The sequence below is a fragment of the Cupriavidus sp. SW-Y-13 genome (genome assembly GCF_009793345.1).
GTDB lineage: Bacteria > Pseudomonadota > Gammaproteobacteria > Burkholderiales > Burkholderiaceae > Cupriavidus.
This window is the reverse complement of sequence record NZ_WHLX01000001.1, coordinates 627,518-685,188: the sequence shown is the minus strand read 5'-3', so window position 1 is coordinate 685,188 and position 57,671 is coordinate 627,518. Positions and strand designations below refer to the sequence as shown.

Annotated in this window: 50 protein-coding genes (2 of these 50 running past the window's edge); 30 read left to right on the top strand and 20 right to left on the bottom strand. The window is 64.9% G+C overall.

From position 1 onward, the window contains the following. The 5 genes from GA566_RS03150 to GA566_RS03130 all read left to right on the top strand — a co-directional run. Nucleotides 1–1,570 carry the 3' portion of a diguanylate cyclase gene (locus GA566_RS03150; RefSeq protein ID WP_137927518.1) on the top strand. It extends 1,793 nt beyond the left edge of the window, so the window shows 1,570 of its 3,363 coding nt (coding positions 1,794–3,363); the start codon falls outside the window, past its left edge; its stop codon occupies nt 1,568–1,570. Nucleotides 1,571–1,916: 346 nt separating this feature from the next. Continuing rightward, the gene (locus tag GA566_RS03145; RefSeq protein ID WP_160471603.1) at nt 1,917–3,233 is read left to right on the top strand and encodes a dicarboxylate/amino acid:cation symporter; all 1,317 of its coding nucleotides are present in this window, start codon (nt 1,917–1,919) and stop codon (nt 3,231–3,233) included. A gap of 205 nt (nt 3,234–3,438) precedes the next feature. Next, nucleotides 3,439–5,331: an ATP-binding protein gene (locus GA566_RS03140; protein WP_160471601.1), complete on the top strand. Its 1,893-nt coding sequence runs from the start codon at nt 3,439–3,441 to the stop codon at nt 5,329–5,331. Next, nucleotides 5,321–6,670 (top strand): sigma-54 dependent transcriptional regulator, encoded by a 1,350-nt coding sequence (locus GA566_RS03135; protein ID WP_137927521.1) that lies wholly within the window; start codon nt 5,321–5,323, stop codon nt 6,668–6,670. The genes GA566_RS03140 and GA566_RS03135 overlap by 11 nt, the downstream gene beginning before the upstream one ends. A 455-nt stretch (nt 6,671–7,125) precedes the next feature. Further along, a complete protein-coding gene (locus GA566_RS03130) occupies nt 7,126–7,722 on the top strand; it encodes a helix-turn-helix domain-containing protein (protein WP_137927522.1) in 597 nt (198 codons plus the stop codon). Between the two features lie 205 nt (nt 7,723–7,927). Here GA566_RS03130 and GA566_RS03125 read toward each other — a convergent pair whose 3' ends face one another. Together GA566_RS03125 and GA566_RS03120 are read right to left on the bottom strand one after the other, a co-directional pair. Next, a complete protein-coding gene (locus GA566_RS03125; protein WP_370459261.1) occupies nt 7,928–9,103 on the bottom strand; it encodes an ornithine cyclodeaminase in 1,176 nt (391 codons plus the stop codon). A gap of 13 nt (nt 9,104–9,116) precedes the next feature. Further along, nucleotides 9,117–9,995: an arginine deiminase-related protein gene (locus GA566_RS03120; RefSeq protein WP_160471599.1), complete on the bottom strand. Its 879-nt coding sequence runs from the start codon at nt 9,993–9,995 to the stop codon at nt 9,117–9,119. A 160-nt stretch (nt 9,996–10,155) separates the two neighbouring features. On the opposite strand from GA566_RS03120, the gene GA566_RS03115 reads away from it, so the two are divergent. Next, a complete protein-coding gene (locus GA566_RS03115; protein WP_137928498.1) occupies nt 10,156–10,578 on the top strand; it encodes an Lrp/AsnC family transcriptional regulator in 423 nt (140 codons plus the stop codon). Here GA566_RS03115 and GA566_RS03110 read toward each other — a convergent pair. After that, complete coding sequence (locus GA566_RS03110) at nt 10,566–12,365, bottom strand: chloride channel protein (protein WP_160471598.1); 1,800 nt, start codon at nt 12,363–12,365, stop codon at nt 10,566–10,568. The two genes, GA566_RS03115 and GA566_RS03110, sit on opposite strands and share 13 nt — an antisense overlap. A 159-nt stretch (nt 12,366–12,524) precedes the next feature. Here GA566_RS03110 and GA566_RS03105 point away from each other — a divergent pair, with 159 nt between their 5' ends. The 10 genes from GA566_RS03105 to GA566_RS03060 all read left to right on the top strand — a co-directional run bounded on the left by GA566_RS03105 (nt 12,525) and on the right by GA566_RS03060 (nt 24,153). Beyond that, a complete protein-coding gene (locus tag GA566_RS03105; protein WP_137928496.1) occupies nt 12,525–13,670 on the top strand; it encodes an HPP family protein in 1,146 nt (381 codons plus the stop codon). Nucleotides 13,671–13,822: 152 nt separating this feature from the next. After that, on the top strand, nt 13,823–14,926 hold the full coding sequence (locus GA566_RS03100) for an AI-2E family transporter (RefSeq protein WP_137928495.1): 1,104 nt from the start codon (nt 13,823–13,825) through the stop codon (nt 14,924–14,926). Further along, nucleotides 14,923–15,606, top strand: coding sequence for a paraquat-inducible protein A (locus GA566_RS03095; protein WP_137928494.1), 684 nt, complete (start codon nt 14,923–14,925; stop codon nt 15,604–15,606). The genes GA566_RS03100 and GA566_RS03095 overlap by 4 nt, the downstream gene beginning before the upstream one ends. After that, nucleotides 15,603–16,385: a paraquat-inducible protein A gene (locus GA566_RS03090; protein ID WP_346809999.1), complete on the top strand. Its 783-nt coding sequence runs from the start codon at nt 15,603–15,605 to the stop codon at nt 16,383–16,385. Before GA566_RS03095 ends, GA566_RS03090 begins: the two co-directional genes overlap by 4 nt. Next, complete coding sequence (locus tag GA566_RS03085; RefSeq protein WP_137928492.1) at nt 16,372–18,006, top strand: intermembrane transport protein PqiB; 1,635 nt, start codon at nt 16,372–16,374, stop codon at nt 18,004–18,006. Before GA566_RS03090 ends, GA566_RS03085 begins: the two co-directional genes overlap by 14 nt. An 8-nt stretch (nt 18,007–18,014) precedes the next feature. Then, nucleotides 18,015–18,608: a membrane integrity-associated transporter subunit PqiC gene (locus tag GA566_RS03080; protein ID WP_237380033.1), complete on the top strand. Its 594-nt coding sequence runs from the start codon at nt 18,015–18,017 to the stop codon at nt 18,606–18,608. Nucleotides 18,609–19,085: 477 nt separating this feature from the next. Continuing rightward, a complete protein-coding gene (locus GA566_RS03075) occupies nt 19,086–19,664 on the top strand; it encodes a fimbrial protein (protein ID WP_137926866.1) in 579 nt (192 codons plus the stop codon). 96 nt (nt 19,665–19,760) lie between these two features. Beyond that, entirely contained in the window at nt 19,761–20,537 is a 777-nt protein-coding gene (locus tag GA566_RS03070) for a molecular chaperone (protein ID WP_137926865.1), read from the top strand. Further along, nucleotides 20,534–23,125: a fimbria/pilus outer membrane usher protein gene (locus tag GA566_RS03065; RefSeq protein ID WP_160471594.1), complete on the top strand. Its 2,592-nt coding sequence runs from the start codon at nt 20,534–20,536 to the stop codon at nt 23,123–23,125. Before GA566_RS03070 ends, GA566_RS03065 begins: the two co-directional genes overlap by 4 nt. Then, nucleotides 23,125–24,153 (top strand): fimbrial protein, encoded by a 1,029-nt coding sequence (locus tag GA566_RS03060; protein ID WP_137926863.1) that lies wholly within the window; start codon nt 23,125–23,127, stop codon nt 24,151–24,153. Before GA566_RS03065 ends, GA566_RS03060 begins: the two co-directional genes overlap by 1 nt. Nucleotides 24,154–24,157: 4 nt before the next feature. Here the strand turns inward: GA566_RS03060 and GA566_RS03055 are convergent, their stop codons facing one another. Further along, a complete protein-coding gene (locus tag GA566_RS03055; RefSeq protein ID WP_160471592.1) occupies nt 24,158–24,709 on the bottom strand; it encodes a nucleoside 2-deoxyribosyltransferase in 552 nt (183 codons plus the stop codon). 112 nt (nt 24,710–24,821) lie between these two features. Then, on the bottom strand, nt 24,822–25,640 hold the full coding sequence (locus tag GA566_RS03050) for a tetratricopeptide repeat protein (protein ID WP_237380031.1): 819 nt from the start codon (nt 25,638–25,640) through the stop codon (nt 24,822–24,824). A gap of 275 nt (nt 25,641–25,915) precedes the next feature. Between GA566_RS03050 and modA the strand changes: the two genes are divergently transcribed. From modA to GA566_RS03035, 3 genes are read left to right on the top strand one after another with little or no spacing between them, the layout of a single operon-like run. Then, nucleotides 25,916–26,686: a molybdate ABC transporter substrate-binding protein gene (gene modA, locus GA566_RS03045; protein WP_160471591.1), complete on the top strand. Its 771-nt coding sequence runs from the start codon at nt 25,916–25,918 to the stop codon at nt 26,684–26,686. 19 nt (nt 26,687–26,705) lie between these two features. Further along, a complete protein-coding gene (gene modB, locus GA566_RS03040) occupies nt 26,706–27,422 on the top strand; it encodes a molybdate ABC transporter permease subunit (protein WP_137926860.1) in 717 nt (238 codons plus the stop codon). Between the two features lie 7 nt (nt 27,423–27,429). Next, complete coding sequence (locus tag GA566_RS03035) at nt 27,430–28,152, top strand: ATP-binding cassette domain-containing protein (RefSeq protein WP_160471589.1); 723 nt, start codon at nt 27,430–27,432, stop codon at nt 28,150–28,152. Here GA566_RS03035 and GA566_RS03030 read toward each other — a convergent pair. The 5 genes from GA566_RS03030 to GA566_RS03010 all read right to left on the bottom strand — a co-directional run bounded on the left by GA566_RS03030 (nt 28,149) and on the right by GA566_RS03010 (nt 32,956). Then, nucleotides 28,149–28,664: a class IV adenylate cyclase gene (locus GA566_RS03030; protein ID WP_160471587.1), complete on the bottom strand. Its 516-nt coding sequence runs from the start codon at nt 28,662–28,664 to the stop codon at nt 28,149–28,151. The genes GA566_RS03035 and GA566_RS03030 overlap by 4 nt on opposite strands. A gap of 5 nt (nt 28,665–28,669) precedes the next feature. Then, on the bottom strand, nt 28,670–29,476 hold the full coding sequence (locus GA566_RS03025; protein WP_160471586.1) for a TOBE domain-containing protein: 807 nt from the start codon (nt 29,474–29,476) through the stop codon (nt 28,670–28,672). Nucleotides 29,477–29,536: 60 nt separating this feature from the next. Next, a complete protein-coding gene (locus GA566_RS03020; RefSeq protein ID WP_137926870.1) occupies nt 29,537–29,779 on the bottom strand; it encodes an RNA-binding protein in 243 nt (80 codons plus the stop codon). Between the two features lie 88 nt (nt 29,780–29,867). Beyond that, the gene (gene fabI, locus GA566_RS03015; protein ID WP_137926856.1) at nt 29,868–30,647 is read right to left on the bottom strand and encodes an enoyl-ACP reductase FabI; all 780 of its coding nucleotides are present in this window, start codon (nt 30,645–30,647) and stop codon (nt 29,868–29,870) included. A gap of 2 nt (nt 30,648–30,649) precedes the next feature. Further along, nucleotides 30,650–32,956 carry a DUF3141 domain-containing protein gene (locus GA566_RS03010; protein WP_160471584.1) on the bottom strand — a complete coding sequence of 769 codons (2,307 nt, stop codon included), beginning with the start codon at nt 32,954–32,956 and terminating at the stop codon, nt 30,650–30,652. A gap of 285 nt (nt 32,957–33,241) precedes the next feature. On the opposite strand from GA566_RS03010, the gene GA566_RS03005 reads away from it, so the two are divergent. Together GA566_RS03005 and GA566_RS03000 are read left to right on the top strand one after the other, a co-directional pair. Further along, complete coding sequence (locus tag GA566_RS03005; RefSeq protein ID WP_137926854.1) at nt 33,242–34,189, top strand: phosphate acetyltransferase; 948 nt, start codon at nt 33,242–33,244, stop codon at nt 34,187–34,189. Nucleotides 34,190–34,230: 41 nt separating this feature from the next. Continuing rightward, nucleotides 34,231–35,472, top strand: a complete 1,242-nt coding sequence (locus GA566_RS03000; RefSeq protein ID WP_202126651.1) for an acetate/propionate family kinase — start codon at nt 34,231–34,233, stop codon at nt 35,470–35,472. 161 nt (nt 35,473–35,633) lie between these two features. Here GA566_RS03000 and GA566_RS02995 read toward each other — a convergent pair whose 3' ends face one another. Further along, the gene (locus tag GA566_RS02995; protein WP_237380258.1) at nt 35,634–36,404 is read right to left on the bottom strand and encodes a tyrosine-protein phosphatase; all 771 of its coding nucleotides are present in this window, start codon (nt 36,402–36,404) and stop codon (nt 35,634–35,636) included. A gap of 326 nt (nt 36,405–36,730) precedes the next feature. On the opposite strand from GA566_RS02995, the gene GA566_RS02990 reads away from it, so the two are divergent. The 4 genes from GA566_RS02990 (at nt 36,731) to GA566_RS02975 (ending at nt 40,733) form a co-directional block, all read left to right on the top strand. Further along, nucleotides 36,731–38,254 (top strand): DASS family sodium-coupled anion symporter, encoded by a 1,524-nt coding sequence (locus GA566_RS02990; protein WP_160471580.1) that lies wholly within the window; start codon nt 36,731–36,733, stop codon nt 38,252–38,254. A 43-nt stretch (nt 38,255–38,297) separates the two neighbouring features. Next, nucleotides 38,298–39,347, top strand: coding sequence for an Ldh family oxidoreductase (locus GA566_RS02985; RefSeq protein WP_137926851.1), 1,050 nt, complete (start codon nt 38,298–38,300; stop codon nt 39,345–39,347). Nucleotides 39,348–39,449: 102 nt separating this feature from the next. Continuing rightward, entirely contained in the window at nt 39,450–40,145 is a 696-nt protein-coding gene (locus tag GA566_RS02980; RefSeq protein WP_137926850.1) for a transglycosylase domain-containing protein, read from the top strand. A 108-nt stretch (nt 40,146–40,253) separates the two neighbouring features. Continuing rightward, on the top strand, nt 40,254–40,733 hold the full coding sequence (locus GA566_RS02975) for an MgtC/SapB family protein (RefSeq protein WP_137926849.1): 480 nt from the start codon (nt 40,254–40,256) through the stop codon (nt 40,731–40,733). 37 nt (nt 40,734–40,770) lie between these two features. On the opposite strand, the gene GA566_RS02970 is transcribed toward GA566_RS02975, so the two are convergent. The 5 genes from GA566_RS02970 to GA566_RS02950 form a co-directional block, all read right to left on the bottom strand. Beyond that, nucleotides 40,771–41,013 (bottom strand): formate dehydrogenase subunit delta, encoded by a 243-nt coding sequence (locus GA566_RS02970; RefSeq protein WP_137926848.1) that lies wholly within the window; start codon nt 41,011–41,013, stop codon nt 40,771–40,773. Nucleotides 41,014–41,022: 9 nt separating this feature from the next. After that, nucleotides 41,023–41,871, bottom strand: coding sequence for a formate dehydrogenase accessory sulfurtransferase FdhD (fdhD, locus tag GA566_RS02965; RefSeq protein WP_137926847.1), 849 nt, complete (start codon nt 41,869–41,871; stop codon nt 41,023–41,025). An 18-nt stretch (nt 41,872–41,889) separates the two neighbouring features. Beyond that, complete coding sequence (gene fdhF, locus GA566_RS02960; protein WP_160471579.1) at nt 41,890–44,763, bottom strand: formate dehydrogenase subunit alpha; 2,874 nt, start codon at nt 44,761–44,763, stop codon at nt 41,890–41,892. A gap of 77 nt (nt 44,764–44,840) precedes the next feature. Next, nucleotides 44,841–46,406 (bottom strand): NADH-quinone oxidoreductase subunit NuoF, encoded by a 1,566-nt coding sequence (locus GA566_RS02955; RefSeq protein ID WP_160471577.1) that lies wholly within the window; start codon nt 46,404–46,406, stop codon nt 44,841–44,843. Continuing rightward, complete coding sequence (locus GA566_RS02950) at nt 46,403–46,954, bottom strand: formate dehydrogenase subunit gamma (RefSeq protein WP_137926844.1); 552 nt, start codon at nt 46,952–46,954, stop codon at nt 46,403–46,405. Before GA566_RS02950 ends, GA566_RS02955 begins: the two co-directional genes overlap by 4 nt. Before the next feature lie 134 nt (nt 46,955–47,088). On the opposite strand from GA566_RS02950, the gene GA566_RS02945 reads away from it, so the two are divergent. Further along, nucleotides 47,089–48,180 (top strand): helix-turn-helix transcriptional regulator, encoded by a 1,092-nt coding sequence (locus tag GA566_RS02945; protein WP_137926843.1) that lies wholly within the window; start codon nt 47,089–47,091, stop codon nt 48,178–48,180. A gap of 49 nt (nt 48,181–48,229) precedes the next feature. Here GA566_RS02945 and GA566_RS02940 read toward each other — a convergent pair whose 3' ends face one another. The 4 genes from GA566_RS02940 to GA566_RS02925 all read right to left on the bottom strand — a co-directional run bounded on the left by GA566_RS02940 (nt 48,230) and on the right by GA566_RS02925 (nt 53,892). Next, entirely contained in the window at nt 48,230–49,933 is a 1,704-nt protein-coding gene (locus GA566_RS02940) for a hemagglutinin (protein WP_160471575.1), read from the bottom strand. Between the two features lie 173 nt (nt 49,934–50,106). Next, a complete protein-coding gene (gene ppk2 / locus GA566_RS02935; RefSeq protein ID WP_137926841.1) occupies nt 50,107–51,057 on the bottom strand; it encodes a polyphosphate kinase 2 in 951 nt (316 codons plus the stop codon). Between the two features lie 135 nt (nt 51,058–51,192). Beyond that, nucleotides 51,193–52,230 carry a transporter gene (locus GA566_RS02930; protein ID WP_160471573.1) on the bottom strand — a complete coding sequence of 346 codons (1,038 nt, stop codon included), beginning with the start codon at nt 52,228–52,230 and terminating at the stop codon, nt 51,193–51,195. 75 nt (nt 52,231–52,305) lie between these two features. Continuing rightward, the gene (locus tag GA566_RS02925; RefSeq protein WP_160471572.1) at nt 52,306–53,892 is read right to left on the bottom strand and encodes a sigma-54-dependent Fis family transcriptional regulator; all 1,587 of its coding nucleotides are present in this window, start codon (nt 53,890–53,892) and stop codon (nt 52,306–52,308) included. A 300-nt stretch (nt 53,893–54,192) separates the two neighbouring features. Here GA566_RS02925 and GA566_RS02920 point away from each other — a divergent pair, with 300 nt between their 5' ends. The 4 genes from GA566_RS02920 to GA566_RS02905 all read left to right on the top strand — a co-directional run. After that, a complete protein-coding gene (locus GA566_RS02920; protein WP_137926838.1) occupies nt 54,193–55,584 on the top strand; it encodes a GntP family permease in 1,392 nt (463 codons plus the stop codon). 10 nt (nt 55,585–55,594) lie between these two features. Further along, a complete protein-coding gene (locus tag GA566_RS02915; protein ID WP_160471570.1) occupies nt 55,595–56,371 on the top strand; it encodes a 3-hydroxybutyrate dehydrogenase in 777 nt (258 codons plus the stop codon). 277 nt (nt 56,372–56,648) lie between these two features. Continuing rightward, on the top strand, nt 56,649–57,392 hold the full coding sequence (locus GA566_RS02910; protein ID WP_137926836.1) for an acetoacetate decarboxylase: 744 nt from the start codon (nt 56,649–56,651) through the stop codon (nt 57,390–57,392). Nucleotides 57,393–57,476: 84 nt separating this feature from the next. Then, nucleotides 57,477–57,671: the 5' end (the start) of a 3-hydroxybutyrate dehydrogenase gene (locus GA566_RS02905; RefSeq protein ID WP_137926835.1), read on the top strand. The gene runs 588 nt beyond the window's last position; only the first 195 of its 783 coding nucleotides appear in the window; it begins with the start codon at nt 57,477–57,479; its stop codon lies beyond the right edge, outside the window.

Genomic DNA, 57,671 nt, shown 5'->3' with positions numbered 1-57,671 from the left:
GGACGCCGCCATGGGGCAATCGCTGGACTTGGTCTTCCGCATCGTCGACGAAGACACCGATCTCACCATCCCCAGCCCCGTCGAGCAATGCCTGGAGACGCTGCGCCCTGCCTACCTGCAGGAAGGCGCCGTGCTGCAGAGCCTGACCGGCGAGCGCCACGACGTGCAGGATTCCGCCGCGCCCGTGCTGGCCAACGATGGCGGCGTGCTCGGTGCAGTGCTGGTGTTCCAGGACATCACCACCTCGCGCGCGCTGCAGCGTGAGCTGGCCCACTCGGCCTCGCACGATGCGCTGACCGGCCTGCCCAACCGCGCCTGGTTCGAGAAGCGCCTGCGCGAGTCGTGCGAGCAGGCGCGCCTGCACGGCCACCGCGCCGCGCTGTGCTTCATCGACCTGGACCGCTTCAAGATCGTCAACGACACGGCCGGCCACGGCGCGGGCGATGTGCTGCTGCGCGAGCTGGGCTATGTGATCCGCCACCAGGTGCGCCCCGACGACCTGCTGGCGCGGCTGGGCGGCGACGAGTTTGCGCTGCTGCTCAAGGACTGCAGCATCGAGCATGCCGAGCAGGTCTGCCAGAAAGTCATCGATGCCGTGCGCGAGCGGCGCTTTCCGTGGAACGGCCGCGTCTATGACGTGGGCGCGAGCATCGGCATCGCCGCCATCGACAACGACATCCCCTCGGTCAGCGAACTGATGAGCCGCGCCGATGTGGCGTGCTACGCCGCCAAGGCCGCCGGCCGCAACCGTGTCTCGCTCTATCGCCGCGACGAAAGCGATGCCCGCCGCCATCATCGCGAGCTCGAAGTGGCCGCCGGCATTCACTCGGCACTCGACTCCAACCGCTTCCGGCTCTATGCGCAGGAGATCCGCTCGCTGCGCCCCGGCCAGGACGATGCCCAGCACGTAGAAATCCTCGTGCGCATGGTGGACGAGCAAGGCACGCTGATCATGCCGGGCGCGTTCATCCCGGCTGCCGAGCGCTACGACCTGATGGGCCATATCGACCGCTGGGTCATCCGCAATGTGCTGCAGCAGTATGGCGAACGGCTGGTGCGCGTGCCGGGGTTGTCTGTCTCGATCAACCTCTCTGCCAACTCGCTCGGGGAACCCTTCCTGCTGCCGTTCCTGCACGCCGCGCTGGAGGATTCCGCGCTGCCAGCGAACCGCATCCGACTGGAAATCACCGAGACTGCGCTGATCAACAACATGACCGCCGCCAGCCGCGTGGTGGCCGACATGCGCAGCGCCGGCTGCACCGTGGCGCTCGACGATTTCGGCGCAGGCCTCTCCTCCTTCGCCTACCTCAAGCAGTTCCCGGTGGACTATCTCAAGATCGACGGCAGCTTCATCCGCAACCTGACCCGCAACGCCGTGGACCGCGAGATCGTCAGCTCGATCAACGACATTGGCCACCGCCTGGGCGTGCGCACCGTGGCCGAATGGGTCGAGGACGAATCCACGCTCCACACCCTGCGCGCGATTGGCGTGGACTACGCGCAGGGCTATGCGATTGGCAAGCCGATGCCGCTGGAGGCGTTCCTGGATAGTTGCGAGGCGGCGGCTTAGCTAACTTCCTCTGGTTTGTTCCCCTCTCCCGCCGTTTTGACTCCTCTCTCCCGCGTGCGGGCGAGGGGCACAAAGAAGAAGCGGGAGAGGGGAGCAAGTCACACGAACGCGACCCCACGTTCGGAAACCCGAACACCGCCACCCCTCCCCAGTTCGGATTTCCGAACATTGCGTCCTCGTCACACTAAAAATCCCTTTGTTTTCATCGCTTTACGCCATCGCCCTAGCGTGAGAAAGCTGGCACGTCTCGTGCACTCTAGGCGCCGCCGCAGGAATAACCGCTGGCCGCGCCGTCCCCCGAATGCCGCGCGCGCCACGCCAGAGACAAAGGAGGGATGTACCCACGATGACAAAACGACTGCCAACCCTGATCTTCATCGCGATGCTGCTGGGCGTGCTGGCCGGCACCGCCGCGCACAACATGGCGCCGGACGCCGCCGCTGCCAAGGCGATTGCCGACAAGCTCTCGATCCTGACCGACGTGTTCCTGCGGATGATCAAGATGATCATTGGCCCGCTGGTGTTTGCCACCCTGGTATCGGGCATTGCCAGCATGGGCGACGGCAAGGCCGTGGGGCGCATCGGCCTGAAGGCCATGGCATGGTTCATGGCCGCCTCGGTCACCTCCCTGCTGCTGGGCCTGATCATGGCCAACGCGCTGGCGCCGGGCCACGGCATGAATCTGCCGCTGCCGGCCGCGGATGCCGCATCGAACCTGAAGACAGGTGCGCTGAACCTGCGTGACTTCATCGCGCACATGTTCCCGAAGAGCTTCGTGGAGGCAATGGCCAACAACGAAATCCTGCAGATCGTGGTGTTCTCGCTGTTCTTCGGCTTTGCGCTGGGCACGATCAAGGATGGCGTGGGCAAGCCGGTGCTGGCTGGCGTGGAAGGTCTGGCCCACATCATGCTCAAGGTCACCAACTACGTGATGGCTTTCGCGCCGTTTGGCGTGTTTGGCGCGGTGGCCGCCGTGATCACGGCGCAGGGCCTGGGCGTGCTGGTGGTGTACGCCAAGCTGCTGGGCGCCGTGTATCTCTCGCTGGGCCTGCTGTGGATCGCGCTGATCGCCGGTGGCTTCTTCTTCCTGGGCCGTGACGTCTTCACCCTGCTGCGCCAGCTGCGCGCGCCGCTGATGATCGGCTTTGCCACGGCCAGCTCGGAATCGGCCTATCCGAAGGTCATCGACCAGCTCACGCGCTTCGGCGTGAAGCCGCGCATCACGAATTTCGTGCTGCCGCTGGGCTACTCGTTCAACCTGGACGGTTCGATCATGTACACCTCGTTCGCCGCGCTGTTCGTGGCGCAGGTGTACGGCATCGAGCTGTCGCTGTCGCAACAGATCACGATGCTGCTGGTGCTGCTGGTGACCAGCAAGGGTATCGCCGGGGTGCCGCGCGCATCGCTGGTGGTGGTGGCCGCCGTGCTGCCGATGTTCGGCCTGCCCGAGGCCGGCATCCTGCTGGTGCTCGGCATCGACCATGTGCTCGACATGGGCCGCACCGTGACAAATGTGCTTGGCAATGCCATTGCCACGACCGTTGTCGCCAAAAGCGAGAACGCGATAGGCGCGCCGGAACTGGATGACGAGGCCGATTCCATCGAACCCTCGCCAGCCGCCGACACCGGCCTGACACCCGTTCAGGTCCTGGCCAGCAAGTAACACGCTGCCAGGTGCGCCGGGGCCCGGTTGCCGATCAGGCTGCCGGGCCTTTTTGCGTTTACCGCACCGCTTTTATGGAGCGCATCACCCGTTCAGGTCTTGGGGGTAGTGTGGGTGTGGTAAAACGTCGCCTTGCCGGTGACGCTCGTCGGTTTTCTCAGATGCCCGATACGCCACCCGCAGCTTTCGCCCTCCCCGATTCCGCATGATTTTGTCCCCATCCGACGGCGCCACGCCCTCCATCTCGCGGTGGCGCCGCATCGTTCCGTTTGTCGCCCTGCTCGTGCTGGCTGTGCTCATTGCCGGTGCCGGCTGGCTGGGCTACCGCTATACGTACGACGCCGCGCTGGGGCGCCAGGCCGAACGCGGCCAGGTGCAGATGCGGCTCTATGCGCAGGCACTCGAAAGCGAGCTGGCGCGTTATGACTATGTGCCGAGTTTGCTGTCGCTGGACGCACGCATCGACGCGCTGCTGCGCCAGCCGTCCGCACCCGACCGTGTCTCGCAGGCCAACGCCTATCTTGCCGCGCTGAACGGCCGGGCCGGCACCCGCGTGATCTACGTGCTGGACGCCCGCGGCAAGGTACTGGCCACCAGCAACTACCAACGCCCGGACAGCTACCTCGGCGAAGACCTGAGCTTCCGTCCGTATTTCCGCGCAGCAGTCGAAGGCCAGCTTGGCCGTTTCTACGGCGTGGGCACCACGCGCAGCGAGTCCGGCTACTACCTCTCCGCACCGCTCGGTGACCGCGATCATCCCCTCGGCGTGGCCGTGGTCAAGATCGGCCTGGAACCGCTGGAAAACCGCTGGCAGGGCAATGACAGCCAGATGCTGCTGGCCGATGAAAACGGCGTGGTCATCCTCGCGTCCGATCCTTCGTGGAAGCTCGCCGCGCTGCGCCCGCTCTCTGACGACCAGCGCGTCAAGCTCGATCGATCCCTGCAGTACAACCGCGCCCCGCTGCCGCAACTGGCGCTGAGTACCGTGCGTCCGCTGGCCAACGGACCAGCCCAGGAGGGCGATGCCCTGGTGCGGCTGCGACAGGGTCCGCCGATGCTGGCGCAGCATCTGGCGCTGCCTGGCACGGACTGGGACCTGACGCTGCTGACCAACACGTCGCAGGCGCGTGTGGCTGCGCTGAACAGTGCCGCGCTCGCCGGCGTGCTCGCTGCCTTCGTGCTGCTGCTGGGCGCCGCATGGAACGTGCGCCGTCGTATCGCCAGCGAGCGGCTGGCCGCGCGCGCCGCGCTCGAAGCGGCCAACAGCGAGCTCGAACGCAAGGTGGCGGAACGTACGTCGGACCTCTCCACCACCAATCATCAATTGCAGGCCGAAGTGGCCGAACGCATTCGCACCGAAAACTATCTGCGGCAGGCGCAGGACGGCCTGTTGCAGGCCGGCAAGCTCGCCGCCGTGGGACAGATGTCGGCCGGCATTGCCCACGAACTGAACCAGCCGCTGGCCGCGCTGCGCACGCTGTCGGGCAATACCGGCAAGTTCCTGGCGCGCGGCGACTACGGTACGGCCCAGCAGAACCTGGAAAAGATCATCGGCCTGGTGGAGAGAATGGGCCGCATCACGGGCGCGCTCAAATCCTTCTCGCGCAATCCTGCGGCCGGCCAGCAGCAGGCGGCACAGCTTGCCGACGCCGTGGACAACGCCCTGTTCCTGCTCGATACCCGCGTGGCAGCGGTGGCAGCACGCATCGAGCGCGATGTCGGCACGCACCTGTCCGTGGCCTGCGATCCGAACCGGCTCGAACAGGTGATCGTGAACCTGATCGGCAACGCGCTCGATGCGGTGAAGGACCAGCCGGCACCGCTGCTGTCGCTCCACGCGTTTGAGGCGGGCGGACTGGTTCACCTGACCGTGCGCGACAACGGGCCAGGGTTGTCCGAAGCCGCCTTCGCGCGACTCTTCGAACCATTCTTCACGACCAAGCCCGCAGGCGAAGGGCTTGGCCTCGGGCTGACGTTGTCCGCAGGCATCCTCAATGAGAACGGTGGAACGCTGACCGCCATCAATCATCCGGACGGCGGCGCGTGCTTCACGCTGGCGCTTCCACCCGCACGCGAGGGCCTACGTCATGTCGGCTGATCCGAACCAGCGTCAGGAGGGCGGACTCGCCGTCCTGATCGTCGAAGACGATGCCGACGTGCGCCTGGGATGCGAGCAGGCGCTCGGCCTCGAAGGCATCGCCACGCAGTCGGTGCCCAACGCCGAAGCGGCATGGCGCGAGATCGAGGCAGGCTTTGCCGGTATCGTGGTCAGCGACATCCATTTGCCCGGTGCCGATGGCATGTCGCTGCTGCGCGATATCGTGGCGCGCGACCCGGCCATGCCGGTCATCATGATCACCGGCCATGGCGATGTCTCGCTGGCCGTGCAGGCCATGAAACAAGGCGCCTACGACTTCATCGAGAAACCGTTCTCGCCGGAGCGGCTCGTCGCCACCTCTCGCCGTGCGCTGGACAAGCGCCGGCTGGCGCTGGAAGTGGCGGACCTGCGTGCGCGCCTGGCCGGACGCGATGGGCTGGCAGCGCAACTCATCGGACATTCGCCGGCCATCGAACGGCTGCGCCGCATGATCGACAGCGTGGGCGATACGGCCGCCAACGTACTGATCCACGGCGAGACCGGCACCGGCAAGGAACTCGTGGCGCGCTGCCTGCACGAAGCGAGCGCCCGCCGCGCGAAGCATTTCGTGCCGATCAATTGCGGCGGCCTGCCAGAGCAATTGTTCGAATCCGAAATCTTCGGGCATGAGGCGGGGGCCTTCACCGGCGCCGCACGGCGCCGCATCGGCAAGATCGAACACGCCGAAGGCGGCACGCTGTTCCTCGACGAGATCGAGAGCATGCCCATGCCGATGCAGATCAAGCTGCTGCGCGTGCTGCAGGAGCGCGTGATCGAGCGGCTCGGATCGAACCAGCCCGTGCCGGTGAACACACGTGTGGTGGCGGCCACCAAGGCAAACTTGCGTGCGATGGCCGACGCGAGCCAGTTCCGCGCGGACCTGTATTACCGGCTCAACGTGGTGACGCTGGAACTGCCGCCGCTGCGCGAGCGCCGCGAGGACGTGCCGCTGCTGTTCGAGCATTTCCTGGCCCAGGCGGCGCTGCGTTTCGAGCGCGAGGCCGTGCCGGCGACCCCGGGCGAACTGGCTGCACTGGTTGCCTACCCATGGCCCGGCAACGTCCGCGAACTACGCAACCTGGCCGAACGCCACGTGCTGGGCCTGGGCTGCGATCCGACGCAAGGCACGACGGCACCCGCTGCACTGCCGTTGCCACAGGCCGTGGAGCAGTTCGAGCGCGCGCTGATTGCCGATGCACTGCGTCGTCACGACGGCAACCTGACGCGTGCCGGCGATGCTTTGGGCGTGGCAAAAACCACGCTGTTCGACAAGGTCCGCAAGTACGGGCTGTCCGGCTAGGACGCCTGGCTCATGGCGGTTGTAGCAAATGTCTGCCGTGGGGAACCGTGGCACAGAATGCAAGGTCTGTCATTTGTTGGGAAACCATTCAGACATGTCTGCATACATGTCGCTCGTCATGCGGGGTGTCTACCGAATGGCATTGATGTTCGTTAAACAACAAAAGTGTGACGCCAATCATTGCTTTCCCTGTGGCGACGAATCATCTTGAAGTCATACTATTTGCATTCGGCATTCCGGGCATTGTTGGCGCGATGCTCGCCGAAGCGTAGCCGGCCACCTGAAGCCGTTGCTACGTCAACAGGTACCAAAGCAACAAAGGCCTGCCGGGGAGCGGGCCAAGCATCAGGGTCAGTAAAAAAAGGCAAGCCCGGCCTCAGGCCGGCGTGGCGTGTCCGAGGGCGCCACGCAGTGCAGATTGCACTGTGCTGTCGATCGACACTACGGGTGATTGGATGAAACTGGATCCTGAACTGGCTGAAAAGCCGTACTACAGCACGCGTACCGCCGCGAAGCTTCTCAATGTTTCGCTGGGCACCGTCCAGAAGATGGTCGAGCGAGGAGAACTCGGCGCCTGGAAGACCAATGGTGGCCATCGGCGCATCCACAAGGAAACGGTGCATCGGCTACTCGCCAACCGGGCCATGCCTGACGCCGGCGTCGAGCACGATCTCGACCTTGTGGTCTTCCATCCCAACCATAACGAAGCGCAGCGCATCAGCGCCCAGCTTGGAAAATGGTCGCTGCCGCTGAAAACGCAGGTGCTCGAAGACGTGGTCGACACGGTCATCATGTCTGTGGACGCTCATCCGCGCGTCGTCCTCTACTACGTGGAGGAGCTCAACGACGCGGAATCGGCAACGATCGAGAAACTGCAGAACTTCTTCGCGCGCCAGCGCGTGATCTTTGCGGTGATCACGAACCGTCAGGCCTATGAAGGCGTGGCCGATGCGCTGCAGCAATGGGGCATCATGGTCTTCCTGAAGACGCCCTCGCTGGAAGAGATCAAGGGCTTCCTGCGCGCCCAACTGATGATGGGACGCGGCGGCTGAGATTCACCGATGAAACAACAACGGCCCGGATGACAAGTCCGGGCCGTTTTGTTTTGGGGGCTCCCCGCGCTGTCTTTTTGATTCCCTCTCCCGCCTCTTTTTTTCCCCTCTCCCGCCTTGCCTATGTTGGCTCCCCTCTCCCGCCTCTTTTTTTCTCCCCTCTCCCGCAAGGCGGGAGAGGGGTCGGGGGAGAGGGCGCGGCGGTTCAAATTGCCTCGGTCGTATCTTGAGATGCCATGCCCTCTCCCCCAGCCCCTCTCCCACTACGCGGGAGAGGGGAGCAAGAAGAGGTGCGGGAGAGGGGAGAATCAAACGACGGCAGTTGATCCCCCATCATCCACCCATACAAATCCCTCGGCTCCGGCGGCATGGCCACCAGTTCGATGAACTGCCCTGCATGCCGTGCGAGGGCGGTTGCATGGAGCCAGCGCAGTGCGGAGTAGTCTTCCAGCGCGAAGCCAACCGAGTCGAACAGCGTCACGTCGTCGTCAGCGCTCCGCCCTGGCGCATGGCCCGACAACACCTCCCACAGTTCATTGACCGGCGCTTCCGGCCACTGCTGCACCTCGCCCTCGATGCGCGACTGCGGCGCGTATTCGACAACGATGCGGGCGCGATGGAGGATGTCCGCGTGCAACTCCGTCTTGCCGGGGCAGTCGCCGCCCACGGCGTTCAGATGTACGCCGGGACGCACCATGTCAGGCGTGAGAATCGTCGCGCGGGTCTTGTCGGCCGTGACCGTGGTGACGATGTCCGCACCCTCCAGCGCCTCGTGCACCGACGAGGCCGGCACGATCGTCAGTCCCGCCTGGCCTGCCAGATTGCGCATCAGGCGGCGCGTGGCCGCTGGATCGATATCGAACGCACGGATCGTGGAAATACCCAGCATCGCGTGGAACGCCAGCGACTGGAACTCGGCCTGCGCACCGTTGCCGATCAGCGCCATCGTCCGCGCACCGGGCTTTGCCATGGCGCGCGCGGCCAGTGCCGAGGTGGCGGCGGTGCGCAACGCTGTAGCCAATGTCAGGTCGGCCAGCAGCAACGGAAAGCCGGTCTGCACCTCGGCCAGCATGCCGCATGCCATCACCGTGGGCAACGCATGCATGGCATTGCGCGGATGGCCGTTGACGTACTTGAAGGCGAAATGCACGCCATCGCTGACCGGCATCAGTTCGATCACGCCAACCGGCGAGTGGCTGGCAAGTCGTGCCGATTTCTCGAAAGCTGGCCACCGCAGGAAGTCTTGCCTGACAAAGTCGGCCATCTGCATGATTGACGTTTGCACACCAACGCCACGCACCAGCGCCGCAACGTCACTGGCATCGAGAAAGCGCGTCATCGCCTTCTCGCCGATCGATGCGTCTTTCATCATTTGTTTCATGATGGACTCCCGCTCACGCCGCGGCAGCGCGGCGCACCGGCGCACTCGTGCGATCGAGGCGCAGCGTCATGCAATACGCGCCGCCACCCGACATCATGTAAGGCGACAGATCCACCTCGTGCAGCCGATAGCCGCGCCGGCCCAACTCGTGGCGCAGGTGTGGCGTGGTGCGGGTCATCACCACGTGTTCTTCGCGACTCACTGCGTTCACGCTGAAGTGACGCAGGTCGTCGGCAGTGGCCTCGATGCGTTGCGATGCGGGCACGCGTGCGCGCAGCGTGGCCAGCGCGGCCTCGCTCAACGCAGGCGGGTAATAGAGAATCTCGCCACCGGCCAGCGGGCAGAAGCAGACGTCGAGGTGATAGCTCTGCTCGGTCGCCAGTTCCAGCGCCACCACTTCCTGGCCAAAGTGGCACGACATCGCTTGGGCCGCTTCCCGCGATGAGCGCGGACCGTAGCCGGCCCAGAAGTGGCCGCGCTGGGCATCCCAGATGCAGTCGCCCGCACCCTCCTGATAGCACCCTTCCGGCAAGGTCTCGACGCTATCGATCAGACCCCGGCGGCGCAGATCGTCGAAGATCGCCGCGAACGGTGCTTCCTCGCCGCGTCGCTGCGGATAGCGGAAGCGCGCAAGCACCGCGCGGCCGTCGAGCACCACGGCGGCGTTGGCCGGGAACACCATGTCCGGCTGGCCCGGCGCACCTTCGGCCACTTCGACGGCAAACCCGGAATCGCCAAGCGCCTGACGCAACGCATCGAACGACGCCCGCGCACGACCGTGCATGCCAGCCGGGTCCCGCGCCCAGCCCGCGGGGTCCATCCACGGGTTGATGCTGTAGGACACGTCGTAGAAAGTGGGCGCGACCAGCAGGATGGTGGGGGTGTCGATCACGGCGGGCTCCTGGATAGTGGGTTTGTGAGGCGTTCTCCTGATGTGAATTGTGGTGCCCGCGCGCGTCAACGAATAGTTAGCAGACTGGACAAACTGCTACACCCCTTTGACAATTCGCCATATCGAACTGGCAATTTGCCAACGTCCCAAGGGGATCGCGATGGATGCGACGGATCGCCAATTGCTCGGATTGCTGCGTGACAATGCCCGGATGCCGGTCACGGCATTGGCCAAGGCGCTCCGCGTTTCGCGCGCCACGGTGCAGAACCGGATCGCGAAGCTGGAAAACGAAGGGCAGATCGTGGGCTATACGGTCCGCCTCAGGCCCGAGGCGGAGGCGCACCGTATCCGCGCGTGGATGACGGTGGCCGTGGAAGGTAACAAGGCGCAGCAGGTGCTGCAGGCGCTACGCGGTGACCCCAACGTGCAGACGCTGCACACGACCAATGGCCGCTGGGACATCATCGCCGAACTGCGCGCCGATACGCTGGAGCAGTTCGACCGGACGCTGGAACGTATCCGGCTGGTCGATGGCATCTCCGCCACCGAGACCAGCATCCTGCTATCGACTTACAAGCTCTGACCCGTACGCGGCACGGCAACCCCGCGCAAGCGTTCGCGCGATGTCTCTTCATGCAGTACGTCGCCACTCGGTGCCAGAAGATCTCGCAACGACACCATGCCCACCAGGCGCATCGACGCCAGGCTGTCGACTACCGGCAGCCGCGCCACACTCAACGCAGCCATCTGGCCTGCGGCAGCGCGTCCGGTCTGCGATGGCAGCAGCACGGCCGGCGTACCATCCTTCTGCCCCACCAGCAGGTTCGCGCATGGCACGCGATCCGCCGCATCGGTCGTGGCCGCCAGAATGGCGGTGCGATGCAGCACGCCCAGCACGCGCCTTCCTTCGATCACCGGATAGGCGCGGTGCGCCGCGTGATCGCCAAAGTAGCGTTCCCGCGCCTCGGCCACCGACAGTGAACCTTCGATCGCCACCACGTCGCGCGTCATCAGGTCCGCCACATGGGATCGCTCCAGCGGGTCCACGCCGTATTCGCGATAGATATGCAGGCCGCGCCGCGCAATCTTCTCGGTCATGATGCCGCGCTTCATCGTCAGCACCGAAAATCCGTAAGCCACCGCCGTGGTCAGCAGCAGCGGCAGCAGCGCCTCGCTATCGTGCGTGAGGCCGAAGGCGAACACGATGGCCGTCAGCGGTGCGCCCAGCACGCTGCCGAGCACGCCCGCCATGCACACCAGCGCCCACAGCGCCGGGGAGCCGCCCGGCAGCACCGGCGCCAGCACCACGCCGAGTCCCGCGCCGAGCATCAACAGCGGCGCCAGCACCCCGCCCGACGTCCCCGAGCCCAGCGCGGCGATCCACATCACAGCCTTCACCGTCAGCAGCGCCACGGCCACGCCAATCGCCAGACGGTTGTTGAGCAGGTCACCGATCACGTCGTAGCCCACACCCAAGGCACGCGGCTCCAGGTAGCCGCCAATCCCCACCACCAGCCCACCAATGGCCGGCCACCACATCCAGTGCACGCGCAGCCGGGCAAACGCATCCTCGGTGCGATACAGCGCGAGAGTCAGCACCGCGCCCAGTACACCGCAAAGCAGTCCAGCCGCCACACACGAGCCGAGTGCCACGGTGCTGGCCGGCGCGGTCTGCAGCGGGAACAGCGGTCCCGCCTCGAACACGAACGGGCGCAGGAAACCGGCCACGGCACACGCCAGCGCCACCGGCAGCAGGCTGCGCGGGCGCAGCTCGAACAGCAGCAACTCGATGGCCAGCAGCACCGCCGCCACCGGCGTGCCGAAGATCGCGGTCATGCCCGCGCACGCGCCCGCCACCAGCAACGTCTTGCGCTCGGCGGCGGTCAGGTGCAGGTACTGCGCCAGCAGCGATGCAATCGAGCCGCCCGTCATGATGATCGGCCCTTCCGCACCAAACGGCCCGCCGCTGCCGATCACGATGCCCGACGACAGCGGCTTGAGCACCGCCACCTTCGGCGACATCTTGCTCTTGCCGAACAGCACGGCCTCGATGGCCTCCGGAATGCCGTGACCCCGGATCTTGTCGCTGCCGTAGCGCGCCATCAGCCCGACGATCAACCCGCCGATGACCGGCACCACGATGACCCACGCGCCGAGCGCATGGTGGGCCGGCGATCGCTCTGCGAACGACAGCGTCTGGAAGAAAAAGAGGTTCGTGAAGAAGCGGATCAGGTTCACCAGCACGAATGCAGCGCCGGTACTCACTGCGCCGATCAGCAGCGCGATACCGGCCAGCATCGGCAAACGGCCGTTTGAGGCGTAATCGCGCTTCTGGGCGTGATGTGACGCGGGGGAAACAGATGTGGACATGGTCGAGCAGGCCGGGGGCGGCTGGGTGATAATGCGGGGTGCACTGGCGGCGCAATATATCACGTCGTGATATATTGCGCCGCACCATGCCGTGCCCAATGTGGCCGCACATAACGCCCCCTGACAACTCGAAACCGGCCGCCCCCGCCCCCTATCTCGATGCCTACCGCATTCGACCCTTCCCAAGCCGTTGCCGAAGCGCGCGCATGGTTGCGCACATTCGTGCCGATGCCGATTGCCGCCAACCGCCACGAGCGCCTCAAGAGTTGCCTTGGCGCGCTGATCGGGCTGGCGCTCACCGAGTGGATCTGCCGCCAGTTCCTGCAAGGTTTCAACCCGTGGTTCATCGCACCAATGGGCGCGTCCGCCGTGCTGCTGTTCGGCGTGCCGGCCAGTCCGCTGGCACAGCCGTGGTCGATCATCGGCGGCAATCTGGTGGCGGCCACGGTCGGCGTGGCGTGCGCGCGCTGGATTCCCGATCCCGGACTTGCAGCCGGCGTGGCCGTGGCCGGCGCCATTGCGCTGATGTTCACGTTGCGTTGTGTCCATCCGCCGAGCGGCGCGGTGGCCGTGACCGCGGTTTTCGGCGGCCCGGCCGTGCAGGCGCTGGGATTCGGCTTCGTGGTGATACCGGTGGCGATCAACTCGATGTTGCTGCTGCTGGTGGCACTGGCGTTCAACAACATGGCGCGCCGGCGATACCCGCACCGTCCGCCCGAACCAGCCGCGCAGCATCGCACCAAGGACGCGCCCCCCAGCAAGCGCGTGGGCTTCACACGCGCAGACCTGGACGCGGTGCTGGCGGCGCGCGGCGAATTCCTCGACATCGAGGAAGACGATCTCGAGGCCATCCTCGTAGCGGCCGAGCTGCGCGCGTATTCGCGCCGGTTTGGCGACGTCAGCTGCGGCGACATCATGTCGCGCGACGTGGTCTCGGTGCGCCCCGGCCAGATGGCCGCCGATGCCGCCGCGCTGCTGGCGCGCCATCACATCAAGGCGCTGCCCGTGGTGGATCGTCAGCGCCGCGTGCTCGGCATCCTGACGCAGAGCGATTTCTTTCGCGCTCATCGCATGAACTCGCGGCGCGTCAATGGCGCCGTGCGCGACCTGATGACACGCGCCGTGATCACTGCCCGCACGGATCAGCCGATCGTCGACCTGGCACACGGATTCTCCGACGGTGGCCTGCACCATGTGCCGGTGCTTGACGCTGACCGGCGCCTGGTGGGCATCGTGACGCAATCGGACCTCGTCGCCGCACTGCTCAGGAACACCGGCACCGCCGCCGCTCAGGCGGCGCAGTGATCGACCGCTGACACGGGCCCGCCTCGCATCTGGCGCGTGGCGGGCCCGCTTCGGCTGCACGTCCCGACCGGCGCGGGAAAACCCGGAGCCATCATCGAATTCCGCTATGCTTACGGCGTTTTCTCCACCTGGACGCCTGGCGGCGCGCGACGATGAGTTCCGGACAACTGATTGAGAAGCTTGCCGCAGTCTTCGCGCTGATCGCGCTGATTGGCGGCTCGCTGGTAGTGCTGGCACCCTTCGCCACTGCATTGGTCTGGGGCGCGATCCTGGCGTATAGCTCGTGGTACCCCTACACGGTCCTGTCGCGCTGGCTCGGCAACCGGCGCGGACTGGCCGCACTGATCTGCGTGCTGGTGGCCGCCGTGATCGTGCTCGGACCGTTTGTCTATGCCGGCGCGAGCTTCTCTGCCCACCTCGACGAACTGACCGCCCTGGTCAACCGCTACACCGAGAACGGCTTTCCGCAACTGCCCGACTGGCTCAGCAGCCTCCCCTATGTGGGTCCGCAGTTGCAATCCTCGTACGAACAGGTCATCCACGCCGATTCCGAGATGGTGGCCAACCTGCGCAAGCTGATTGCGCCAGTGGGGCATCTGTTGCTGGGCGCGGGGCTGTCGATTGGCGGCGGGCTGGGCCAGCTGGCACTCTCTATCGTGCTGGCGTTCTTCTTCTATACCGGCGGCGAACTCGCCGTGGACTGGCTGCGCGGCGGCATGCGCCGGATCAGCGGCGAGCGCGCCGACCACCTGCTGGCGCTGGCGGGCGGCACCGTCAAGGGTGTGGTCTACGGCGTGCTGGGCACCGCCTTCGTGCAGGCCGTGCTGGCCGGTGTCGGGTTCTGGATCGCGGGCGTGCCCGGTGCGGCCATCCTCGGCTTCATCACGTTCTTTCTCTCGGTGGTGCCGATGGGTCCGCCGCTGATCTGGATTCCGGCTGCGTTGTGGCTCTATCACACCGGGGAAACGGGCTGGTCGATCTTCATGGTGGTGTGGGGTGGCGTGGTGGTCGGCATGGCCGATAACGTGATCAAGCCCCTGCTCATCAGCAAGGGCACGAGCCTGCCGCTCATCTGGATCATGATGGGCGTGCTCGGCGGCGCGCTGGCCTTCGGCTTCCTGGGTGTGTTTCTCGGACCTACCGTGCTGGCCGTGGCCTACGCGCTGCTGCGCGACTGGACCATCGGTACGCAGGAGCGCCCGAGCGTTACGGCGGTCACCCCGGCGCCGCCTACACATCTCACGCCGGACGCATGACGCAGCACGGGCACCCGGGCACGCCGCACGCCCCGCAGGACCTGCACCGGCTGGTAGCCTGCGAGTATTGCGACGCGCTCTACGAACGCACCACGCTGGCACTGGGCGAGCGTGCCGTCTGCCTGCGCTGCGGCGGCGCGCTGTATCGCGAAAGCTCGCGCGCATACCACCGCCTGCTGCCGCTGGTCGTGACGGCACTGATCCTGTTCCTGATCTCGAACCTGTATCCGATCGTCGAGATGGATCTCAAGGGCGTGCGAACCGAGACCACGCTCTGGGGCGCCGTGATGGCCCTGCATGCCGATCACATGACGCTGGTGGCGATGCTCGTGTTCGGCACCACTATCCTGTTCCCGCTGTCCGAGATGCTGATGATGTGCTATCTGCTGGTGCCGATGGCGCAGCACCGCATGCCGCCCGGCTTCGACCGCATCGTGCGCGGCATCCGCCAGACGCGGCCCTGGGGCATGATCGAGGTCTTCATGATCGGCGTGCTCGTCACCGTGGTAAAGCTGTCGACGATGGCACAGGTCATTCCCGGCGTGGCGCTGTGGTCGTTCGGCGCGCTCGTCGTGGTGCTGGCCGCCATGCTGGCGTTCGATCCGCGCGAGCTCTGGCACTACCTGGAGCCCGCTGGTGCCGATGAAGTGCCGCCGCGCAAGCCGCAGGACGCCGCGTGAGCGCGCCGCAAAAACCCGTCCGCCCATCGCGCACGGCCCAGGCCCGCGACCAGCTCGCACGCTCGCGCCGCGCAGCCGCCGGCGTGATGGCGGACCTGACCGACGACGACGAACGCACGCCACTGGCCGAGGTGCCCACGGCGCATTCGCGCGGCCTGCTGTCGTGCCACGCGTGCGACCTCGTCAGCCCGGTCACGCTGGACGGCGAGGACTGTCCGCGCTGCGGTGCCACGCTGCATCGGCGCAAGCCGGCCAGCCTGACCCGCACCTGGGCCTTCCTGCTGGCGGCCTACATCCTGTACATTCCCGCCAACCTGCTGCCGGTGATGGTGACGGAGTCGATCCTCGGCACGCAGCGGGACACGATCCTGTCCGGGATCATCTATCTCTGGCTGTCCGGTTCGCACCTGCTGGCCGGCGTGGTGCTGATCGCCAGTATCGTGGTGCCGTTGCTGAAGATGATGATCCTGACGCTGCTGCTGGCGTCGGTGCATTTCAGATCGACCTGGCGCATCCGCCAGCAGACCAAGCTCTACGGGCTGGTGGAACTCATCGGCCGTTGGTCGATGCTCGATATCTTCGTGGTGGCATTGCTGGCCTCGCTGGTGCGAGCCGGAGCGCTGGCCACGATCATTCCTGGCGCGGGCGCCATGGCATTCGGCGCGGTCGTCGTCTTGACGATGCTGGCGTCGCTGTCTTTCGACCCACGTCTGCTGTGGGATTCACTCGACGTGCAAGCCCCATCGACATTGCAGGCTCCCGACAATGCCCGATCCTGAAAACGCTTCTCCGAACCCCGGCGTGCCGCAGCCCGCGCGCAAACGCCGCGCACGCTGGCTGCCATCGCTGGTCTGGCTGATCCCTATCGTGGCGGCCGTGGTCGGCATCTCGCTGCTGATCAACACGCTGGCCTCGCGCGGCCCCGACATTACCATCACCTTCCGCACCGCCGAGGGCCTGACGCCAGGCAAGACCGCCGTCCGGTACAAGGATGTGGACATCGGCCTGGTCAAGTCCGTTCGCCTGGCGCCCGACCGCTCCCATGTGGTGGCCAATATCGAACTGACCAAGGACGCCGAGAACTTCGCCGTCAAGGACACCCGCTTCTGGGTAGTCCGTCCGCGCTTTGCGGTCAGCGGTGTGTCGGGACTCGAAACCCTGCTGTCGGGCGCGTACATCGGCGTGGACGCCGGCAAGTCCGCCGAAAGCACGCGCAGCTTCACCGGGCTTGAAGTGCCGCCTGTGGTGACCACCGATGCCTCGGGCCGGCAGTTCGTGCTGCGCGCGCAGGAGCTGGGCTCGCTGGATATCGGCTCTCCGGTTTACTACCGCCGCGTGCCAGTCGGTCAGGTAGTGGCCTACCAGCTCGAACCGAACGGTCGCGACATCACGCTGCGCGTCTTCGTCAACAAGCCGTACGACAAGCTCGTGACCGCCGACACCCGCTTCTGGCATGCCAGCGGCGTGGACCTCAAGCTCGATGCCGGCGGCCTGAAGCTTTCCACCCAGTCGCTGGTCACGGTATTGCTGGGCGGCGTGGCCTTCCAGGCGCCGGAGCGCACCACGGCAACCGACGCGGCTGCCGAGAACACCCAGTTCCTGCTCGCCGGGGATCAGGCGGAAGCCATGAAGGAGCCCGAGGAACTGGCCCCCACGCTGGCCGTGCTCAACTTCGACCAGTCCGTGCGTGGTCTTGCGCCGGGTGCGCCAGTGGATTTCCGCGGCGTCATCGTCGGACAGGTCCGCTCGATCGGCATCGAGTACCAGCGGGAGCGCAAGGCGTTCCGCATGCCAGTGGTCGTGGAACTGTATCCGTCGCGCATGGGCTTCCGCGAACGTGACGTATCGGATCAGGCGCGCCAGCGCAACATCGTCCAGGGGCTGATCCAGCGTGGCATGCGGGCGCAGCTTCGCAACGGCAACCTGCTGACGGGCCAACTGTACGTGGCGCTGGATTTCTTCCCGAAAGCGCCGCCCCCGAAGGACCTGAATCTCGACGCACCGCTGCCCGAGTTCCCGACCACGCCCGGCACGTTCGACGAGCTGCAGGCCAAGCTCGGCGATATCGTCAACCGCATCGACAAGGTGCCTTTCGACCAGATCGGACAGGAGGCGCGCACGGCCATGGTGTCGATGAACAAGATGCTCGACAGCGCGGACAAGCTCGTCGCCCAGCTCAACGGTGACGTGGCCCCGCAGGTGCTGGCCGCGCTGCAGGACGCGCGCCGCACGCTCACCGCCGCCAATGGCACGCTGGCCTCCGATGCCCCGCTGCAGCAGGACACCCGGCGCATGCTGCAGGAGCTGACGCGCACGGCCACTTCGCTGCGGGCATTGACCGACTATCTGGAACGCCATCCCGAAGCGCTGCTGCGCGGCAAGACGGAGGACAAGAAATGAAACCCGCCATGACTTTGGCGACGGCGTCCCTGGCAGCGGTGCTGCTGGGATGCGCCTCGCCCGAACCACGCTACTACTCGCTCGCCTCGGCCCCCGTCGCGGCACCCGCTGCGCCGGTCACGCAGCCCATCTGGATCGAAGTGGCACCGGTACGCGTGCCCGAGCGCCTGAACCGGGCGCAACTCGTGGTGGCTGACAGCACGACCGGCGGCGTGAAAATGCTCGACCAGTCGCGCTGGTCGTCATCGCTGCCGGATGAGTTTCGCGACGCGCTTTCGCAGCAGCTTCAAACGAAGCTGGGCGCAGTCGATACCTACCAGCAAGGGCTCGCAGAAGTCAGCCCGCTCTATCGGGTGACCACCGAGGTGGTACGGCTCGACGCCGAGCCGGGCGAACGCGCGATGGCCACCATCACCTGGACGGTTCGGCGCCAACCAGACGGCAAGGTCCTGAGCGGACGCACCGAAGCCGATCTGCCCGCGCCAGGACAGATCGATGGCGTGGTCGCCGCCTATCGCCAGGTCGTCGCCGCCACGGCCACCGACATCGCGGCACGCGTGCAAACCCTGCGCGCACAGACGGACACCGCCACCGCGCGATAGTCCTCCGGGCGCGCGGCATTTGCGCGCGCCCCGTGCTGCCCGCAGCGCATCCTTTCCCCCCCTCCCTTCCCCCCGCATTTCCCCCTTCCCGATCGGCCTGCCTGAGCTCGCAGTCCTCGTACGTCCGTCGCATTGTCGATGCATGCGTGGCGTGCGACGGGTATCAGACATTCTCGTCTCACAAGCCAATCCAATTACCTCAGGTCATTTCATGACATTTGTCAGAAATTTCCGTAAGACGTTTCTGCACCTCCAAATATCGATGACTAAACGACTTGATTTTTCGTAGAAGTCCGATTTCCGAAGCTGTTTCCGAGCCTTAGCCTTACGTTCGCCACGATGCATTGATCAGAAGCGATATCGAATCGCCGCACAGACCTTGTCAGCTTCTCAGACGGGTTCGGATTGAGTTGCCTTTCCTGCCGCTTCTGCCATTCGTGACGCAACTTGTTCCTCCACTCTTGAAGGCCAGTAAAAATGAGATATCTCAAGGCAACGCTCTTCGCAGCCGCGGCGTCCCTCGCCACCATCGCTCCCCAGGCGTTCGCTGCCGACGGCACCATCACCTTTACCGGCGCAGTCAGCGCCCAAACCTGTACCGTCGCCGGCCCGGGTGGCAACACCGACTTCTCCGTGACGCTGCCCACGGTGCGCGCCGCCGCGCTGAGTGCAGACGGTGATACCGCCGGCCGTACGCCTTTCAATGTCCAGTTCACGGGATGCAATCCCACGACGGGCAACGTTGCGGTGTACTTCGAGCCCAGCGCTTCGATGGACGTCGCCACCGGCCGTCTGCGCAACATGTTCCAAACCGTGCCAGCCACCGAAACCACCCCGGCTGTGAACCCCGCGGGGAACGTGCAGATCGGCGTGTTGAACGCTGACCTCTCGCAGATCATGATGGGTTCTGCCTTTGGCACGCAAAACTCCCAGACCGTCCCCCTGGCGGCCGGCGCCGCCACGCTGCGGTACTTCGCCCAGTACGTGGCAACGGGCGGTGGAGCCTCTGCCGGCCAGATCTCCTCCACCGCCACTTACTCGGTCGTCTATCCGTAAGGCTGCACGACATCACCGCGGCATGCATGCGCATGCCGCTTCTACCCATTCCCTCCTGTGACGCAGGAACCGGACGCACTTCGCCATAGAGCTGTCATGTCACGCATTTCGAGATTGCGAGTTTCGCTCGCCGGCCTCCTGTTGGCCTTCGCTTCCCATGCAACGTTTGCTTCGGTTGTCCTGACCGGCACCCGCGTCATCTACCCCGCCGCCGAACGTGAAGTCACCGTGCGGCTAAGCAACGAGGGCAAGGCACCGGCTTTGGTCCAGGCATGGATCGATGACGGCGACCCCAATGCATCGCCGGACGAATCGAAATCGCCGTTCCTGATCACGCCGCCCCTGTTTCGCCTGGATCCCCAGAAGGGCCAGTCGCTGCGCATCATCCACCTGCAACAACCGCTGCCGGCCGACCGCGAGTCGATCTTCTTCCTCAACGTCCTGGAAGTGCCGCCGATGGGCAGCAGCAATGCCGATACACCCCAGAATTCCCTGCAACTGGCCTTCCGGTCGCGCGTCAAGCTGTTCTTCCGCCCCACAGATCTGAAGGGCGACGCGGACAGCGCGCCAGCCAAGGTCACATGGCGCTTCATCCGCAACGCCGAAGGCAAGCACGTACTCGCCGCTACCAACCCTACGCCGTATCACATCACCTTCACGCGCGTCGAAGCCACGCACGGCGCGAGCACGATGCGCGACGATAAAGGCGGCATGGCAGGCCCGGGGGAAACCATCGAATTCACCGGTGACGGCGCTCCCGCATTCGAAGGCCAGCCAGACCACGTCAAGTTCATCACGATCAACGATTTCGGCGGAGATGCAACGAGCGAGTTCAAGGCCAAGCGATCACTATTACCTGACACCAGCCAATGAACTCGCGCAACCGGAAGCCCAAGGCGTTCGCCCGCCGGTTCTCGGCGCACTGGCTGCTTGTCGCTGCCTTTCCGACGGTAGTCCTGGCCGAGGAACAGCGTCCCACCGTCAAGGTGGCGGAAGTCCAGTTCAATCCCGATTTCTTCCGTCGGCCAGATGGATCGAGCGTCGACGTAAGCCGCTACGCCAAGGGCAATGCGGTCACGCCCGGCGACTATCCGGTGGACGTCTACCTGAACGACCTCTGGGTCGGACGCCGGACCGTCCGCTTCCGTTCACCTGGCACCGCCGAGGGCGCCGTCGGCCCATGCATGGACCCGGCGCTGGTGAAGAGCCTCAATCTCGACGAGAAGGCGCTGTCGCCCGCGTACGCCGAGGGGAAGGACGCAGGCGGCGACGCTTGCGTGCAGCCTGCGGGGCTTTCCGAGGATATCGACTGGTCGTTCGATTTCAACGAGCTGCGGCTCAATCTGAATGTTGCGCAGGCGCTGCTGCGCCGCAGTCCGCGCGGCAGTGTGGACCCGTCGCTCTGGGATGCTGGCGTGCCGTCGGCCTCCGTGTCCTACAACGTCAACACTTTCCACGCAGCCGGCCAGACTTCCACCTACCTGGGCCTCGACAGCGGGTTGAACATCGGCCGTTGGCACGTACGCCAACGGTCATCGATGTCCTGGCAGGACAGTAGTCCCGGCACCGGCACCGGCTCCTACAAGTACCAGAACATCGCCGCCTATGTGCAGCACGACATCGAGTCGCTGCGCAGCCAGCTCACGCTGGGCGATGCCTTCACCGACGGTGCAGTGTTCGACAGCTACTCGGTACGGGGCGTCAACCTTGCCACCGACGACCGGATGCTGCCCGATTCCGCGCGCGGCTACGCGCCGGTGGTGCGCGGCGTGGCCCGCTCGAACGCCCGCGTCACGGTCACCCAGAACGGCAACAAGCTGTACGAGACCACCGTCGCGGCAGGGCCGTTCGAGATCGACGACCTCTATGCCACCGGCTACGGCGGCAACCTGCTCGTCACCGTCACCGAGGCGGACGGCAGCAAGAGCAGCTTCACGGTGCCCTACTCGTCCGTGGTACAGCTGTTACGCCCCGGCACCACGCGATACTCAGCCACCGTGGGGGAATACCGGAACCCCGCGATCAAGTCGAATCGACGGGAGAAGCTGGTACAGGCCACCGTGCAGCACGGCTTCAACAACCTGATGACCGGCTATGCGGGCATGGTCCTCTCCGAAGGCTACCAGGCTGGCATTGCCGGCGCTGCGCTCAACCTGCCCGTTGGTGCCGTCGCGCTCGATGCGACCTACGCACGCACAAGTATCGGTAACGCAGATGCCGAGACCGGCCAGAGCTTGCGGCTGAGCTACAGCAAGTACGTGCCGACGACCAGCACGAACATGACTATCGCTGCCTATCGCTATGCCACGAAGGGTTTCTGGTCGATGTCCGACGCCTTCATCGCACGCAGCGACCCCGAACGCGGCGCGATGGTGGACCGCCCGCGCAGCCAGGTACAGATCACGTTGAACCAGAGCCTGGGCGAGCGATGGGGCAATATCTACCTCACGGGTTCCTCGATCAACTACTGGAACCGCGACAACGCCGCCCTGACGTTCCAGGCGGGCTACAGCAACGCGATGAACGTGTGGGGCCTGCCGCTTTCGTACAACATCTCTGCATCGCGCCAGCGGGATGCGATCACCGGCGCCTACAGCACGCAGGCATTCTTCAACGTGATTGTGCCGCTGGGACGCGCCCGGCATGCACCCATGCTCTCGCTGGGCTTCGTTCGCGACGGAGCGGGCGAGACCTCGCAGCAGGTACGCGTCAATGGCACCGCGCTGGACGACAACTCCTTTTCCTACGGCGTGAACGCCGACCGGAACTCGCGCACCACTACTGCCGGAGCAAACGTCCAGTACCGCAGCCCGTTCGCAACCTTTATCGGTTCGTATAGTGGCGGCGGCGGTTCCAGCCAATACTCTGCCGGCATGCAAGGCGCCCTTGTGGCGCACCCCGGCGGGCTGACCCTGGCGAACTTCCTGGGCGACACGTTTGCGATCGTCGAGGCCAAGGGTGCGACCGGCGCCGCGGTGTTGAACGCGCCGGGCGTGCGTATCGATCCGTTCGGCTACGCGATCGTTCCCTATCTCCAGCCGTACAACATGAATTCGATCGAGTTGGACCCGAAGGGTATCCCGCTGGATGTATCGCTGGATGCCACCAGCATGAACGTGGCTCCTCGCGCAAATTCCGCCGTGAAGATCGCGTTCGCCACGCTGTCCGGGCGTTCGGCCATCGTCTCGGCCGCCCTGCCGGATGGCAAGTCCCTGCCGTTTGGCGCCACCGTACTGGACAGCGCAACGGGCTCGGAAGTCGGCGCCGTGGGTCAGAGCGGCATCCTGTTTGCACGTGGCCTGGGCGACGGCGGAAAGCTGACGGTCAATTGGGGCAACGACGCCCGCGACAGCTGCGAGATCGAGTACAAGATGCCACCGCGCGATCCGGGTGCCACAAGCTATACCAGGATCCAGGGCGTTTGCCGACCGCTCGCTTCTACGGGTAAGAGGACAAAGTAATGCAGGCCAACTATCGTCAAGAGACTTCGCGTCGATCGGGCGTCGCCCGCCTCCTCCTTGCGGCGCTGCTGATTGGCGCCCCGGCAGCCACCATGGCGTGCTCCATCTCCACCGATTCGCGCTTGAGGTTCGATGCAATCTCCACGACGCGCGATGCTCCGGTGGGCACGACGCTGGGTCCTGTCGAAACGTCCCAAGTCACAGTGGATTGCAATGCCAACCCAAACCCCGCCGGAGATAGCGCGGGGTATGAGCTCCGGCTCTACCCGGCCCTGCCGCTGTCCAGCACGGTGCCAAATGTCTGGCAGACCACCACCCCGGGCGTTGGGATACGCGTGGTCAACACGACCGAGAACATGCCCCTTTCCACGAGTGCCAGCGGCTCGTACACGTTGTTCGCGCCCATTCTCGGGCAGACGGCCAGGTCCCGGCAGAGCTACGTATTCTCGTACCAGTTGGTCAAGACCGGTCCCATCACACCCAGCACAGGACGCGTGGCGCAGCAGCGCCTGTACGAGCTGTACAGCTACAACCGCAGAACCGGGGTCCGATCGAGGTTGCCAGAGCCGGTGAACATGAACTCGGTCAATTTCGCGGCCCGGTCCTGTGCCATGGCCACCCAGGCCCTCACGAAGCGTCTTCTGCCCATCGGCCAGTCGAGGCTCATCATCAACGGCATTGGCAACCTCGAGGGCTTCAGTCTCTATTTGACTTGCCCCGACACCACCGTGACGATTCTCGTGACGATGACTGACCACACCAACCCGGCCAACCGCAGCGACATACTGAGCCTGACGCCCGAATCCACGGCCAGGGGCGTGGGGCTGCGCATTCGCCGGCGCGGCACTACCCCCGTCTTTTACGGGCCGGACTCCGCGGAAGCCGGAAATGAGAACCAGTGGGCCTGGAGTCTAGGATCAACCAGCGGGCTGTCGACCCTTCCGATGACAGTGGAATATGTGAGGACAGGAAGAGTGCGAGGCGGCTCCGTACATGCAATAGCCAGCTTCACATTCAGCTACCAATAGCCCGTCAGTCCTCGGGGTCGCCATCGGCCTGCGCCTGGACGCGGCGGGCATTTCGACGGTGCTCTGCCTCGGCCATGGCGACAAGGCACGTCGCTGCGTCACCGTGCACGAGCTTGACGCTGCACGCGAGCATCAGGTTCATCGGCAAGCCGAAGTTTTCGACGACATACCCGCGCGCATCGCGTGCATCGCCGTCTGTATCGGTGGTCACGCGCGTACGATCCAGCAGCGTTCCGGCATCTGTCGCGTAGCCCCAGACCGGCTTCTGCAGCGCTACCGCGAAACCCACTTCGAAGGCCGTGCCGCTATCCGGTTCTCCCGGGCCGCGAAAGTCATCGAGATTCGCCATCACGATGTCGGCGCGGCGTATCAGCGCCACGTTGGCCTCATAGATCCACTGCGCGGTGTCCGGCCCAGACAGGCCTTGCGGCGCCGACTTGTCGAGCGGATACAGCCCTTCGAAGCCATGCTGCGCACACAACGCCTTCAACTGCTCTCCCCACGCACGCGCATCCTTGCGAAACACGTCGAATCCGGCGAGATAGATGATTTTCATGGCAGCTCCCTGAGGTCGGGGGAAGGATACACCCCACGCAAATACTCTGGGCGTGCGCCCCTCTCCGACGCAGTGGGAGAGGGGCGCAAACCATGCGGGATCTACACGTCCCCTACGGATTCAGCGCCGGATGCTTCAATGCGTGCGCTGCCTCAGCCATGTGCTGTTGGTACTGCGCCTCGTCCTGCGCAAGCCCAAGCTCTCCGTTGCGGTAAGCCATCGCCAGCGCCTGCAGCGATGCTGGATGCGCCCGTTCCCCTGCGGCTTCATACCAGGACACGGCGCGTGCTTCGTCGCGGATCACGCCATTGCCCTCGCGGTAGGCATTTGCCAGCAGGAACATCGCCTGCGGCACGCCAGCGTCGGCCGCCACCTGAAACCAGCGGGCCGCACGCGCAGAGTCGACTTCGCGGCCATAGCCACCGCGATACAGCAACCCGAGGTAATAAGCCGCGCCCACATCGCCGGTGCGTGCCGCTGCGTCGAGCCACTGCCACGCGAGCGGTGCATCGGTGCGTCCCGATGCCAATCCACCGAGCATCGCCGCCTTCCCCAGCAGGAACTGCGCACGCACATTGCCCTTCTCTGCCGCCGCTCGTAGCCAGCGTTCGCCATCGGCCCGCGTCGCTACTTCCGTACGTACCATCAGCACTTCGCCCAGCGCGGCTTGCGCCGAAGTCTCTCCTGCGGAGGCCGCTTGCTGCAGCCGATCCAGCGCGCGAGCGTCGGCAACCGAAGTGGCCAGGCGCTGCCACTGGGCGATTTCCGTCTGGCGCGTCTCGGACTGATGGCGCCACACGGCAGCGCCTGCCACACCGGTCGTGGCAACCGCCACCGCCAGCGTGGCCGCCACGAACATCGGATGGATGCGAATCCCACGCCGTGGTGCGGAGCGGTGCGAGGAAACAGCGGGCATGGCGTTGGCTTGCATGGATGGCGTCGTTACTGGCTTGGTCTTGTGGTCTGGGCTGCAACCGGGAATTGTGAGAAGGCCGGATGGCAGGGGAGTGGCGAAACCGCGTCAAACTCATGACAGGATCGTCACAAATGTCCTAAAGATCACTTCCCACGATCGCGCCCCAAGACCACTATTTCCTTCGGCTGAACTGCCCTATCCATTCGGAGCATTGCACCCCGCTATATAGATGCGTATATTGCGGATAACCCATTCGTGCCGACTTCTTCTCTTTTCCTGCGATCCGATCCATGCGACTCCCCGCCTTTGTCCGCCGTGCCACGTCCGGCGCCGCCCTGGTTGCCCTGACGCTGGCCGCATCGCCCGTCTTCGCCGCCGACCTCGTCGTTTCCGCCGCCGCCAGCCTGACCAACGCGTTCAAGGTGCTGGCCGAGCAGTACGAGCGTGCCCATCCGGACACCAAGGTGGTGCTGAACTTCGGCGCGTCGGACGTGTTGATGCAGCAGATCGTCAAAGGTGCCCCGGCCGACGTGTTCGCCTCGGCGGACCAGGACGCGATGAACAAGGCCGAAGCCGAGAAGGTGGTGCAATCCGCCACGCGCAAAGACTTCGCCGCCAATGCCATCGTGCTGATCGTGCCGCACGACAGCAAGCTCGGCATCGCCACGCCGAAGGACCTGACGCGCGCCGACGTGAAGCGCGTGGCGTATGGCAACCCGTCGTCGGTGCCGGTGGGCCGCTATACCAAGGGCGCGCTCGAAACGCAGGGTCTGTGGAATGCCGTGGCCGCCAAGGGCGTGCCAGCCCAGAACGTGCGGCAGGCGCTGGACTACGTGGCGCGTGGCGAGGTCGATGCCGGCTTCGTGTTTGCCACCGATGCGTCCGTGATGCCCGACAAGGTGACCGTTGCCGCGCGCGTGCCGACCACCACGCCCGTGACCTATCCGATCGCCGTGACCGCACAGACGAAGCAGGCAAGCGCCGCCAACGCCTTCGTGCAATACGTGCTGTCGCCGGAAGGCCAGTCCACGCTGGCGAAGTACGGCTTCCAGAAGCCCTGATCCGATTCAACACACTGCCATGGATGCCGTCTGGATACCGCTGCTGTTGTCGCTCAAGGTTGCGGGCTGGGCCACGGTGCTCAACGCGATCCTCGGCGTGGCGGCAGCCTATGCCATCGCGCGCTGGCGCTCGTCGGCACGCGACATCGTCGATGCCATCCTGACGCTGCCGCTGGTGCTGCCGCCCACGGTGCTCGGCTACTACCTGCTGGTACTGGTGGGCCGGCGCGGCGTGTTCGGCGCGTGGCTCGAAAGTATGGGGATCGAACTGGTCTTCACATGGCAAGGTGCGGTGCTGGCATCCACGGTCGTTGCGTTTCCGCTCGTGTTGAAGTCCGCGCGTGCAGCGTTCGAAGGTGTCGATCATCAACTCGAGAATGCCGCGCGCGTGCTCGGCATTTCCGAGACCGCGATCTTCTTCCGCGTGACATTGCCGATGGCCTTGCCTGGCATCGTCGCCGGTGTACTGCTTGCATTCGCGCGTGCGCTGGGCGAGTTCGGCGCCACGCTGATGATTGCGGGCAACCTGCCAGGTCGCACGCAGACGCTTTCGGTAGCGATCTATGAAGCCGTGCAGGCTGGCAACGACGACACCGCCAACCTGCTGGTGCTCGTCACGTCGATCACGTGCATCGTATTGCTGGTGGTGGCCGCGCGGCTGGTGCCGCCTGCGCAGCGCGGCACGGCCAATTTGTTCGAGCGTCGCCGGTTCCGCCGCAACGCCGTGGGACGGTGAGACCGTCATGACGATGCACATCGCCATCCGCAAACACATGGCTGCGCAGGATCGCCGCTTCGCGCTCGATATCGCGTTCGAATCGGACAGCCGGCGCATTGCACTGTTCGGACCTTCGGGCGCGGGAAAAAGCCTGACCTTGCGCGCGATTGCCGGACTGATGGCGCCGGACAGTGGCCGCATCGTACTCAACGGCAACACGCTGTTCGATAGCGAGACCGGCATCGATGTCCGGCCGCAGGAACGTCGCGTAGCGTATCTGTTCCAGGACTACGCGCTGTTTCCGCATCTCACCGTCGCGCAGAACATCGCGTTCGGGCTCAAGCACGGCTGGCGCAATCCGTCGCGGCGCGCGTTGCCGCCCGAGGCCGTGCGATGGATCGATGCTTTCGGCTTGCGCGAAATCGTCAACCAATATCCGGCGCAGATTTCCGGCGGACAGAAGCAGCGTGTGGCGCTGGCCCGTGCGCTGGCGGCGAAGCCCGATATCCTGCTGCTGGACGAACCATTTTCGGCGCTCGACCCTGCCCTGCGCGCGCGGATGCGTGAAGAACTACGCGCGCTGCAGGAAAGCCTGGACGTGCCGATGCTGATGATTTCGCATGATCCCGAGGATGTCGAAGCGCTCGGCGATCACGTGCTGGAGATTCGCGATGGCCGCATTCATGCCAGTGGCCGCGCGCATCGGCACCCGCCCGTCTACGCGCCCGTCCACGCGCACGCGGTCTAGTCCTGCTGCTGCAGCAGGTCCACGTAGGCGCCTTCCACCAGCGCGTCCGGCGTCACGCCGAGTTGTGCCATCAAGGCATGGGCTTCTTCCACGCCTGCTTCGGCTGGCTCGCCATCGTGCAGCACCACTTCAAGCTCCAGGAAATCGCCAAGCCCCTCGACGCGGTCGAGATGGATGCGCGTGCGCCCGGCCAGGAACAACGTCCGGTGCTTGCGCACGCGCCCGCCTGTGCCATGCGCAGCGGTCAGCGCCTCGCGCAATGTGTCGGGCGATGACGTTGGCGAAAGAATGTAGAAGCTCTCCTTCGGGCCTGATGCATCGGGACGCGCATAGAAGATCAACTGGCCGCGTTCCGCATCGAAGGCACGCAGCTTGAGGCGGCCATTCGGGCAAGGAAAAAACGTGTCGTCCTGATCGATGAACTCGGGACCGTGCGTGGCGATGGCCGCCGCGCGTGGGGTCAATGCTTCGACGCTGCCGATCTGCGCCTTGATTTCGATATTGCGTGCCATCTCGTTCAGCCCATCGTGCCCAAAATCACGCTCGATGCCTTGAAGATCGCCAGCGCGCGCGTGCCCTCCGCAAGCCCAAGTTCGCTCACGGCGCCATTCGTGATGATGGCCGCCACCGTGCCGCCGCCATCGAGGTCGAGCACCACTTCCGCATTGACCGCACCGGGTGTCAGGCGTGCGACCACGCCGGGCAACTGGTTACGCGCAGACAGCCGCAGCGCAGGATCGGGCAGGCCGATCATCACCGACGATGCCTTGACGAGTGCAAATGCTTCGGCACCGGGTGCCAGCCCCAGCGTCTCCACGCTCTCGTGCGTAATGGTGGAAACAATGCGCTGTCCTCCAGCCAAGGTGAGCGTGACTTCGTCATTGACGGCGCCGCCGCGTACGTTATCGACGCGACCGAACAGCTTGTTGCGGGCACTGGTCTGGATCATGAATCGCTGGATCAAATGAAGGTCATCGGAACTGGCCTGTGCCATCGCACTGCCAGCCTTTTCGAGATGCGCGATAAAGCGCGCGTGCTCGGTCGCCATCGCATGATAGGTCGCAATCAGCCGCTCTGCCCGCTCGGTGAGCCGCGTACCGCCACCGCCCTTGCCGCCGGCTGCGCGCAGGACCAGCGGCTCGCCGGCGCTGTTGTTCATGGCGTCGATGGCGTCCCAGGCGCCCTTGTAGCTGATGCCCACCGCACGTGCGGCGGCCGTGATCGATCCGTGTTCGCCGATGGCAGCCAACAACGCGATGCGGTCCTTGCCGCCCCACGCCTGCTGGCCGGCGCGGAACCAGATGGCGCCCTGGAGTTCAAGCATGTGCGGAGATGTCCGAAAGTGAAGGATGCCGTATGGTAGCGCCACTCACGCCAATACGGTTCAGCTCTGGTGTGCCGGGATGTACCAGCGCATCACGCTGCCGGCGAAGTACTGCTTGTCGAGTTGTCGAAGCAGGCGCCACGCGGTGAACGCGTCGATTGCCAGATCGACCCATGCCCACGGACGATCGGGGTCGCCCTCACGCACGATTTCGATGGAATTGACCGGAGCGTAGATCTTGAGCTTCTCGCGCAGCATTTCCTCGGTCACATCGCGATGCAGCCCTCGGATCAGTACCTGCATTGCAGCCTCTGTCTTGTTGTCGGGGTGATGCATTCATTCTAGGCCGCACGCAGATGGCCGGTGCCATCCCATGCGGCTATCGCACGTTTCACGCCATGATGTGCACACCACCATCCACATAGACCGTGTTGCCCGACAAGCGGCGCGCATACGGCGTGGCCAGGTATGCCGTAGCAAAGCCCACGTCCATGATGTCCACCAGTTCGCCGATCGGTGCCCGGCCTGCGGCCTCGGCCAGCAGCAGGTCGAAATCCTTGAGACCCGAAGCGGCCCGCGTCTTCAGCGGCCCCGGCGAGATGGCATGGACGCGAATGCCTTGTGGGCCGAGCTCGTACGCCAGATAGCGGCAGGTGGCCTCCAGCGCGGCCTTCACCGGCCCCATGAGGTCGTAGTTGGGCACCACGCGATTCGCGCCGTCATAGCTCATGGCGAACAGCGTGCCGCCTTCCTTCATCAGCGGCACTGCGCGGCGAGCCATGCGGATGAACGAATGGCACGAGATGTCCATGGCCCGCGCAAATCCCGGCGCCGAAGAATGGATGAGGCCATTCTGCAGGTCCTCCTTCGGGGCGTACGCCACCGAGTGCACCACCGCATCGAGCCGGCCCCACTCCTTGCCGATATGCGCGAACAGCGCATCCATCTGCCCATCGTTCTCCACATCCAGCGGCATGAGGATCGGCGCGCCAATCCGTTCCGCCAGCGGCGCCACGTGCGGCCGCGCCTTCTCGTTCAGATAGGTGAGCGCCACGTCGGCGCCCAATTCGTGAAACGCACGTGCGCAGCCCCACGCAATGGAGTCTTCATTCGCCACGCCCACCACCAGCACACGGGCGCCGGACAACGGCGGATTGGGTACCTGGACCATGATCACGCCTCCGTGGGTTTCGCCTTGCCGTTGCCGTGGTCGGTGCCGAGTGTGTCGGCCACTTCGCGATACCGCTTCAGCCAGTCGTCATCCAGCGGCCCGCCGATGGTCAGCACGCGATGCGCCAGCACCATGGTGCGGCGGCGCTCCTTCATGTCGGGCACAAGTTCCGGCAGCGCCTTGAGCGCGGCCTCCGGATCGAGACTGACGATGTAGCTCTGCCGCCTGACTGCCGCCTTGAATTCCGCCAGCGTGATCTTTTCTTCCGCAGGATTCTCGCGCGCCAGTTTGCGCAGCAGGTTGAAGGGCCGTTCTTCGATGGCCGATTTGCCCTGCGTCACGTAAGACAGCACGCGCAGGAAGGCGTCGAGCGATGTGCCCTCGCCAATCTCGCGCCGTGCCTCGCGCTGTCGCAGGTCGGCCACTTCCTTGCGCAGTGCCGTGATGGCGGGTGATTCGGGGCGTTTCGGCGTGGCGCTCATACCGAGCATGGCTGGCAGCCACGGCGCGGCGTAGATCGATTCGAACATGCGCTCCTGCCAGGCATCGCGCGCATCGCGGTAGTCGTCCAGCGAGCGCACGATCTGTGCCGATACGGCCTGTTGCATCTGCAGGAACGGGTTGTCCGGCGACACCGGCTGGCGCGCCTCGCGCACGGCGGGCGCCATCGCGGCCACCCATTGCATCCACGGATTGCTGTCGCCGGTCACCGTGCGCTCCAGCCGCGAGGGATGCACCGAGCGAATCGCCTCGGCCGTAGTCTCGTTCGAAATCGCTCGCACGATCGGCGACGCGAACGTGTCGTAGAGATGCTGGTTGACCTCGGCCACGCGGCGCACCACTTCGAACGGCTGCTCGTCGTCGCGGCCATCGTCCAGCGCAAGGATGTCATCGATGGTTCGCCGCTCGAAGCGCACCAGATACCGGCCCTGAATCAGGTCACGGTGCGGCAGTTCGGGCGCAACGTCCTCGATCTTCGCTTCATAGAGACCGGGCGGCAACACGTCGATCAGGTCCAGCGCGCAGAACAGTTCCGAGTGTTCCTTGTTGGCAATGCTGCCAGACACGAAGATGCCAAGATGTCCAATCGACGGATGCAGGCAATAGACGATGGTCTGCTCGTTGGCCACGAGTTCTTCCACGCTCGGATACAGGTCGGGGATCCAGTTCAGCGCCTGCTGTGGCGGCGTGATGTTGTCCCCCCAGGACGCGAACACGATCACCGGCGAGCGCACGTTGCGCAGGTCGATCACGTGCTGGCCATCGTTGCTGCGCACCTCGCCCGCCGTCAGGTGATTGCCGACGAACAGGTTCTGCACGATCCAGTCGATCTCGGCGCGGTTCATCAGGAAGTGCCCGCCCCACCAGCGCTCGAACTCCAGAAAGCGCGGCCCTTCCGTGTCTGCCTTGGCGTAGACGTTGTAGAGCTTTTCCCACAGCGTGTTGGAAGGATTCAGGCTCTCGAAATTCTGCACGAGCCACGCGCCATCGAAGCGTCCGTTGCCCATGTCCGCCGCCAGCGACGACAGCCATGTGCCACCAAGCAGGCCGCCCGCATAGCGCATCGGATTCTTGCCGCGCACCCCAGACCAGTACGCCACGGGCGCGCCAGCCAGCAGGATCGGGCCCGTGACGTCGGGAGCGGCCGCCGCCAGCATCAGCAGGGCCCAGCCCGCCTGGCAGTTGCCCACCACGAACGGCCTGCCCGGCGCATCGGGATGTCGCCTGGCCACTTCACGCAGGAACAGGCCCTCGGTACGCGCCACGTCCTCGATGGTCTGCCCCGGACACGGATCGCGGAAGAACGTGATGAAGTAACAGGGATGCCCCGAGCGGATCGCGTTGCCGATCTCGCTATCGCTTTTGAAACCGCCGATGCCGGGACCGTGGCCTGCGCGCGGGTCCATCACCACGAACGGGCGATTGGTCATGTCGGTCGGATGCTCGGGCGGCGGCACGATCCGCAGCAATGCGTAGTTGACGGGGCGCGGCATGTCTCGCCCGTCCATCAAGACTTCGTGCTCGAACACGAGTACCGCAGGGAATCCACCGCGCTCATGTTCGACGGTCTCGGCGGCGCGGCGCCGCAGGATGTCGAAGAACAGGATGGAGCGCTGCCATGCATCGACGCCATATTCCCAGGCGGCGTGCGCCAGCGGGTTCATCGGAACGGGTGGGAAGGCGGTGAACAGCGATGCCGGATCGAACGTCGGGGGAGACGAGGGCGAGGAAGAACTATCGGTGGGGGCGGTGGTAGCAGGAGTGTCCTGCGGCGTCGACTGCCCAGCCACAGGCTGGCGTGCATTCATTTCCGTTTCTCCTTGGGGATTGGCGGATCAACTGGCGTGCAACGGGGACGAATCCAGAGGTGAAATGTGCGTGCTGCGATGCAACACAACAAAATCTACCAGCGAAGATCGCGGATGACAACCGCCCTGCCCATCCCTGCGCGCTGACCGCACCGAATATGCCGGTCACCAAGTCGACCCCACGCCACGCGTGTTCGCCTATACTGCCCGCAGACGTTTGCGCAACGCAGCATCTACCCGCACCAGGATGCTGGCTCGCCACCCTTCCCGTTACGGAATCCTGCCATGTCGATCCCATCGTCCACGGACAAGTACGCCCTGCTCCTCGCACGCTGCGCGGACCAGCCGCCGATTCCCACCGCCGTCGCGCACCCCTGCGATCACTCCTCGCTCGACGGCGCCCTGGAAGCGGCCCGACTCGGCCTTATCGTGCCCTTGCTCGTAGGACCCGCCGCACGCATCCGGCAGGTGGCCGAAGCACACGGGCTGGAACTGGGCAACACCCCCATCATCGACGCGCCACACAGCCATGCCTCCGCCGAAGCCGCCGTGGAGGCCGTGCGCTCGGGCCAGGCCGAACTGCTGATGAAGGGCAGCCTGCACAGCGACGAACTACTGCACGCCGTGACGCGCAGCACCAGCGGCCTGCGCACCGCGCGGCGTCTGTCGCATGTCTTTGCGATGGACGTGCCGAGCTATCACAAGCCACTGTTCATCACCGACGCCGCCGTCAATATCTTTCCCACGCTCAACGACAAGGCCGATATCGTGCGCAACGCCATCGACCTCGTTCGCGTGCTGGGCATCGAGCGTCCCAAGGTGGCCATCCTCTCGGCCGTGGAAACGGTGACCGACAAGATTCCCTCGACCATCGATGCCGCCGCGTTATGCATGATGAGCCTGCGCGGCCAGATCGAGGGCGGCATTCTCGATGGCCCGCTGGCCTTCGACAACGCCATCAGCAAGGCAGCCGCCGAGACCAAGGGCATCCAATCCGAAGTGGCCGGTGACCCCGACATCCTGCTGGTACCCGACCTCGAAGCCGGCAACATGCTGGCCAAGCAGTTGACCTTCCTGGCAGGTGCCGAAGCCGCCGGCATCGTGCTGGGCGCGCGCGTGCCCATCATCCTGACCAGCCGTGCCGATAGCGTGCGCGCGCGTATCGGCAGTTGCGCAATTGCCGTGTTGCTGGCCCATGCGCGCCGCGTCATGGACGCCGCAGTCAAAGTCTGACTTCCGCGAGAATCCGCAAGCATCCGCATCAAGGAGCGAGCATGAGTACCGCACCACCCGTGCAACCCGTCCATCCGGTCATCCTGGTCGTCAACGCCGGATCCTCCAGTATCAAGATTTCTATCTATGTGGTGCCCGACGCCGCGCACGACAATGTGGATGTACAACCCACGCTGGCCGCGCACGGGCAGATCGAAGGCATTGGCGTGAAGCCTCACCTCATCGCGCGCATGGCCGATGGGCGCGTGGTGGCCGAAGAGCATTTTCCGGTGGAGCAGGTAGCCGACCACAACGCCGCATTCCGGCTGATCCGCCTGACACTAAGCGTGGGATTGCGCGACTCTCCACCCGTGGCAATCGGACATCGCGTGGTGCATGGCGGCGTCCGCTACACCGATGCCGTGCGCATTGACGACGAAGTCATCGCCACGCTGGAGGAATTGGTGCCGCTTGCGCCGCTGCATCAGCCGCACAACCTGACCGCCATCCGCGCGATTCGTGGCGCAGCGCCCGAGCTGCTGCAGGTAGCGTGTTTCGATACCGCATTCCATGCGGGCCATGATCCGCTGGCGCAGTTGATAGCGCTGCCGTACGAATACTACGAGCGCGGCGTGCGACGTTATGGCTTCCATGGCTTGTCGTATGCCTTTATCGCGCGGCAGTTGCGGCAGGTGGCGCCCGAGATTGCGCGGGGCCGCGTTATCGTCGCGCATCTTGGCAATGGCGCCAGCCTCTGCGCGATGCAAGACGGCAAGAGTGTGGAATCGACAATGGGCCTGACCGCGCTCGACGGCATGCCGATGGGTACGCGCTGCGGATCGATCGATCCCGGTGCGGTCCTCTACCTCGCCGCGCAGGGCATGAGCGCCGAGGAGATCCAGTCGATGCTCTACGGCAAGTCCGGCCTGCTCGGCATCTCGGGCATCAGTAGCGACATGCGCGCACTGCTGGCCAGCGATGCGCCACGCGCGAAACTCGCGGTCGATTTCTACGCATACCGTGCCGCGCAGGAAATCGGCAAACTGGCCGTCACGCTGGGCGGTCTCGATGGGCTGGTCTTCACGGCTGGCGTCGGCGCCAACTCGCCAGAAGTGCGCGCGCGAATTTGCGAACACCTTGCCGATATCTTCGGCGTGAAGCTGGATGTTGCGGCCAACAACGAGAACCGTCAGCGTGTGAGCCGCGACACGAGCCGCATTCCCGTGCTGGTGGTGCCGACCGATGAGGAAGGGATGATTGCGCTCTCGACGGCGCGGTTGCTGCGGGAAGGTGTTGAGCGCTGACAAGCGGTAGTTCGCTCCCCTCTCCCGCGCAGTGGGAGAGGGGCTGGGGGAGAGGGCCGGAGGCTCTGCTTGCCGGCCACGTCGCGATTTGCACCGCTGGCCCTCTCCCCCGCCCCTCTCCCGCAAGCGGGAGAGGGGAGAAAACCATCGAAGAGAAAATTTCAGTCGAGATAGTGCCCGCGCAAGCGATCCAAATCGATCTTCAAATAATCGCCAACGAATCCTTCGATGCTGCCGTAGGTCTTGCCGATCGCATCCATCGATGCTTCCAGATACTCGGGCCGAACATCAAGCAAGGGCTTCATGACCTCGGCCGACACACCGTACTGGCCCACGCCGGCCAGGATCCTTTCATTCAGGCTGGCGTTCCAGTGGTTCGACTCCAGATAGTTCGCCACGATATCGTCGTGCGCCACGCCGAGAACACCGAGCAATAACAGCGATGCAAAGCCCGTGCGGTCCTTGCCTGCGGTGCAGTGGTACAGGAGCGTCTTGCCGGCTTCCGCATGGCGCAGGAATGCACCGAACGCATCGCCATAGCGCACCGGAAAATCGCGATAGACATCGACCATGAATGCATGCATCTGCGCGGGCGAGCTGGCCTTCACGCGCGGCATCAGCACGTCCATCGACATCGTGCCATCCAGTACCGGCACAGCAAGCCACTGGAATCGCTGACCGAACACCGACTCTGCTGGCGACTTCTCTCCGGCCGAGCGGAAGTCCACCACGATGTCGAGTGCCAGCGCGTGCAGGCGGTCCAGATCGGCGGCGCAGGCCAATGCGGGATTGGCGCTGCGATACAGCTTGCCGTGTTTCACGCGACGTCCGGCCCGCGCAGCCAGCCCGCCAAGGTCGCGTGCGTTGGAGATGGTCTCCAGTTCCAGCCCCGGCCGCAGTGCGGCGATCACCTGGTTCATGGCTTGCGTCATCGCATGGTCGTTTTGATTGGTCATCTCGCCTTGAGCGGCTGAATAAGCCCGCATTCGAAATTGTTCAGCATCGGCGTCAATTCTTTCAGATCGAACGCCACGCGTACATCGTACGCGCGATGGCCGCCCGCGAACCGTTGCCAGACCTGCAATGCGGCGTTTCCCTTGACAACATCTGACTCTCCAGCGATTTGATTTAGCGCAAATTCGAGGGGGTGGCGCCCTTGGAACTCTATCAGCAGATTTCCATAATGGACGCATGTCGAACGCGGCGATCCTGCGTCGCGACGCGTTCGACAGGCTGATCCATATCAAGGGATTTCAAGATGCCTGATCCGCAACCCTCCCCCGCCGCACCTGGCGGCTCCACTGCTGCCGTGGCAGCGCCTGCAGCACCGCAACTCCGTATCCACTGGGGCCTTTACCTCGCTGTCGCCGTACTGCTCGGCGTGCTCTGGATCGATACGCCCGAAGGGCTTCCGCTTGCGGGCCATCGCATGCTGGCCATCCTTGCATTTGCCGTGGTCGTCTGGATCACCGAGGCCGTGACCTACGAGACCAGCGCCATCATGATCACCTCGCTGATGGCGGGACTGATCGGCTTTGCACCGACGGTGGCCGACCCCAATACGATGTATGGCACGTCACGCGCGCTCGGCATGGCGCTGGCCGGATTCTCGAACACCGCACTGGCGCTGGTCGCCGCCGCACTGTTCATTTCCGCCGCCATGACGGTCACCGGACTCGATCGGCGCATCGCGCTGGTCACGCTGTCCGCCATCGGCACCAGTACGCGCCGCATCCTGCTCGGCACCATCGCCGTGACCATCATCCTGAGCCTGGTCGTGCCGAGCGCCACCGCGCGCAGCGCGTGTACCGTGCCGATCATGATGGGTGTGATCGCCGCGTTTGGCGTGGACAAGAAGTCGAACATCGCAGCCGGCATCATGATCATGGTGGCGATGGCCACCAGCGTGTGGAACGTCGGTATCCAGACCGCCGCCGCGCAGAACCTGCTGACGGCGGGCTTCATGGACAAGCTGCTTGGCGAGCGCGTGACCTGGCTGCAATGGCTGATCGCCGGCGCACCATGGGCGCTCATCATGTCTGGCGTGCTGTATTTCCTGATCCGCTGGCTGCTCCCGCCCGAAACGGATGCGATTGCCGGCGGCAAGGAAGCCGTGCAGCGCGAACTCCACGCACTCGGCCCCATGACCGGTCCGCAGAAGCGGCTCGCGGCTGTGGCCATCGGCCTCCTGCTGTTCTGGGCCACCGAAGGCAAGCTGCACTCGATGGACACGGCCACTGTCACGTTCGTGGGCCTGGTGATCCTGATGATGCCGCGCATCGGCGTGATGGACTGGAAGACGATGCAGCAGCGCACGCCGTGGGGCACGCTGATCGTGTTCGGCGTCGGTATCAGCCTGGGCACCGCGCTGTTGACCACCGAGGCCGGGCAATGGCTCGGCAGGTTCGTGGTCACGCATACCGGGTTGGCCGAGCACGGCGCAATCATGGTCTTCGCGGTGCTTGCCGCGTTCCTGATCCTGATTCACCTGGGCTTTGCCAGCGCCACCGCGCTGACGGCCGCCATGATGCCGATCCTGATCTCGGTGCTGCAGACGCTGCCGCCCGGCATCAACCAGATGGGCATGACGATGCTGCTGGGCTTCACGGTGAGCTTCGGCTTCATCCTGCCGATCAATGCGCCGCAGAACATGGTCTGCCTGGGCACAGATACGTTCAACGGGCGGCAGTTCGCCAAGATCGGGATTCCGGTCACGATCATCGGCTACCTGCTGATGCTGCTGTTTGCAGCCACCTACTGGCGCTGGCTGGGATGGATGTGATGCTGCCCTGAGCGCCCTCTAACCTTTCAAGCCGCCCTCAATCATGAAGCTCTCGCTCGATAGCGCGCGTACCTTCGCGCGCCAACTCCTGACCGCACAGAATGTGCCCGAGGACATTGCTGACGATGTGGCCGAGCACCTGGTCGAGTCCGACCGGTGCGGCTACGTCAGCCATGGCCTGTCGATCCTTCCCAACTACCGTCGGGCGCTTGACGGCAACAACGTCAACGCCACCGGGCGCGCCGAGTGCGTGCTCGACCGCGACATGATGATGGTCTTCGACGGCCACGGCGGCTTCGGCCAGCACGTGGGCAAGGCCGTCATGCAGCAGGCCATCGAACGCGTGCGCCAGCATGGGCACTGCATCGTCACGCTGCGGAAGTCTCACCATCTTGGCCGCATGGGCCACTACGGCGAGATGGTGGCCGCGGCCGGATTCGTGCTGCTGAGTTTCACCAACGTGATCAACCGCCCGCCCGTGGTGGCGCCCTTCGGCGGCCGCGTGCCGCGCCTGACCACGAATCCCCTCTGCTTTGCGGGGCCGATGCCGAATGGCAGGCCGCCGCTGGTGGTGGATATCGCCACCAGCGCCATCGCCATCAACAAGGCCCGCGTGCTGGCCGAGAAGGGCGAGCCGGCGCCCGAGCACAGCATCATCGACGCCGATGGGAATCCGACGACAGACGCCTCGGTCATGTTCGGCGAACATCCCGGATCGCTGCTGCCGTTCGGGCAGCACAAGGGCTATGCACTGGGCGTGGTAGCCGAACTGCTGGCGGGCGTGCTGTCCGGTGGCGGCACCATCCAGCCGGAGAATCCGCGCGGAGGGGTGGCCACCAACAACATGTTCGCGCTGCTGCTCAATCCGGAATTCGATCTTGGTCTCAATTGGGAGCGAGGCGAGGTCGAGGCGTTTATCCAGTATCTGCACGACACGCCCACTGCACCGGGCTGCGATCAGGTGCAGTATCCCGGCGAGTATGAAGCCGCCAATCGCGCGCTGACGACCACGCATCTCGATATCAATCCGAATATCTGGCGGAATCTGGAGACGTTGGCGGGGGAATTGGGGGTGGAGGTGCCGAAGGGGTAACCGAGAGCGCTTGATATGCCTGTGGTGTGCGCCCCTCTCCCGCGTAGCGGGAGAGGGGAGTAAACCGGAAGGCAGCCATGAGGCAATGGCACAATACGCGCCATGCAACGTCTCTGGTCTGTCTTCGTCAAGCTGGTGCTGCTTGCCCTCGTGGGTGGCGCGCTGCTGATTGCGTTTGCCGTGCTGATGGCCAGCCGGCAACTTCCTTCGCTCGATGCGCTCACGGCGTTCCGGCAGTCGCCGGGCTACGTCAGGCTCGCTGACTTCCCGCACACCTTGCCCGAGGCCGTTGTTGCCATCGAGGACGATCGCTTCTATCTGCACGACGGCGTCGACTATGTGGGCGTGATGCGTGCCGGCGTCGCCAATCTTTCCGACGAGCTGTCGCAGGGCGCATCGACCATCACGATGCAGGTGGCGCGCAATTTCTTCCTGTCGCGCAAGAAGACGTACACGCGCAAGCTCTACGAGATCCTGCTTGCGTACCGGATCGAGAATGCGTTGAGCAAGGACGAGATCCTTGAGCTATACCTGAACAAGATCTACCTGGGCCAGGGCGCGTATGGTTTCGGGGAAGCTGCCGATACCTACTTCGGCAAATCCGTCGGGCAACTGACGCTGGCCGAATGCGCGATGCTGGCCGGTCTGCCGAAGGCACCTTCGGCCAACAACCCTGTGGTCAACCCGCGCCGCGCACGGCAACGGCAGGCGTATATCCTGCTGCGCATGAAGGACCTCGGACGCATTACGGGTGCCCAATACGACGCTGCGCTGCTGGAGCCGCTCCGGTTGAAGTAAGCCGCAACCGGCACCCGTGTCAGCCGCCGCCCGACGGCGGCCGTGCATCCTGCGTGATAGCCTCACCTCACCACCGGCGCACGCCGGGACGCGCATAACGAGGCGGCCATGGATGGAATCTGGGGCGAGGTATATAGCACGCTGCGGGCGGAGTTCGCGGACGTGAACAATGTCAGCGAACTCACGAAGATCCTGGTCAGGCTGACGCTGGCCTGCCTGCTCGGCGGCCTGATCGGCTGGGAACGCGAGTCGGCGGGCAAGGCAGCGGGCCTGCGCACACACATGCTCGTGGCGATGGGCGCGGCACTGTTCGTACTGGTGCCGTTATTGGCAGGCACCCCGCTGGCGGACATGAGCCGCGTACTGCAGGGCCTGATCGCCGGCATCGGCTTTCTGGGCGCGGGTGCCATCATCAAGCACACCGACGAAAAAGAGATTCGCGGCCTGACTACGGCAGCGAGCATCTGGACCGTGGCGGCCATCGGCGTGGCCTGCGGCCTGGGCCGGGAATCGACAGCCGTGATCGCCACGCTGTTCGGCCTGGCGATCCTGCAACTGCTCTTTCGCATGGAGAAGCGCGCGTCGTAACGCACCCGCGCGTCAACGCCATGCCATGCCTCGCGCCTCAGGCAGCGGCGCGCAGTGTCACCTCGAACTTGTCGCGATGACGTGCCACGGCTTCGATCACGATGGGATCGACCCCTTCCCCGCCCGCGTCCACATGCGTCAGGAACGCGCGCTTCATGCGTGGTTCCCAGAATTTTTTTACATGGTTGGCGATGTCGGCCAGCGCCTCGTCATGGTCGGGCATGGCTTCGAAGAAGCTGCCGATCTGGTTGGCCATCTTGACCAGGTTTTCGATATGCATTGCCGGACCCTATGCCATATGTAGTCGTTGGGGATGCGTATAGACGACGAGGCTTCCGCCCCGCACGAACCCGGCCAGCGTGATGCCCGCACTATCAGCCAGCCGCACCGCCATCGCGGTAGGCCCTGACACCGCAGCCAGCACGCCCGCACCGATGGCCGCCGTCTTCTGCACCATTTCATAACTCGCGCGGCTCGTGACGATGACCGCCCCGTGCGCGATATCTTCCTGCCCGCCACGCGACAACGCGCCCGCCAGCTTGTCGAGCGCGTTGTGGCGGCCTACATCCTCGCGCACCAGCGCCAGCTCGCCATCGGCACGCATCCAGCCCGCCGCGTGCGTGGCACCGGTATCGCGCAACAACGCCTGCCGCTTGTGCAACGCCGCGAACGCATGCTCGAACACCGCCGGATCGAAGACCGCCGCGCTCTGCACCGGCTGCGGCACGCGCATCACTTCGTCGAGCGATTCGGTGCCGCACAGTCCGCAGCCCGTGCGGCCCGCCATCGCACGGCGACGCCCTTTCAGCGCGACGAATGCACCCGTGGCGATATCGAGCCTGACCGTGATGCCCTGCTCGCTGGTCTCCACGTCGATGCCGTAGATATCGCCGGCACGTTCCACGATGCCTTCGCTGAGACTGAATCCGATTGCGAAGTCTTCGAGATCGGCCGGCGTCGCCAGCATCACCGCGTGCGAGATGCCGTTGAACTCCAGCGCGACCGGCACCTCTTCGGCCAGGTGGTCCACTTCAGTGCCCGCCTTGCCATGCCGCCAGCGGCGCACCTCGAAGGTGCGCTGCGCGGGCATTTCTGCGGTGCCGGCGGCGCTGTCGGGTGACGGCACATCACGCTTCATCGCGTTGCGCTCCCCTGATCAACCGGCCGGCGCCGTTTCACCGGCCGCACGCAGGTGGGCCAGTTGCTCCTCATTGAATGCCTGGTAGTTGCGCTGCCATGTGGAAGGCTGCGCGACCGGCATCACCTGTACCGCCGTCACCTTGTACTCGGGGCAGTTGGTGGCCCAGTCAGAGTTGTCGGTGGTGATGACGTTGGCGCCCGACTCCGGGAAGTGGAACGTCGTGTAGACCACGCCCGGCTGCATCCGGCTGCTGACGATGGCACGCAGCACCGTCTCGCCCGCGCGGCTCTGCACGCCGACCCAGTCGCCGTCCTTGATGCCACGTTCCTCGGCATCGTGCGGATGAATCTCCAGCCGGTCCTCGTCGTGCCAGTGCACATTCTCCGTACGCCGCGTCTGCGCGCCCACGTTGTACTGCGACAAGATGCGACCAGTGGTCAGGATCAGCGGGAACTTGCGATTCACCTTCTCGTCGGTGGCCACGTACTTGGTGATGATGAACTTGCCCTTGCCCCGCACGAACGCATCGACGTGCATCGTCGGCGTGCCCTGCGGCGCTTCGGCATTGCACGGCCACTGAATGCTGCCGAGTTCTTCGAGCTTCTGGTAGCTCACGCCCGAGAACGTCGGCGTCAACGCCGCAATCTCATCCATGATTTCCGACGGATGCTTGTAGTTCATCGGATAGCCCAGCGCATTCGACAGCAGGATCGTGGCTTCCCAGTCCGAGTAACCGGCCTGCGGCGGCATCACCTTGCGCACGCGCGAGATGCGGCGCTCCGCATTGGTGAACGTGCCGTCTTTCTCCAGGAACGACGAACCCGGCAGGAACACGTGTGCGTACTTGGCCGTCTCGTTCAGGAAGATGTCCTGCACGACGATGCATTCCATCGACGACAGGGCTTCGGAAACGTGCTGCGTGTTCGGATCGGACTGGACGATGTCCTCGCCCTGGCAGTACAGGCCCTTGAACGTGCCGCCCAGCGCGGCTTCGAACATGTTGGGAATGCGCAGGCCCGGCTCCGGATTGATGTCCACGCCCCATGCCACTTCGAACTCGGCACGCACCGTGGAATCCGATACGTGGCGATAGCCCGGCAGCTCATGCGGGAACGAGCCGATATCGCACGAACCCTGCACGTTGTTCTGGCCACGCAGCGGGTTCACGCCCACGCCTTCACGACCGATATTGCCGGTGGCCATGGCGAGGTTGGCGATGCCCATCACCGTGGTGGAACCTTGCGCATGCTCGGTCACGCCCAGGCCGTAGTAGATCGCAGCGTTACCGCCCGTGGCATAGAGACGTGCGGCGCCGCGCAGCGTATCGGCAGGCACGCCGGTGACGGCTTCCATCGCTTCCGGCGAGTTCTCGGGCAGTGCCACGAAATCGCGCCATTGCTGGAACGCGCGATCTTCGCAACGCTCGGCGATGAACTGCTCGGCGAGCAGCCCTTCGGTCACGATCACGTGCGCCAGCGACGTGACCAGGGCCACGTTCGTACCGGGACGCAGTTGCAGGTGATAGTCGGCGCGGACGTGCGGCGAATCCACCAGATCGATCTGGCGCGGATCGACGACGATCAGCTTGGCACCCGCACGCAGGCGACGCTTCATGCGCGAGGCAAACACCGGGTGGCCGTCGCTCGGATTCGCGCCGATCACCATGATTACATCGGCCTTGGCCACCGAGCGGAACGTCTGCGTACCCGCCGATTCACCCAGCGTGGTCTTCAGGCCGTAGCCCGTAGGCGAGTGGCAAACCCGTGCGCAGGTATCGACGTTGTTGTTGCCGAACGCGGCACGCACGAGCTTCTGCACGAGATAGCCTTCCTCGTTCGTGCAGCGCGACGACACGATGCCGCCAATCGAATCCTGGCCATGCTGGGTCTGGATGCGGCGGAATTCCGAAGCCGCATAGTTGATCGCTTCTTCCCACGACACTTCGCGCCACGGATCGGTGATCTTCGCGCGGATCATCGGCTTGAGGATGCGGTCCTTGTGCGTGGCGTAGCCCCATGCAAAGCGGCCCTTCACGCAGGCGTGGCCTTCGTTGGCGGCGCCGTCCTTGTACGGGACCATGCGCACCACTTCATTGCCCTTCATCTCGGCCTTGAACGTGCAACCCACGCCGCAGTAGGCGCAGGTCGTGACCTTGCTGTGCGACGGCTGGCCCAGCTTGATCACCGACGTTTCGGTCAGCGTGGCCGTCGGGCAGGCCTGCACGCAGGCGCCGCACGACACGCAATCCGATTCCATGAACGACTGGCTCGTGCCCGGCGATACACGCGAATCGAAGCCGCGTCCGCTGATGGTCAGTGCAAACGTGCCCTGCGTTTCCTCGCAGGCGCGCACGCAGCGATTGCAGACGATGCACTTGGACGCGTCATAGGTGAAGTACGGATTCGACTCGTCCTTCTTCAGATGCGTGTGCGTGGCGATCGGCGCGGCACCGCCTGCGCCATCGGCATAGCGTACTTCGCGCAGACCCACCACACCGGCCATGTCCTGCAGTTCGCAGTTGCCGTTGGTGGGGCACGTCAGGCAGTCCAGCGGGTGATCGGAGATATACAACTCCATCACGCCACGGCGCAGATCGCCGAGCTTGCCGCTTTGCGTGCGCACCTTCATACCCGCTTCCGCAGGCGTGGTGCACGATGCCGGATACCCGCGCCGGCCCTCGATTTCCACGAGGCAAAGGCGGCAGGAGCCGAACGGTTCCAGCGAGTCGGTGGCGCAGAGCTTGGGCACACCGATGCCAGCCTCTGCTGCGGCGCGCATCACGGAGGTGCCAGCGGGTACAGTGACGGCTACACCGTCGATCTCCAGCGTGACCAGTGTGTCGGTCTCGATGGCCGGAGTACCAAAGTCGAAATCGTCGCGTGCTTGCAAGGGACGTCTCCCGAAATACTGCTTGTGAGGATGCGCATCCCTGAGGGATACGTCAGTCTGTATGGTGCGTGGTCAGCCTAAGCCGCCTGCGCCGGCTTGGGTTGCAATCCAAAATCTTCCGGAAACTCGTTCAGCGCGGAGAGCACCGGGTACGGCGTCATGCCGCCCATGGCGCAGAGCGAGCCGCTCAGCATCGTGTCGCAGAGGTCGCGCACCAGCGCCACGTGCTTCACGGGCTGGTCGCCGGCCATGATGCGGTCGATGACTTCCACGCCGCGTGTCGATCCGATACGGCACGGGGTGCATTTGCCGCAGGACTCGATCGCGCAGAACTCCATCGCATACCGGGCCATCTTCGCCATGTCCACGGTCTCGTCGAACACGACGATGCCACCGTGACCGACCACCGCACCGAACGCTGCGTAGGCCTCGTAATCGAGCGGCACATCGAAGCGCGATTCCGGCAGGTACGCACCCAGCGGGCCACCGACCTGCACGGCGCGGATGCTGCGGCCGCTACGCGTGCCACCGCCGAAATCCATCAGCAGTTCACGCAGCGTGATACCGAATGCCTTCTCCACAAGACCGCCCTGGCGAATGTTGCCAGCCAGCTGGAACGGCAGCGTGCCGCGCGAACGGCCCATGCCGAAGTCCTTGTAGAACGTGGCACCACGGGAAAGGATGATCGGCACCGTGGCCAGCGAGATCACGTTGTTGATGACCGTGGGCTGGCCGAACAAACCCTTGAGCGCCGGCAATGGCGGCTTGGCACGTACCACGCCGCGCTTGCCTTCCAGGCTCTCCAGCAAGGCCGTTTCCTCGCCGCACACATAGGCACCTGCGCCCTTGCGCACTTCGAGATGGAACCGCTTGCCGGTGCCCCGGATGTTGTCACCGAGCCAGCCGGCCTGCATGGCCGTCTCGATGGCCGCTTCCGTCGCGGCAATCGCATGCGGGTACTCGGAACGCGTGTAGATGTAGCCCTGTTCGGCGCCAACGGCCAGGCCCGCAATCGTCATGCCTTCGATCAGCACGAACGGATCGTCCTCCATGACCATGCGGTCCGAGAACGTGCCCGAGTCGCCTTCGTCGGCATTGCAGACGATGTACTTGACCGGCGACTGCGCGCCCAGCACCGTCTTCCACTTGATGCCAGTGGGGAACGCCGCGCCGCCGCGACCGCGCAGGCCGGAGTCGAGCACTTCCTGCACGATCTGCTCGGGCGACATCGACAATGCGCGGGTCAATCCCGCAAAGCCTTCATGCCCGATGTAGTCATCGATCGACAGCGGATCGGTGATGCCCATCCGTGCAAAGGTCAGTCGCTCCTGATTCTTCAGGAACGGGATCTCCTCGGTCAGGCCGTGTGCCAATGCGTGCTGGCCGCCTTTGAGGAATCCCGCATCGAACAGCGCCGGCACATCATCCTCGGTGACCGGGCCATAGGCCACGCGGCCCGCGTCGGTCTGTACTTCGACCAGCGGTTCGAGCCAGAACATGCCGCGCGAGCCGTTGCGGACGATGCGTACCTCGGCACCGCGCTGTGCGGCTTCGCGTGCGATGGCCTGCGCCACTTCGTCGGCATCCAGCGCCAGCGCGGTGGAGTCGCGCGGCACGAAGATCGTGATCGGGTTCGTGCTCATGCGCGTACCTCCTCGTCTTCGCGTACTGCGTCGATCAGGCGATCGAAGCGTCGGGCATCGACCCGCCCATGCACCCGCTCACCGATCATCATCGCCGGGCCGGTTGCGCATTGGCCCAGGCAGTAGACCGGTTCGAGCGTGAACTGGCCGTCAGCGGTGGTCTCGTGGAAATCGCAGCCGAGCGACTGGCATGCATGCGCGGCCAGACCATCGGCACCGACCGACTGGCATGCCTCGGCGCGGCACACCTGTACGACGTGGCGTCCGGCGGGCTGCTCGCGGAAGTGGTGATAGAACGTGATCACGCCATGCACCTCGGCGCGCGAGAGGTTCAGCGCCTTTGCGATGACGGGCACCGCGCTGGCGGGAATGAAACCCTGGCTGTCCTGGATGTCATGCAGGATCGGCAGCAATGCACCGGGCATGTCGCGCCGCGCCTCGACGATGCGCGCAATGGCGTCGCTGGCCGCAATCGTCGAGTTCGCTGCGTGGGCCGCGGCGGCATCGTCGCTGCCGGCTGCCGCCTGGGGAATGGCGTTTTCTGGCATCTTGTCTCCTGTTTCTTGTCGGCCCCGATATCGGCTTTTTTATTCATATTCGGGATCACCGCAGCGGGCTTTTTATCCGCTTTATGCGACTATAGGACCGTGTTTTGCCCCATTCAATATGCTATTTTCCGCATATGCTACGTATCTCGATCCTTCCCCACCTGCAGATCCGCGACGACACCGCCCTGGCGCCCGCGCCAGCGCTGGATGTGTCACGCCTGGTCGCCCTGCTGAGCCTTATCGAATCCACCGGCAACATTGCGCAATCGGCAGAAGCCATGACGTTGTCTTATCGCTACGCTTGGGGAATCCTGCGTGACGCGGAGACGCTTTTTGGCGGCGCGCTCATTGCCAAGACCCGGGGACGGGGATCGACGCTGACGCCCATGGCGCAACAACTCGTGTGGGCCAGCAAGCGCATTGCAGCGCGCCTCACGCCTACGCTCGACAGCCTGGCCTCCGAGCTGGAGATCGAACTCAAGAAGCTGATGGCAGCCTCAGACCCCGCCGTGCGCATTCACGCCAGCCACGGTTTCGCGGTTGCTGCACTGCGGGATTTTCTCGACGAGCAGAAGGTGCGGCACGACCTGAAGTACTGCGGCAGTCTGGAAGCCGCAGCCGCGCTGGCCGAGGGCGCCTGCGACGTGGCGGGTTTCCACGTACCGATCGGGGAATTCGAGGAAGAAACGCTGCGCGGCTTCACGCGCTGGCTGCAACCGGACAAGCATTGCCTGATCCATCTCGCCACCCGCCAGCAAGGGTTGTTCGTGCGTCCCGGCAATCCGCTCGGCGTTACGTCGCTCGAAGACCTCACGCGCGCGGACGTGCGCTTTGTGAATCGCCAACTGGGTTCGGGCACGCGACTGCTGCTGGATCTGATGCTGGCGCGGCGCGGCATCGACACCAGCCGCATCGAAGGTTTCAGCAACGGGGAATTCACCCATGCAGCGGTGGCCGCCTATATCGGCAGCGGCATGGCCGACGTGGGCTTCGGCGTGGAAACCGCCGCCCGCCGTTTCGGTCTGGAGTTCGTGCCCGTGCTGCAGGAACGCTACTTCTTTGCCCTGCAGAAGGAGGCGCTGCACAGCCCCGCCATGCAAGGCGCGGTCAGCGCCATGAAAAGCGCGACCTTCCGCGAACGCGTCAACGCGCTACCGGGCTACAACGGCGCGCTGACGGGCCTGGTGCAGACGTTCGCGGCAGCGTTTCCCGGGGTGGATTTGTAAGGCAGGGCAAGCACGCAACGTGTGCGCTTGTCCTGCCATCACAATCCCATCAATACACCACCACCGACAACGTCACGCCGGCCGGTACGCGCACCTTGTCGCTATACACGCCGTTGGCATCGCTACGCGGGGCAATGTAGCTGCCGAGGCCCAGCAGGGAGGCGGGCGCCGTGGCGGGGAGTTTGCGCAGCGTGGTGTACTTGCTGGCCGATGGGTCTATCGCGGGCAGCGTGAATGTGCCGTCGGTCCAGGCGGGATAGCCGTAGTCAAGCGGGGTGCGGGCGGCGGGCATGCTGCTGTTGGTCGTCGCGCGCCAGTTCACGAATGCCCTGTCGAACGTCCAGCCCGCATGGACGGCGATGGCATCGGACAGTACCTGCTTCGAACCCACGGTCTTGCGGGTCAGCAGGTCGCGGAGGAACGCCACGCCAAGCTGGCGGTTCAGGAAGCCGCCGAAACTGCCGGACACCGCATAGCTTTCGCAGGTCACACCGAAGCCGGTGAAATCGAGCAGATTGCAGTTGTAGTCGCTGTAGCGGTAATAATCAGGCAGGCGCACATCCCCAATGGGGCTGTAGCCGGATACGATGATGCCGCTCAGGAAGTCTTCCATCTGCATCGCCGTCATCTCTTCCAGCCACGCGTCGTATGCGTACTCGGCACCCATGGTGACCTGGCGACGGTAGAAGTTCTGCATGTGCGTGCCTTCATGCGCCATCGTGGTCTTGATCGACTGCATGCCTGCCGCCGCGCCCAGCGACAACGTTTCGCTATCCAGATACAGCGAAATCGCTTCGTTGCTGTTGGCTTCCTTGGTCTTCAGGAAGTTGTGCACGCCCCAGAAATAGCCGACCGTGCCATACGGCTTGGCGTCGTGATTGAAGTTCAGCACCACGATGTCGATGGGCCGGCCAGAGGGCAGCAGCGTACCGCTGAAGTTGTTGGCACCCCAGACCGCACCGCCCACCTGGACCAGCCGATCGTAAAGCAGGCCCGGTCCGGCAAACGTGGTGGCGAGATCGAGCACCATCGTATCGGTCACGGCACTCGCCTCGGCCACTTCCACCCAGACGTTGACCGTGGTGCCGTCGCTGGCCGTCACCTGTTTGCGCAGCGTGGCCGGACGCGACGTGCCATCGGTGTGATACCAGCTACGCGTGGCGCCTTCCGTCATGCCCTGGGTGCCGAGCGATGCCGCCAACGGTGCCGGCGCAGCCAGCGTGTTCTTCATGGCGCCCGATGCAGGCGCGCTCTGGGCCCAGCCTGCGCGATTGAATTCGCGGATCGCACGCTGCGCGGTTTCCTCGGTCGATTGGACGCTGAGCGATTGCGGCGAGATCATCTCGGCCGCTACCTGCGACGAGAGACCGGTGGGCATGGCCACGGAAGCCGCGCCCAGGTTGGTCAGTTGCATGGCAATGGTCTTGCCGGCCACGCCCGTGATCGAATACTGCACGTCCACGGCGTTGGCCGTGGCATTGGGATAGCCCCAGGTGCCGACACTGGTGCCGGCATAGGCGCCGCTGGTCGCGGCCCCGCAACCCGAACACGTCTGCGAGAGACCCGAGACCAGTTGCGGTGCATCCGATGTCGTGACGGGCGCTGCCGCAGCCTGGGCCGTGGCGGCTTGGCCGCTATCGTCGCCACCGCCACCACCGCAGGCAGTCAGTACCAGGGCGGCGGCAGCGGCCAGGCCGCTCAGGGCGTGGGGAGCAGGGAAGCGCGCTCCGGGGCGCGGGGACGAACGACGCATCGAGGAACTCCAGAAACATGTGCGAACTCCGGAATGTCCCGGAGCGGTCTCTCAATAACGACGCGTGAAGCTCTTTTTTGAGCATCGATTGCGTCGTGCGGACCATGTTTCGTCCCTACGATCGTTTCAATCTGTTGTCATCCGCACCCAGCGCGGCCGGGGAATACCGGGTGTCAGTACACCTCGGGAATGACCATCTCCGACGGCACGGGCAGACGCGTGTAGTCGGCGTGGCGCTCGCGGTCCGGCAGCACGATGGTGGCCGCTGACGGCTCCACGTACGGCATCTGCTGCAGCAGGTGATGGATGCAGTTGAGCCGTGCGCGCTTCTTGTCCACCGCCTGCACCACCCACCAAGGCGCCTCGGCAATATGCGTGCGCTCGAGCATGATTTCCTTGGCACGCGTGTAGTCTTCCCAGCGGCGGCGCGACTCCAGGTCCATCGGGCTCAGCTTCCACTGCTTCAGCGGATCGTGGATGCGGCTCAGGAAGCGCAGGTGCTGCTCGTCGTCGGTGATCGAGAACCAATACTTGATCACCTGGATGCCCGAGCGCACCAGCATGCGTTCGAACTCCGGCACCGAGCGGAAGAATTCCTCGTACTGGTCATCGGTACAGAAGCCCATCACGCGTTCCACGCCGGCGCGGTTGTACCAGCTACGGTCGAACAGCACCATCTCGCCGGCGGCGGGCAGATGCGAGACATAGCGCTGGAAATACCACTGCGTGCGTTCGCGGTCATTGGGCGCCGGCAGCGCGGCCACGCGGCAGACGCGCGGGTTCAGGCGCTGCGTGATGCGCTTGATGACACCACCCTTGCCCGCCGCATCGCGTCCTTCGAAGAGGATCACGACCTTGTGGCCCGTGGCCACCACCCAGCTCTGCAGCTTGACCAGTTCGCCCTGCAGGCGGAACAGTTCGCGGAAGTACATGTGGCGCTCGGCACGCTCGGCCTCATCGCCATTGAGATTGCTGTTGTCGCCGGGGCCGCCAATGTCTCCGGACAATACCCGCTGCACCAGCATGGGATCGCGGTCCTCGAGTTCAAGCTCGAGTTCCTCGTCGTAATAGTCCGCCACCTCGCGGTGAATGCGCTGGATCAGCGTTTCGTCGTTGTAATCCATGGATATCCTCCGTCACCCGCGCCCGAACGGACGCATGGCTCACGCCAACCATGCTACGCCTGCGAGATGGCAAATAGGTGACTTGTCATAAATGTCACGCATGGCTGCCCGATCACTCGCCCGATCGTTCGATTGCTACTGGCTCTGCTGCTTCCTGAACGCCCACCGTCCGGCCAGCGCGGTAAAGCTGGCAACCAGTGCCACCAGTACCCAGAAGCCGTGGGGATGTTCCGCAAGCGGAATCCCGCCCACGTTCATGCCGAAGAAACCGGCCACGATATTGATGGGCAGCGCCAGCACCGTGACCATCGTCAGGGTGAACAGTGTGCGGTTGGTCTGCTCGTTCAGCTTGGCGGCGATTTCTTCCTGCAGCAGCTTGATCCGCTCCACCAGCGCCGCCAGATCGCTCAGCACCAGCGAGAACTCTTCGGTGGATTCGCGCAACTCCTGCAGATCGGTTTCCTGCAGCCACGCGGGCGGACGGTTCAGCAGGCGGAACAGCGCGCCCGGTTCCGGCGCCAGCAGCCGCTGCAACCGCACCAGGCCACGCCGCATGGCGCCGACATCCGTGCGGTTCGAGCGAAGCCGCTGCGCCAGCAACTGGTCTTCGATCTGGTCGACGTTGACGCCGGTCTCGCGCACGATCTGCACCAGCACATCGGCCTGATCGCGCAGCAGATGCACGACCAGATCCAGCGGGGAGCGGAACGCTTCGCCACGCCGCACGGCTGCGCGCAGGCGATCCACGGATCGCAGCGGCCGGGCACGCGCGGTGACCAGCAGCCGGTGATCGGCGTGCGCCCAGAGCGTGGAGATATCGGTCGAGGTCACGCCGAAGTTGTAGATCACGTCGTTGACCACGGCCAGCAGCGCCGCATCCTGACGCTCGATGCGCGTGGAGTGCGACCCCTGCCGCAGGGCCTCGAAGAAATCCTCGGGCAAGCCAAGCTGACTACGCATCCAACGTTCGCAGGCACTATGCGCGAGATTGAAGTGCAGCCAGACGAAGGGACGCGCCTGACCTTCCTGCGCCACCACAGCCGGGGCGTGCAGCCACGCGGCCGCCTCGCGCGAATCGATCTCGCGCACCGGCTCGCCCGGGACAAACAGGAAACCGCTGATCAGCCCGACCGGGTCGGATCCATAGCCGGTCTCGACAATGCCCGATTGCATGAACTCTCCTCTGACCTCTGTCCTGACATTTCTCACGCGCGACGTTAGCACGCCGGCGTGACGATGCCTCGACGTTCAGGAGGCGCGCGGCCGGGCACGCGATGCGGCGAGCTTCTTGTAGAAGGCGGCACGGCTGATGCCGACGCGTGCGGCGGCGTCGGCCACGCGGCCCTCGCAGGCATCGAGGGCCTGGGCGAGGAAGGTGGCTTCGAAGTCGGCGAGGGCTTCGGCGTAGGTGGTGGGGGTGGAATCTGGCGATGGCGGTGTTTGAACTGCGTTGCCCTCTCCCCCTGCCCCTCTCCCGCTCGCGGGAGAAGGGAGCAAACCAACAGCATCACCACCTCCCTCTGGGTGCTCCCCTCTCCCGCCTGCGGGAGAGGGGCCGGGGGAGAGGGCCAGCGCGTCAACACCCGCCACCACCTTCCTCCCCCCCAGCAACGGCGCCAACGTCTCCGCATCCAGATCATCCTCATCGCACAGCAACACCACGCGCTCCAGCACGTTGCGCAGCTCGCGCACGTTGCCCGGCCAGTCGTAGTCACGCAGCAGTGCCAGCGCATCGTCGTTGAGCCCGATCGGATTGCGCTCGGCCCGCAGACACAACTCCTCGATGATCGCGTAGGCCAGCGGCAGCAGATCGGCACGGCGGTCGCGCAGCGGCGGCAGGTCGATCGTCAGCACGTTCAGGCGATAGAACAGGTCGGCACGGAACTGCCCGGCCTGCACCAGCGCGGGCAGGTCGGCGGATGTCGCGGCAATGATGCGCACATCGCTGCGCACGATGCGGTTCGATCCCAACGGTTCGAACTCGCGATCCTGCAACGCGCGCAGCAGCTTGCTCTGCAGCGACAGCGGCATGTCGCCGATCTCGTCGAGAAACAGCGTGCCGCCGTCGGCCAGTTCGAACTTGCCGACGCGGCCCTTGCGGTCCACGCCCGTGTACGCACCGGGTGCGGCGCCGAAGAACTCCACTTCGAGCAAGGTATCGGGAATGGCAGCCACGTTGACCGTGACCAGCGGCTGCTCCGCGCGCGCCGAACCGGCATGGATGCCGTGCGCGAGCAGTTCCTTGCCCGTGCCCGTCTCCCCCAGCAACAGGACCGGAGATTCCGCCAGTGCCGCGCGGCGCGCGTGGCGCTTGACCTCCTGCGCGGCCGGGCTTGTGCCCACGAAGCTTGCAAAGGTGTACTTGGCCCGGCGCGCATGGTCCAGCGAGCGGCGCGCTGCCGCCAGTTCCGATTGCACGCGCGAGTAATGGGCAAAGATCGGCGTCAGGGCCTTGAGTTCGTCGAACAGTGCGAAGCCCACGCCGCCGATGGTGCGGCCGGAGTCGTCCTTGATGGGCAGGCGCGTGACGATCATCGGCTCGCGGTCGGTCTCCAGCAGGTCCAGCAGGATCGGTTTGCCTGTGCTCACCACCTCGCGCATCAGGCTGTTCGGAATGACCTGTTCGCAGTCGAGTCCGATGGCCGCCTGGGGATCGGTGAAGCCAAACCGTGCCGCGTAACGTTTGTTGATCCACACCACGCGCGCGTGCTCGTCCACGACGAACGTGCCCTCGCTGAAATTCTCGAAAGTGCGGAACAACGTCTCCATGGCGCGTCGCGCCACATCGTCGTAGTCGAACAGCAGGGCGCCACCTGGCTCGGCGATCTTTTGCATGGGGGGATTTGTCTCGTTTTCTTATCAGTCTCTGATTGGAGACCGAGTGTCTCACATTGGAGATTTCCGCGCGTTGGGACGCGCTTGCTCTGTCTCAAGGAAGAGACAGGGGCAGCAAGGTTACACTTTCCAAGGCTTTATGCGCCTTTTTCATAACTTTTTGGTGCGGGCACGGAGCCTGCTAAGGAAGCGTCCCCCGGTCCTCTTTCCGGGGGACGCTTCATATTTGGCGGCACCCCGGGCAGCAGACGGCAATCCCAGGCGGCCCGACCGCATTCAAGAACAAGCAATGGAGACCCCATGTCATTTGTAGTAGTGATCGCCGCGCTGGCGTTCCTGATGTTTGCCGCCTATCGCGGCTACAGCGTGATCCTGTTTGCCCCGCTGGCCGCGCTCGGCGCCGTCCTGCTGACCGATCCGTCGGCCGTCGCGCCGATGTTCGCCGGTGTCTTCATGGAGAAGATGGTCGGCTTCGTGAAGCTGTACTTCCCCGTGTTCATGCTCGGTGCCGTGTTCGGCAAGGTCGTCGAACTCTCCGGTTTCTCCGAAGCGATCGTCGCTGCTGCCATCCGCTACATCGGCCGCTCGCGCGCCAATGCCGTGATCGTGGCCGTCTGCGCGCTACTGACCTATGGCGGCGTCTCGCTGTTCGTGGTGGTGTTCGCGGTCTATCCGTTCGCCGCCGAACTCTATCGCCAGAGCAACATTCCCAAGCGGCTGATGCCGGGCGCCATTGCACTGGGCGCGTTCTCGTTCACCATGGATTCGCTGCCGGGTACGCCGCAGATCCAGAACATCATCCCGACCACGTTCTTCAACACCACCTCATGGGCCGCGCCGGTGCTGGGCGTGATCGGCTCGCTGTTCATCATCGCCGTGGGCCTGACGTATCTGGAATGGCGCCGTCGTGCCGCCGCCGCACGTGGCGAAGGCTATGGCACCAACCTGCTCAACGAACCGCAACGCGTGGAAGGCGGCAAGTTGCCGTCGCCGCTGCTGGCCATCCTGCCGCTGATCGTCGTGGGCGTATCGAACTTCTGGCTCACACGCATGATTCCGCTGTGGTACGGCCAGAGCCACACAGTGTCGATGCCGGGCCTGGCCAAGCCGGTGGAAACCAAGATTGCCGGCGTGACCGCCATCTGGGCCGTCGAAGGCGCGCTGATCCTGGGCATTCTCGTGGTACTGGTGACCGCATTCAGCACGGTAAAGGCCCGCTTTGCAGAAGGCACGAAGGCCGCAGTGGGCGGCGCGCTGCTTGCTTCGATGAACACGGCATCGGAATACGGCTTTGGCGGCGTGATCGCCGCGCTGCCCGGCTTCCTCGTGGTCAGCGATGCGCTGCGCAGCATTCCCAACCCGCTCGTCAACGCCGCCGTGTCGGTCAGCACGCTGGCGGGTATCACGGGCTCGGCATCGGGCGGCATGAGCATCGCGCTGGCCGCGATGTCCAACGCTTTCATCCAGGGGGCGCAGGCAGCAAACATTCCGCTGGAAGTGCTGCACCGCGTAGTGTCGATGGCCAGCGGCGGCATGGATACGCTGCCGCACAACGGCGCGGTCATCACGCTGCTGGCCGTGACCGGCCTCACGCACCGCGAGGCGTATCGCGACATCTTCGCCATCACCATCATCAAGACACTGGCCGTGTTCTTCGTGATCGCCGTGTTCTACACGACCGGCCTCGTCTAAGGAATTCGCAATGTTCACCCTGCAAGGCAAGACCGCACTGGTCACCGGCTCCACAAGCGGCATCGGCCTCGGTATCGCCCAGGCACTGGCGCAGGCCGGCGCCAATATCGTGCTGAACGGCTTCGGCGATATCGACGCCGCGCTGGCCTCGATCACTGCCATCGGCGCCAAGGCGATTCACCACCCCGCCGACATGCGCCGCCCAGACGAGATCGCGGCCATGTTCACGCTGGCACAGGAACGCTTCGGCAGCGTAGATATCGTCGTCAACAACGCCGGCATCCAGCACGTGGCACCCGTCGAGGATTTCCCGGTTGAAAAGTGGGATGACATCCTCGCGATCAATCTTTCGTCCGCATTCCACACCACGCGCCTGGCACTGCCGGGCATGCGCGCCAGCAACTGGGGCCGCATCGTCAATATCGCATCCGTACACGGACTGGTGGGCTCGGCAGGCAAGTCCGCCTACGTGGCAGCCAAGCACGGCCTGGTGGGACTGACCAAGGTGACGGCACTGGAAGCCGCCGGCACCGGCGTAACCTGCAACGCCATCTGCCCCGGCTTCGTGCTGACGCCGCTGGTGGCTGCACAGATCGACGCCATCGCCCAGCGCGACGGCATCACCACCGAAGCGGCACAAGCCCGCCTGCTCGCCGACAAGCAACCCTCCGGGCAATTCGTCACCCCGGAACAGCTCGGCAACCTCGTGCTGATGCTGTGCTCGCCGATGGGCGATCAAGTGCGCGGTGCGGCCTGGGCGATGGATGGAGGCTGGACGGCGCAGTAAGCACTACGGTTTTTAATGCAGCACTGAGAGCCCCGGCGGAAGTCGGGGCTTTTTTTGTTTGTGATGGTCTTCAAACGCTGCGGGTTTTCTCCCCAAGCGCCTTGCACGTATCACCTGGCAATCATCGACTAACCCGATCATACGTAAGCATCCACCCGTCGATACCGACGTGTAATGGCTTCCCATTGCCCTGCCTTCCAGAATGAACCTGGGCCGCAGCAAGCCGCTGTCATCGGGACAGCGCGTTGCGGCACGGCATTGCCAGGAGGCCACGCACATGGACGTTCAGACCATCCGGGAGCGCGCGTATGCCACGCCGCTAGTCAGCCCGGCCTACCCGATGGGACCCTACCGGTTCCTACAGCGGGAGTACTTCATCGTCTCGTACCGTACCGATCCGGCGTTGCTGCGCCAGGTGGTGCCCGAACCGCTGCAGGTTGCCGAACCCGTGGTGCACTACGAGTTCATCCGGATGCCGGACTCCACCGGCTTCGGCAGCTACACCGAATCGGGACAGGTGATCCCCGTGACGTTCCAGGGCCACGCCGGCAACTACACCCACTCGATGTTCCTGGACGACCATCCGCCGCTTGCGGGCGGGCGCGAGCTGTGGGGTTTTCCGAAGAAGCTGGCCAACCCCCGCCTGTCGGTCGAGACCGATACGTTGCTCGGCACGCTGGACTACGGCCCGGTACGCGTGGCCACCGGCACGATGGGCTACAAGCACCAGTGCATCGATGCTGACAAGGTGCGCCAGTCACTGGTGACGACGCCGAATTACCTGCTCAAGATCCTGCCCCATGTCGATGGCTCGGCGCGTGTGTGCGAGCTCGTCTGCTACTTCCTTACGGACGTGGAGGTCAAGGGCGCATGGACCGGCCCCGCCGCGCTCTCGCTGTTTCCGCACGCGCTGGCGCCGGTTGCCCAGTTGCCGGTGCTCGAAATCGTCGGCGCGAAGCACTACGTGGCCGACCTGACGCTCGGCCTCGGCGAGGTGGTCTACGACTACCTCCAGCCTTGACGCCGCACACCCTGCATTCCCATTTCCCTTCAGTGCCCCGGTGTCCATGACGGGCGCCGGCAATTCATTCATCCGGAGAACAACATGAAGCTTCAAGGCAAATCGGCCATCGTCACGGGCGCGGCCAGCGGCATCGGCAAGGCCATCGCGGAACTGCTGGCATCCGAGGGTGCGGCGGTCGCCATCGCCGACCTCAACGAGGAAGCAGCGCGCAAGGTGGCCGAGGGCATCGAGGCCAACGGCGGCCGTGCCATCGGCGTGGCGATGGACGTCACCAAT

Excerpts from the sequence above, each read along its gene's own strand:
- GA566_RS03055 (WP_160471592.1), bottom strand. The coding sequence starts at position 24,709 with ATGAAAATCATCTATCTCGCCGGATTCGACGTGTTTCGCAAGGATGCG.
- fabI (WP_137926856.1), bottom strand. The coding sequence starts at position 30,647 with ATGGTCCAGGTACCCAATCCGCCGTTGTCCGGCGCCCGTGTGCTGGTG.
- GA566_RS03085 (WP_137928492.1), top strand. The coding sequence starts at position 16,372 with ATGCCCGATCCTGAAAACGCTTCTCCGAACCCCGGCGTGCCGCAGCCC.
- GA566_RS03100 (WP_137928495.1), top strand. The coding sequence starts at position 13,823 with ATGAGTTCCGGACAACTGATTGAGAAGCTTGCCGCAGTCTTCGCGCTG.
- GA566_RS03110 (WP_160471598.1), bottom strand. The coding sequence starts at position 12,365 with ATGTCCACATCTGTTTCCCCCGCGTCACATCACGCCCAGAAGCGCGAT.
- GA566_RS03115 (WP_137928498.1), top strand. The coding sequence starts at position 10,156 with ATGGATGCGACGGATCGCCAATTGCTCGGATTGCTGCGTGACAATGCC.
- GA566_RS02910 (WP_137926836.1), top strand. The coding sequence starts at position 56,649 with ATGGACGTTCAGACCATCCGGGAGCGCGCGTATGCCACGCCGCTAGTC.
- GA566_RS03035 (WP_160471589.1), top strand. The coding sequence starts at position 27,430 with ATGACGATGCACATCGCCATCCGCAAACACATGGCTGCGCAGGATCGC.
- GA566_RS02980 (WP_137926850.1), top strand. The coding sequence starts at position 39,450 with ATGCAACGTCTCTGGTCTGTCTTCGTCAAGCTGGTGCTGCTTGCCCTC.
- GA566_RS03095 (WP_137928494.1), top strand. The coding sequence starts at position 14,923 with ATGACGCAGCACGGGCACCCGGGCACGCCGCACGCCCCGCAGGACCTG.
- fdhD (WP_137926847.1), bottom strand. The coding sequence starts at position 41,871 with ATGAAGCGTGATGTGCCGTCACCCGACAGCGCCGCCGGCACCGCAGAA.
- GA566_RS03030 (WP_160471587.1), bottom strand. The coding sequence starts at position 28,664 with ATGGCACGCAATATCGAAATCAAGGCGCAGATCGGCAGCGTCGAAGCA.
- GA566_RS03020 (WP_137926870.1), bottom strand. The coding sequence starts at position 29,779 with ATGCAGGTACTGATCCGAGGGCTGCATCGCGATGTGACCGAGGAAATG.
- GA566_RS03060 (WP_137926863.1), top strand. The coding sequence starts at position 23,125 with ATGCAGGCCAACTATCGTCAAGAGACTTCGCGTCGATCGGGCGTCGCC.
- modB (WP_137926860.1), top strand. The coding sequence starts at position 26,706 with ATGGATGCCGTCTGGATACCGCTGCTGTTGTCGCTCAAGGTTGCGGGC.
- GA566_RS03125 (WP_370459261.1), bottom strand. The coding sequence starts at position 9,103 with ATGAAACAAATGATGAAAGACGCATCGATCGGCGAGAAGGCGATGACG.
- GA566_RS03050 (WP_237380031.1), bottom strand. The coding sequence starts at position 25,640 with ATGCAAGCCAACGCCATGCCCGCTGTTTCCTCGCACCGCTCCGCACCA.
- GA566_RS03070 (WP_137926865.1), top strand. The coding sequence starts at position 19,761 with ATGTCACGCATTTCGAGATTGCGAGTTTCGCTCGCCGGCCTCCTGTTG.
- GA566_RS03080 (WP_237380033.1), top strand. The coding sequence starts at position 18,015 with ATGACTTTGGCGACGGCGTCCCTGGCAGCGGTGCTGCTGGGATGCGCC.
- GA566_RS02985 (WP_137926851.1), top strand. The coding sequence starts at position 38,298 with ATGAAGCTCTCGCTCGATAGCGCGCGTACCTTCGCGCGCCAACTCCTG.
- GA566_RS02925 (WP_160471572.1), bottom strand. The coding sequence starts at position 53,892 with ATGCAAAAGATCGCCGAGCCAGGTGGCGCCCTGCTGTTCGACTACGAC.
- GA566_RS02970 (WP_137926848.1), bottom strand. The coding sequence starts at position 41,013 with ATGCATATCGAAAACCTGGTCAAGATGGCCAACCAGATCGGCAGCTTC.
- GA566_RS03140 (WP_160471601.1), top strand. The coding sequence starts at position 3,439 with ATGATTTTGTCCCCATCCGACGGCGCCACGCCCTCCATCTCGCGGTGG.
- GA566_RS03000 (WP_202126651.1), top strand. The coding sequence starts at position 34,231 with ATGAGTACCGCACCACCCGTGCAACCCGTCCATCCGGTCATCCTGGTC.
- GA566_RS03105 (WP_137928496.1), top strand. The coding sequence starts at position 12,525 with ATGCCTACCGCATTCGACCCTTCCCAAGCCGTTGCCGAAGCGCGCGCA.
- GA566_RS02930 (WP_160471573.1), bottom strand. The coding sequence starts at position 52,230 with ATGCAATCGGGCATTGTCGAGACCGGCTATGGATCCGACCCGGTCGGG.
- GA566_RS03065 (WP_160471594.1), top strand. The coding sequence starts at position 20,534 with ATGAACTCGCGCAACCGGAAGCCCAAGGCGTTCGCCCGCCGGTTCTCG.
- GA566_RS02975 (WP_137926849.1), top strand. The coding sequence starts at position 40,254 with ATGGATGGAATCTGGGGCGAGGTATATAGCACGCTGCGGGCGGAGTTC.
- GA566_RS02920 (WP_137926838.1), top strand. The coding sequence starts at position 54,193 with ATGTCATTTGTAGTAGTGATCGCCGCGCTGGCGTTCCTGATGTTTGCC.
- GA566_RS03005 (WP_137926854.1), top strand. The coding sequence starts at position 33,242 with ATGTCGATCCCATCGTCCACGGACAAGTACGCCCTGCTCCTCGCACGC.
- GA566_RS03145 (WP_160471603.1), top strand. The coding sequence starts at position 1,917 with ATGACAAAACGACTGCCAACCCTGATCTTCATCGCGATGCTGCTGGGC.
- GA566_RS03025 (WP_160471586.1), bottom strand. The coding sequence starts at position 29,476 with ATGCTTGAACTCCAGGGCGCCATCTGGTTCCGCGCCGGCCAGCAGGCG.
- GA566_RS03010 (WP_160471584.1), bottom strand. The coding sequence starts at position 32,956 with ATGAATGCACGCCAGCCTGTGGCTGGGCAGTCGACGCCGCAGGACACT.
- GA566_RS02940 (WP_160471575.1), bottom strand. The coding sequence starts at position 49,933 with ATGCGTCGTTCGTCCCCGCGCCCCGGAGCGCGCTTCCCTGCTCCCCAC.
- GA566_RS02955 (WP_160471577.1), bottom strand. The coding sequence starts at position 46,406 with ATGAGCACGAACCCGATCACGATCTTCGTGCCGCGCGACTCCACCGCG.
- GA566_RS03135 (WP_137927521.1), top strand. The coding sequence starts at position 5,321 with ATGTCGGCTGATCCGAACCAGCGTCAGGAGGGCGGACTCGCCGTCCTG.
- GA566_RS02995 (WP_237380258.1), bottom strand. The coding sequence starts at position 36,404 with ATGACGCAAGCCATGAACCAGGTGATCGCCGCACTGCGGCCGGGGCTG.
- ppk2 (WP_137926841.1), bottom strand. The coding sequence starts at position 51,057 with ATGGATTACAACGACGAAACGCTGATCCAGCGCATTCACCGCGAGGTG.
- GA566_RS03130 (WP_137927522.1), top strand. The coding sequence starts at position 7,126 with ATGAAACTGGATCCTGAACTGGCTGAAAAGCCGTACTACAGCACGCGT.
- modA (WP_160471591.1), top strand. The coding sequence starts at position 25,916 with ATGCGACTCCCCGCCTTTGTCCGCCGTGCCACGTCCGGCGCCGCCCTG.
- GA566_RS02950 (WP_137926844.1), bottom strand. The coding sequence starts at position 46,954 with ATGCCAGAAAACGCCATTCCCCAGGCGGCAGCCGGCAGCGACGATGCC.
- GA566_RS02990 (WP_160471580.1), top strand. The coding sequence starts at position 36,731 with ATGCCTGATCCGCAACCCTCCCCCGCCGCACCTGGCGGCTCCACTGCT.
- GA566_RS02945 (WP_137926843.1), top strand. The coding sequence starts at position 47,089 with ATGCTACGTATCTCGATCCTTCCCCACCTGCAGATCCGCGACGACACC.
- GA566_RS02915 (WP_160471570.1), top strand. The coding sequence starts at position 55,595 with ATGTTCACCCTGCAAGGCAAGACCGCACTGGTCACCGGCTCCACAAGC.
- GA566_RS03075 (WP_137926866.1), top strand. The coding sequence starts at position 19,086 with ATGAGATATCTCAAGGCAACGCTCTTCGCAGCCGCGGCGTCCCTCGCC.